The organism is Sphingopyxis sp., assembly GCF_040216815.1.
In the GTDB taxonomy this organism is placed as follows: Bacteria; Pseudomonadota; Alphaproteobacteria; order Sphingomonadales; family Sphingomonadaceae; genus Sphingopyxis.
Window position 1 is genome coordinate 5,001 of the sequence record NZ_JAVJOJ010000010.1, and the last position, 56,105, is coordinate 61,105.

Below are 56,105 nucleotides of genomic sequence, written 5' to 3' on the forward strand. Positions count from 1 at the left end.
GAAGCCGCGTACGCAGCGCAGTCATCTGGCGTTCGGGCAGCCAGATTCTCGCGCAGATCATCACCTGGGCCTCGACGCTGCTCGTGATTCGCCTGCTCGATCCCGCCGATTACGGCCTTTTTGCGATGACGCAGGTGGTCCTCGCCTTTCTCGCTTTCCTGAACGGCTGGGGATTCGCGAGCGCGCTGGTGCAATCCGATTCGGTCGACCCCTTCCGAATCAGGCAGGCGTTCGGCCTCTTGCTGCTGCTCAACGCGCTGCTCGCCGCGATCCAGTATTTCGGCGCGCCGATCGCCGCCGCCTATTATGGGCAGCCGATGGTCGCCGACCTGCTGCGCGTGCAGGCGCTGCTTTTCCTCGCGACCCCTTTCATCGCGCTCCCCGAAGTGATGATGAGCCGCGCGCTCGATTTCCGGCGCCAGGCGATCGTCAATCTGCTGGCCGCGTTCGCAGGCGCGGGCACCGCGCTCGGCTGCGCGCTCGGGGGATATGGCGTGTGGACGCTCGTTTATGCGCCGCTCGCAATGTTCTGGACGCGCGCGATCGGGCTGACGCTCGTGGCGCGCCTGCTCGTCTGGCCCAGCTTCGACTTTCGCGGCTGCGGCCAGATCGTCGGATTCGGGTCGGCGGTTCTGTTCAGCCAGCTGTTCTGGCTGGTGCAGAGCCAGTCCGACATCTTCATCGCCGGCGCGCGATTCGAGGCGCACGCGCTCGGCCTCTATGCCGAGGCGCTGTTCCTCGCGCAGATCTTCATGGCGAAATTCGTGCCGCCGCTGAACGAGGTTGCCTTTCCCGCCTATGCGCGAATCAAGAACGACCCGGCGGCGGTGCGCTGGTCCTTCCTCAAGACGGTGCGCATCCTGACGCTGATCGCCGCGCCCTTCTATTGCGGGCTCGCCGTGGTCGCCGCGCCGATGGTCGAAACGCTGTTCGGCGCCAAATGGCTCGGCATGGTCCCCTATATTCAGCTCATCGCGCTCGCGCTCATTCTGATGACCGTCCAGATTCTCTTCGCGCCGGTCAACAACGCGCTCGGCAAACCGTCGATTTCGATGTTCTCGGCGATGAGCGGCGCGATTCTTTTTCCCATTTCCTTTCTGATCGGCGCCCAGTGGGGCCTGATCGGCATGGCATGGGCGTGGCTCGTCGCGGCGCCGCTACTGCTCGTCACGACCGCGCGCCTCTCGGCGCCGCTGATCGGCGTGTCGCTATGGGATATAGCGCGCGCAATGCTGCCGGGGCTGGCCCCGGCGCTGGTGATGGCGCTTGGCGTCGGTTTCGCGGGGCGCGCGCTCGGCGGGCTCGGCGTCACGGCACCGGTGCAGCTTGCGGTGCTCGTCGGGCTTGGCGCCGCGCTTTACGGCGCGCTGCTCTGGCTGCTCGAGCGCGAGGCGCTCGCCGAAGTGATCCGCCTGGTGATCCGGCGTCAGGCGCCCGCCGCCGATTCGCCCGCTCAGGACGCGATATAGTCGCGCATCGCCGCGGCTTCGGCCTCGATACGGTCGATTCGATATTTGACGAGGTCGCCGATCGACACAAAGCCGATCATCTTGCCGCCCTCGACCACCGGCAGATGGCGAATCCGCTTCTGCGTCATCTGCGACAGCGCCGCGATCACCGCCATATTGGGTTCGCAGGTGACAGGCGACTTGGTCATCACATCGTCGATTCGCCGGTCGAGGGCGTCGGGGCCATAGGATGAGATCAGACGCACGATGTCGCGTTCGGAAAAAATGCCGACGACCGAATCGCCGTCGACCACCGGCACCGCGCCGATTCGCTTCTGCGCGAGCAGGTCGGCGACCGCACGCACGCTGTCGTCGGGCCGCGCCGAAATGACGGCCTGGCTCCGCCCCCGAAGAATTGCTGCGATCGTCATAGGTGCCGCTCCCCTCCTTATCCTTGTTGCCTGAGCAGCCTATCATGATTCGCGCGGTGGACGAAACGTCCCACCGCCGCGATCGGGCTTGGCCGCGGCGCAGGCTTGGTCCATGGAGGCGCGCATGGTCAAACGCTCCCCGCTCGACAATCGCGACACGTCGAATATCGCCTGGGCCCGCTATCGCCGGTTGATGAAGGGCATGGCGCTCGTGTCGCTGCTCGCCGTCGTCGGCGCGCTCGGCTGGCTGCGTTTTTCGATGGGTGAGGCGCTGACCATCCACATGATCGTCGCGACCGCCGCCGGCGTCGGATTGTCGGTCATGCTCGGCGCCGCGCTGATGGGCCTTGTGTTCCTGTCGAGCGGCAGCGGCCACGACGAATCGATCGAAGACCCCTTTGAAGACGACCCGGATCTGAAGCGATGACCGACCCCGCCCCGCCGCGCGATGCGCGCGATCCGATATTGCGCGTCGTCCCGCGGCCCGCCGACATCAACGCCAACGGCCATATTTTCGGCGGCTGGGTGCTGAGCCAGATGGACATCGCCGGCGGCATCGTCGCGGGACGAATCGCGCAAGGCGCGGTTGCGACCGTCGCGATCGAATCGATGGAGTTCATCGCGCCGATCCTGCTGCGCGACATCATCTCGGTCTATGCGCATCTCGAACGCCGCGGACGGACTTCGATGGGCATAAGAATCGAGGTGATCGCGACGCGCGACGGCGGGCGCACCGAGGAAAAGGTCACCGGCGGCCTCTTCACCTTTGTTGCGCTCGACGAGAATCACCGGCCCCGCGCGCTGCCTCCGGTTTAGGTCAGAGCTCGCTCCTTCTTTGAATCGTCATCCCGGCGGAGGGTGTTCAGAGGCACGTGACTCTGAAACACGATCTCATCGCCTCGGTCCGACGCACCGGCGAGATCCCGGCCTTCGCCGGGATGAAAATTCCAAACTTAATTATCGCGCTTGGTCCGCCGCCTTCACGCTGTAATCGAATGTCTTGCTGCCGTTCGCGGGGACGCGAACGCTCCAGCTGAGCAACCCGTCGCGGCGCGGCAATTTGCGGATTCGCGAATCGAGCCCGTCATGGTCGTCGATCAGGAAACCGATCTCGACATCGGCGGCGCGGGCGTTGGCGTTGGTCACGGTCACGCGGTAGTCGCGCCGGCCATTCTTCGGCGGCACATGATTTTCGACATCGATTCGCACCTGGCTGCTTTCCCCGATGACCAGGTCGACCTTTTCGCCGACGGCATGGTCGCGCATCGCACCCTCGCCAACGAGCAGCTGCCGGTCGCCGACGCGCTCGAACGCCACCGCCTGGCCGCTGGGGAGCGGGAGGCCGAGCCCGTCGGCTTGCTTGTTGTGCATCCGCAGCAACATCTCGGGCATCATCGCCTTGCCTTCGTCGCCAAGGTCGAGCCGCATCCGGTAGATGGTCCGAAACGGAACGCGATCCTTGACGAGTAGCGCCACCTGCTTTTGCGCGTTCGCCGCGACGGTGACGGGAATCGGCACGCGATAGAGTTTGAGGTCGCCCAGATCTTCCTGGCTCGCAACGACTGCCACGGGCGACATCATTTCGGCGCGCTGCATCCGCGATCCGGTGACGACGATGTTCTCCATGCCGTCCTCCATCGCAAACGAGGGCGGTGCGGGCGGCGGGGGAGGAGACAGGGGAACGCCATAGCGCCCGCTGCCAATCGGAAAGCAGCGGAGATGGAGCGGCGGCGTGCGCGGGCGATCGGCCAGTTCCTCGAAGTCGCTGACCTGATTGAGCGTGCCCGCGATCGCTGCCAGCCCCGCGTCGGCAAAACTTTCGCCATTGCTGTTGGCGACGGTCAGCCAGGCGAAAAGGTCGAGAGTCCTGCCATCCTCGCGCACGCGCGCGACATAATGGCTCGCCCAGTCGAAGCCCGTCGACAAATAGGTGAGCGTCACCGTGGCGCGCGTCGCCGCCGGGCTGCGCGTCGTCACCGACAGGGTCGGCTTGGCCGTGAGTCCGGGCGGCACGCCGCCGTAGACGATCGTTTCGGGAATGCCCGTGCAGCGCAGGCTTTCATATCCAGCCGCGGTCTGGAGCACGACCGCGCCCGCCGGACCCGAACGGATGATCGCTTCTTCCTCGGTAATCCTGCCCGTGGCATGACTGGTGCGGCGGATATGGACGCGGTTGCCGAGCGAGCCGTCGAGCAGGCTGGCGGGCGAGAGCAGTGCCGCGTCGCGATTCTTCTGCACCACGCCGCCGGGCAGTCCGGTGACGATCGCCGACACCGCAATCATCCCCTCGGCGACGCCCTCGAACCGCACCGTCGCTTCGCCCGCGGGCAGGTCGATCGTCCGCGTTTCGGAGATAAGCGCAAAGCCCTCCAGCCAGTCCGGTGATATTTCCCCGCCTTCGTCGCGGTCCGGATCGCGAAACACGCTTACCGACACCTTTTCGGGCGCGAGCGACGTCACCGCGGGCTGCGCCGCCGCCGGGGATGCGGCGAGCATCGTCAGCAGGAGCGGCCAGCGGCGCATCATCCCCCGCGAATCAGTGGCGCGTTTCAAAGGTGGCGGTGATCGTCGCCTCGCCATTGGCGGGCAATTCGACGCGCCACCGCGTACCGTCGCTGTCGAGCCGTTCGCTCTTGTGGCTTTCGGCGACGATGCGCGTTTCGTCCCAATACCAGTCGAGCCCCCGCTGGAGCAGGTCAAGCGTCACCGGCTGCGCGCGCGCGTTGGTGAGCGTGTAGCGCATCGACGAGCGCGTGACACGCGGCGACACGCGCTCGCGCTCCACCACCGTCGCCTGCACCTTGACGTCGAACGCCTGACCCGTCGCAAGGCCAAGCTCGCTGCCCATCGGCGTGTGACCGATCTGATTTTCACCGATGAACTGCGGATCGCCGCGCAGGTCGCGCTGATAAAAGCGCACCGTGCCCGCGGGCAGCGCATCGCCAAGGCCGCCGCCCTTTGCACTGGTGTTGAACTTGATGACGCTTGCCGCGCTCGCGGGTTCGGTCATCGTGTCGAAGCTGCGGACGGTGAATTCATAGATTTTCTGCGCGGGCACGCCGCTGACGTCGAGGAAGCTCACTTGCTTCGTCTGCGCATTGGCGATCGTCGTGCGCTCGGCGAGCGGGTAGAGATAATAGTCGCCTAGCTGCTCGCGCGGCGCGGTTTCGGTGCCCGCGCGGCGCAGATTGCCCGGCGGCTGCGGCCGCGGGCGGTAGCGTGGCGAGGCTGCACCGCCACCCGACGGTGAGCCCGCGACAAGCAGGGTCCGGGCATTGTCGAAAGTCGTGCCGGTGTTGTTGGTCAGCGTCACCCAGCCCTGGACATCGATCGTCCCCGCCTTTTCGTCATAGAGCGAGACATAGTCGGCCGCCCAGCCGAGTCCGTTCGTGAGATAGGAAAGCGTCGCAGGGCGCGTTCCCGCGCGGTCGCTGTCGAGCGTGATCGACAAGGTCGGCTTGGCGCGCAGGTTCGGCGGGATTTTGTCAAAGATCACGCGCACCGGCATCCCGTCGTCGCGCAAGATTTCGATCCGCGGGCCGATCTGCAGAACGACGCCGCCGTTCACCGCAAGCACCTTGGCACGCTCGCGCGTCTCGGCGCCGGTCGCGGGGTTGGTGCGCAGCAGCGTCACCGTCTCTCCCACCGCCTTTTGCATCAGTGCGTTAGGGGACAGGAGATCATAGTCGAAATTCTGCTCGACGATCGCGGTGTTCGCTGCGGCGAACGACACCGTCTGCGGCCGGATCTGCGCCGACACGTCGGGAAATTCCTGCCGCGTCCGGCCTGCGGGAAAGGCGATCTGGCGAATATCCTGCACCAGCGACTGCCCGCCATTATAGATGGTGACAGCGAGGTCGCCCTGCGCATTGCCCTTGGTGGGGTCTTGCGCGGCCGCGGCGGCGGGAATCCACGCGGCCGCGACGATCAGCGGAAGGCAAAGCCTTGACAAAGCGCGCATAAAAAACCTCCCCGCGGTCGTTCCCGCAGGGAGGCTATGGCATGTCGAATCGAAAGGCCAGGGTTATTCGGCCGCCTCGACGTCGGTGTTCCGCGCGGCCAGCGTACGGCGCGTGCGGCGCGGCTTGGCTGCGGGCGCTTCGTCGGCGCCCTCGGCTTCGGCCGCGCGTTCGCTGCGTCCGATCGCGGGCGGCAGCACCGCCGTATCGATCCCGGCCGCATCGGCCGAGCTGTCGGCAGCGCTCGCCTCTTCCTGCCGCGGGCGGCGGGTCGGGCGGCGCGGTGCGCGCGGCGCGCGCTCGGCTTCGACGTTCTGGTCGCGCGCTTCGTTATCGCTGCGGTCGTCGCGATCGTCGCCGCTGTCGGCGTCGTCGCGAGCGCGCGAGCGGCCGCGCGACGGCTGGCGGCCGCTGCGCTTGTCGTCGTCGCGGTTGCCGCGATTGTCGCGCGCGCCGCGATCATTGCGCTCGTTACGGTCGCTCCGCTCGTCGCCCTGATCGGCGTCGTCGCGGCCGGTGTCGCCGTCGACATCGCTGTCGGTGTCGTCATGGCCGTCGAAATCCTCGACCCCGCGAATCTCGCGGCCACGGTCGTGGCTGCGTTCCTGCCCGTTCGCCGCCGCCTTTTCTTCCTGCCGCGCGCGGAAATCGCTGACGACGCGGAAATAATGGTCGGCGAACTGCAGATAATATTCGGTGAGGACGCGGTCGCCGGCGAGTTGGGCGTCGCGCGCAAGATTGCGATATTTCTCGATCATCTGGGCGCCATTACCGCGCGCCCGGCTGTCGATGCGGTTCGCCTGGTCGACGCCCCCGCGCCCGCCCGACTGCGACCGATTATTGTTGTTATTGTTGTTGCGGCCGCGACGGCGACCGCTCTGCCGGTTGTTCATGTTCAACTGAGACATCCTGTCGATAAGCTAATAGCTATGCCAACCCCTTTTGGCCGACCGCGCCATTTGCGCGCCGCGCCCGCGCTCCGTGCGCGGCTTTGCCCGTTACCGCCAGCGCCGGACCCCACGGCCCCGCACAAGCATTGCAATTGGGAAGCAGACCCGCCGGACCAGTATCGGTGCGCTGCACCGCCAAAGGGACCCTGATCAGGTCTGTAAGCCGCCCCTACCGCGCTTTGCCGCCAAAACCAAGCAATTTCTTGGCAAGGGTCAGTCGCGGGTCAGCAAAAGCGCGCGGTCGCGGCCGCCCAAATCCTGACGGCATGTGACCACAAAGCCTGCGGCGCGGGCCAGCTCACCCACCGATATGCGTTGTGTGTGGCCGATTTCAAGGATGGCAGCACCGCCCGGTGCGAGCAAGCGCGGCAGGTCGGGGATGATACGGCGATAATCGTCCAGCCCGTCGGCGCCGGCGAACAAGGCGCTTTCGGGCTCATGGTCCGCGACATCGGCCATCAGTGGCTCGGTTTCTGCGATATAGGGCGGGTTGCAGAGGATCAGGTCGAAGGCGCCGTCTACGCCCGCGGACCAGTCGCCCGGCATCAGCTCCGTCCGCCCGTCCAGCCCCAGCGCCAAGGCGTTTTTATGGGCATAGCCCAGCGCGATGTCGCTCGCATCGACGCCAAGCCCCGTCGCGTCAGGCCATTCAGCCAGCGCGGCGTAGAGCAAGGTACCCGGCCCGGTCCCGAGATCGAGGATGCGCCTCGGCCTGGCCGCGCCGAAATAGTCCGCCGCCGCTTCGATCAGCGTCTCGCTGTCGGGCCGCGGGATCAGCACACCGGGACCCACGCCGATCCGGACGCTCCAGAAATCGCGATAGCCGAGAATATAGGCGATCGGTTCGTGCGTCGCGCGCCGTTCGACCAGCGCCGCGAACCCGGCGGGCACATGGTGGCGCAACGGGTCGAGCAGCAGCGCCTGCCGCTCGATCCCCAGCGCATGCGCCATCAGCAATTCGGCATCGAGCCGCGGCGTGTCCGACACCGCCGCGAGCCGCTGCGCCGCCTCGCGCAGCGCCTTGCCCAGCTCACTCACCTCTAATCCCGTTCGTGTCGAGCGAAGTCGAGACACCCATCGAAATCGCGCCTGGCCCGATGGGCATCTCGACTTCGCTCGATGCGAACGGAAATTTCGGGTTAGTCACCCAGCCCCGCCAGCCGCTGCGCCTGGTCCTCGGCGATCAGCGCGTCGATCAATTCGTCCATTGCGCCTTCCAAAATCTCGGGCAGCCGGTGGAGCGTCAGGTTGATGCGGTGGTCGGTCACGCGCCCCTGCGGGAAATTATAGGTGCGAATGCGTTCGGAACGATCGCCCGATCCGACCATCGACTTGCGCGCCGAGGCTTCGGCGCTGTGAATCTTCTCCCGCTCCAGATCATAGAGCCGCGCGCGGAGCACCTGCATCGCCTTCGCGCGGTTCTTGTGCTGGCTGCGCTGGTCCTGTTGGATCACGACAAGGCCCGTCGGGATATGCGTGATGCGGATCGCCGAATCGGTCGTGTTGACGTGCTGTCCGCCCGCTCCGCTCGCGCGGTAGATGTCGATCTTCAGGTCATTGTCGTTGATCGCGACGTCGACCTCCTCGGCCTCGGGCAGCACCGCGACGGTCGCGGCGCTGGTGTGGATGCGCCCGCCGCTTTCGGTGACGGGCACGCGCTGAACGCGGTGGACGCCGCTTTCGAACTTCAGCTTCGCGAACACGCCCTGTCCCGACACCGACGCGACGACTTCCTTGTAGCCGCCGACCTCGGCCTCGTTCGCCGAGATGATCTCGACCTTCCACCCCTGCGTATCGGCAAAGCGGCTGTACATGCGCAGGAGGTCGCCCGCGAACAGCGCCGCCTCGTCGCCGCCGGTGCCCGCACGGATTTCGAGCATCGCCGCGCGCTCGTCGGCGACATCCTTGGGCAGCAGCCTGACCGCCAGGTCATGCTCGGCAGCGGGCAGCGCATCCTCGATCGCCGCCATCTCCTCCTCGGCCATCGCCTTCATCTCGGGATCGGCGAGCATTTCCTTGAGAGAGACCAGCTCGCCGCGCAACCGCACCACTTCGCCCGCGGCTTTCGCGACGGGTTCGAGCTCGGCAAACTCCTTCGACGCCGCAACAAAATCGGCGGACGCCATATCGCCCGTCGCCATGCGCGCCTGCAGCGCGGCATGGCGTTCGATGATGGCGTCGATCTGTTTTTGGGAAACGGAGGTCATCAGGCTATCGAAAGAAAGAAGGCATCCACACGGGCGGCAATTTCGCTTCCGTCAGTCTTGCTTCGAGTGAAGCGGACGCCATCTCGTACGCCTACTGAAATTAGCGCGCGCGCGGGGATTTTTGCAGCTTTGTCGAACCGCTTGCGCGGCGAACCGGTTGCTACGATCTCGGACGAAAAGCCGCCGGCTCGAAGCGCCGCCAGAGCCTTAGTCGCAAACGCAAGTTCGGCGTCGTCCTCGACCGCGATCACCGCATCGAGTCGGTTGTCGACGACGTCATCGGGAAGCAACATCGCCAGCCGCTCGATCCCCGCGGCCCAGCCGACCGCCGCGGTCGGCGGCCCGCCAAGCGCCTCGATCAGCCCATCGTAGCGTCCGCCGCCAAGCACCGTGCCCTGCGCGCCCAGCCGGTCGGTGACGAACTCGAACGCGGTGTGGCGATAATAGTCGAGCCCGCGCACCAGCCGCGCATTGCGTTCCCACGCGACCCCAGCGGCGTCGAGGCCCGCGGTCACCGCGCCGAAGAAATCCTGCGCTTGTGCGCTAAGAAAGTCGTCAATCGTTGGACAGGCATCAACCCAATAGCGATCACGCGGGTCCTTTGAATCCAAAATGCGCATTGGATTTTTATCCAGGCGCAACTGGCTATCTTCAGACAACAATTCGCGGGCCTGTTGGAAATGCTCGACCAGCGCCGCGCGCCATGCGTCGCGGCTTTCGGCATCGCCGAGCGTGTTGAGCGTCAGCGCCACGCCCTTGGCGAGCCCCAGCTCCTTCAAAAGCTGGTCGGCGAAGACGAGCAGTTCGGCGTCGGCGAGCGGGCTGTCGCTGCCCAGCACTTCGGCGTCGAGTTGGTGAAACTGGCGATAGCGCCCCTTTTGCGGGCGCTCATAACGAAACAACGGCCCGTGCGTCGCGACTTTCAGCGGCGCGAACTGCTGCCAACCGTTCGTGATATAGGCGCGCGCGATGCCGGCAGTAAATTCGGGGCGCAGCGTCACCGATTCGCCGCCGCGATCGTCAAACGAATACATTTCCTTCGACACGACATCGGTGGTTTCGCCGAGCGAGCGCGCGAACACCGCGGTCGGCTCGATCACCGGCACCTCGACGCGCTTGAAGCCGTAAAGGCGGCGCACGCGCTCGAACGTCTCGACCACATGGCCGAACCGGTCGGCAAAATCGCCGAGCATGTCCTGCGTGCCGCGCACCGGCTGCGGCGTCGGGATTTTCGCGCTTTTGTCCTTGCTCATGGCGGCGGCGTCTAGTCGATTTTCGTGGGGGCGCAAAGTCCCCTCTCCCGTTGACCGAATGGGGACCGAGGCTGGACCTCTCCGCCGCTTCCTGCCTAAAGAGCATGTCATGAAAAAAGCACCGCTTGTCGTAGCCGCGTTCCTCGCCGCCCCCCTGGCCCTCGCCCCCGCCGCGTTCGCGCAGGACGGCAAAAGCCGCCCGCAACCGGTGGTCCAGCCGCACGTCATCCCGCTGCCGGCCGACAAACCCTATCCGGGGACGATGCAGCTGCGCGTGGACGCCAGCGACGTCGCGCGCGGAATCTTTCACGTCCGCCAGACGATCCCGGTCGCGAAACCCGGCAAGCTGACCCTGCTCTACCCCGAATGGCTTCCCGGCAAACACGCGCCGCGCGGCGCGATCGCCGAGGTCGCGGGTTTCAGGGCGACCGCCGGCGGCAAGCCGCTCGCCTGGTCGCGCCAGCCAACCGACGTCTATGCCTTTGATGTCGAGGTGCCCGCGGGCGCCAAGAGCATCGAGGTTGCGTTCGACTTTCTCTCGCCGACCCGTTCGAATGAAGGACGCGTCGTCGTCACCCCGGCGATGATGAATTTGCAGTGGGAACAGGTCAGCCTCTATCCCGCCGGCTATTTCACCCGCCAGATTCCCGTGCAGCTGGACGTCACGCTGCCGCAGGGCTGGACCGGGGCGGCCGCGCTCGACGGGCTCAAGGTCAGCGGCAATCGCTACAGCTATGCCGCGACCGATTATGAAACATTGGTCGACAGCCCGATGTTCGCCGGCAAGCATTTCCGCAAATGGGACCTCGGCGACAATGTCACGCTGAACGTCGTCGCCGACGAGGAAAAATATCTCGCCGCCAGCCCCGACCATATCGCGCGCCACGCGGCGCTGGTGTCGGAAGCGGTCGCGCTGTTCGGCGTGCGCCATTTCGACCGCTATGAATTTCTGCTCGCGCTGACCGACGAACTCGGCGGCATCGGGCTCGAACATCACCGGTCGAGCGAGAATAGCCGCAATCCCGATTATTTCACCAAATGGGACGACAATGACGCCGAGCGCGGATTGCTCCCGCACGAACTGGTGCACAGCTGGAACGGCAAATACCGCCGCCCCGACAAATTGTGGACGCCCGATTATCGCACGCCGATGCAGGACAATCTGCTTTGGGTCTACGAAGGTCAGACGAGCTATTGGGATCTTGTGCTCGCGGGGCGGTCGGGGATGCAGTCGAAGGAGACGATTCTTGGCGAATGGGCGACGCAGGCCGCGAATTACAGCGTCCAGCCGGGACGCGTCTGGCGGTCGGTCGAGGATACGACGCTCGACCCGATCATCGCGGCGCGCAAGCCCAAGCCCTTCGCCAGCTGGTCGCGGACCGAGGATTATTACAACGAAGGGTCGCTGATGTGGCTGGAGGCCGACATGCTGATCCGCAGCGCCACGCGCCATCGCAAAAGCCTCGACGATTTCGCCAAGGCCTTTTTCGGCGGCCGCGAGGGCGACTGGGGGCAGGCGACCTATGATTTCGGCGATGTCGTCGCGGCGCTGAACGCCGTCCATCCTTATGACTGGGAGCGCTTTCTGCGCGACCGGATGCAGACGGCGGGGCGCGGCGCCCCCGTCGCCGGGATCGAGCGCGCGGGATACCGGCTCGTCTGGCGCGACACGCCCAATTCCTATGACCGCGACCGGATGGCGCAGAGCAAGAATCTGGAGCTTACCCACTCGCTCGGGCTGACGCTCAACAAGGATGGTGTCGCCAGCAATATCCTGTGGGACGGTCTGGCGTTCCGCGCCGACATCGTCAACGGAACGAAAATCGTCGCGGTCGACGGACTGAGCTATAGCAGGGAGCGGCTGGAGGCCGCGATCCGCGCCGCGGCCGACGGCAAGACGCCCGTGCGGCTGCTCGTCGAGCGCGACGGACGCTATCGCAGCATCGAGATCGCCTATCACGGCGGGCTGCGCTGGCCGCATCTGGAAAGGATCGAGGGGGCGGACGACGCCTTCGACCGGCTGCTCGCACCGAAACGCGCGCTTTGAGTGAGGCAGCGGGCTAGGTTGAGCCATGCCCCCCCCTTTCGTCATCCCGGCGAAGGCCGGGATCTCAACCTAGCGGACTGACGCACCGGCGAGATCCCGGCCTTCGCCGGGATGACTCGCTATAGGAAAGCTCGGTTCGTCCTGCCTGCCGCTATCTTCGCCTGACGATCGCCAGCCCCACGACCCCGCCGAGCGCCGCGAGCGCCATATCCTTTTGGGCGTCCCACATGTCGCCCTGTTGCCCGTTATAGCGGTCGGCGGTTTCGTCCGCGGCGATCAGCGTCAGCAGCCATTCGAAGACTTCATAAAGTGCCGAGACGGCGAGCACCCAGCCAAGCACCGTCAGCATCGCCCCGCGCATTCCCAACCCGCCCCAGCGTCGCGCGCCTTCCGCCACCGGGACCGCGGACAAAGCGCCAAAGGCAAAATGGACAAGCCGGTCATAATGATTGCGCGTCCAGCCAAAGGCGTCGGAGAGTGTCGTTCCCGTCACTGCGCGCACCCAATCGTCATAGGGCACATTGCTGTAGGCATAGCGCCCGCCGAGCGTATGGAGCGCAAGGAAAAGGACGATGCAGGCGAGCGAAGGCGTCGATAGCGGCCAGCGGCGGAGCAGCCATGGCGATACGACGAGCAGCAACATCGTCGGCAGATGCTGGAGCAGCGCGACCTCGGGATAGGGCTGGTCGATCTGCGCCAACAGGAGTAGCACGAGGAGCAGGCCGAGCAGGCCGAGCAGGCCGAGCAGGCGGCGCTGTGCGGACGGGGTGGCGGGTACGCGAGGCACGCCCCCTCCCTAGACGCTTGCATCGCGCGAAGTCGAGATGCGCCGACGCTACTGTGCCCCTGCAAAGGCAGGGGTCCATCTCCTACCCTCGCGCTTTACAAAGGCGGGAATGCCTACCGCAACCTCAGGCAATGGGCCCCTGCCTTCGCAGGGACCCCGTCCTTTGCCTTCAGCCCTTCTTCAAATGCCGGCGTCCGAGCAGTTCGGCGATCTGCACGGCATTAAGGGCCGCGCCCTTGCGGAGATTGTCGGAAACGCACCAGAGGTTGAGGCCGTTTTCGACCGTCGGGTCCTCGCGCACGCGGCTGACGAAGGTGGCAAAGTCGCCGACGCATTCGACAGGCGTGATGTACCCGCCATCCTCACGCTTGTCGTGCAGCACGACGCCGGGGGCTTCGCGCAGGATGCGCTGCGCTTCTTCGGCCGACAATTCCTTTTCGGTTTCGATGTTGATCGCTTCCGAATGGCCGACGAAGACCGGAACGCGCACGCAGGTCGCCGTGACCTTGACCCTGGGGTCGAGGATCTTCTTCGTTTCGACGACCATCTTCCACTCTTCCTTGGTCGATCCGTCGTCGAGGAATTTGTCGATGTGCGGGATGACGTTGAAGGCGATCTGCTTGGTGAACTTGTTCACATCCTTTTCGTCGCCGACGAAGATCTGGCGCGTCTGGTTCCAGAGCTCATCCATGCCCGCCTTCCCCGCGCCCGACACCGACTGATAGGTCGAGACGACGACGCGCGTGATCGTTGCGGCGTCGTGCAGCGGCTTGAGCGCGACGACCATCTGGGCGGTCGAGCAATTGGGATTCGCGATGATATTCTTGGCGGTATAGCCATCGATCGCCTCGGGGTTCACCTCGGGCACGATCAGCGGCACGTCGGGGTCCATGCGATAGAGCGACGAATTGTCGATCACGACGCAGCCCGCCGCCGCGGCCTTCGGCGCGTAAATCGCGGTCGCGTCGCTGCCGATGGCGAAAATCGCCATGTCCCAGCCCGACCAGTCGAAATTCTCGATATTCTGGCACTTCACGGTCTTGCCGGTGTCGCCGATCTCGATTTCGTCGCCCTGGCTGCGCGACGATGCGACCGCCGCCAGCTCGTCATAGGGAAATTCGCGCTCGGCAAGGATGGCGAGGACTTCGCGTCCGACATTGCCCGTCGCACCCGCGACGACGATCCGATAACCCATGAAGAATGTCCTTTATGCAATTCGTGAAACGAAAAACGACCGGTTCTGCCGCTTGGCCGAACCGGTCGTTTTGGAAAGCTGTTTCGGCTTTGTGGGGAGAAACTTCTCCTTAGCCTTCGCCGGCTTCCGACCGGTAATCGCGGCGCTCCGCAATTCGTGCCGATTTACCAGTGCGCCCGCGCAGATAGTAAAGCTTCGCACGACGGACGGCGCCCTTGCGGACGACGGTAATGCTGTCGATGTTGGGCGAATAGAGCGGGAAAACGCGCTCGACACCTTCGCCGAACGACAGTTTGCGCACGGTGAAGTTGGAGCCCATGCCCTTGTTCGAACGCGCGATGCACACGCCTTCGAAATTCTGGACGCGGGTGCGTTCGCCTTCGACCACGCGCACGCCGACGCGCAGCGTGTCGCCGGGGCGGAAGGTCGGAATGTCTTTGCCAGCCTTGGCGATTTCTTCGGCTTCGATCGTCTGGATGAGGTTCATGCCCCTAGTCCTTCTTCTTTTGCCGCGCGCCAGAGGCAGGTCGGTCCCGAGCGCCCTCATGGCGCTCCCAAAGGTCCGGCCTGCGTAACCGTGTGTCGTCCTCCGCCCTTTGTTTCCGCCAGGCGGCGATCTTCGCATGATCCCCCGATCGCAGCACTTCGGGGATCGTGCGCCCTTCCCATGTGACGGGCCGGGTATAGTGCGGATATTCGAGCAAACCGTCCTCGAACGATTCGTCGTCGCCGCTAGAAGCCGCGCCCATTACGCCGGGAAGCAGCCGAATGCAAGCGTCGAGCAGCAACAGCGCCCCCATCTCCCCCCCCGACAGGATGATGTCGCCCATCGACACTTCTTCGATCGGCCGCGCGTCAAAGATGCGCTCATCGAACCCCTCGAAGCGCCCGCAGAGGATGATCGCGCCCGGCCCCGCCGCAAGCTGCCGCACACGCGCCTGCGTGATCGGCGTCCCGCGCGGCGTCATCGCAAGCACCGGCAGCCCCGGATGCGCGGCGGTTGCATGATCGACCGCGGCGCCGAGCACATCGGCCTTGAGCACCATGCCCGCGCCGCCCCCCGCCGGCGTATCGTCGACGGTGCGATGCTTGTCGGTCGCAAAATCGCGGATCTGGACCGGCGCGCAGTTCCACGTCCCCGCCTCGAGCGCACGCCCCGCCATGCTGTGCCCCAGCGGACCGGGGAACATGTCGGGATAAAGGGTGAGGGGGACGGCGGTGAAGGTCATTGCGGCGGCTGCCATAGCGCTTCGGGAAGCAGGTGACGATCCTTGGCGAGCTCGGCGCGCAGCCATTCGCGGAAGCGTTCGATCTTGCGGACACCGACGCGGTTCTCGCGGTGGACGAGCCACATCGACGACCGGGTCGAGACATGGAGCGTGTCGAAGGGCTGGACCATGCGCCCGCCCGCAATCTCCGCTTGCCAGAAAAGCGGCGTCATCATCGCGACCCCGAAGCCCGCCTGAACCGCGCTCGCTTCCTGCAGCTGGCTGTCAAGCTCGATCCCGCGCCGTGACGACGCGGGCGGCATCGCGATCCCGGCGGCAGCGAACCAGTCGGCCCACCAGCAATCGTTCGGCGCGAGCCGCTCGACACGGAGCAGGTCGGCGGGCTCGCGAATCCGGTGTTTTTCGATGAAAGCTGGCGAAGCGAGCGGCGCGACATGCTGGCGCATCAGGAAATCGCAGCGCAGCCCCGGCCAATTGCCGGGGCCCATGCGAATCGCGACATCGACGTTCGAGGCGTCGAAGTCGATCAGCTCGTTGCTCATCGACATGCGCACCGCAAGCTCCGGGTACAGAAGCTGGAAGCCGCCGATACGCGCGCTGAGCCAGGTACCGCCAAAGCTGGTCACCGCGTCGACCGTCAGCACGTCGGCCTCGTCGCTCGTCAGCGCAGCAAAAGCGTCGCCCATCGCCTGAAAGGCGGCGCTGACCGGGGGCAGCAGCCGATGCCCGGTTTCGGACAGGCGCACGCGTCCTTTTTCACGCACGAACAGCGCGCGGCCCAGCCGATCCTCCAATTGGCGGACCTGATAGCTGACCGCTGCCTGTGTCATTCCAAGCTCTTCGGCGGCGCGCGAGAAATTCTGCAAACGCCCCGCGGCTTCAAAGGTTCGCACGGCGGCAAGGGGCGGCAGCTTGGGCATGGCACCTTATAAGGTCAGCTTATGATATGGTCCACGCCTTTTGTTGGCGGCGCGGCACGGAAAGGCGCATCTGGGCGGCATCAGCGAAAGGAGATGAACGATGAAAGACGAGCAGTTCATGCGCGTTTGGAATGACGGTCATGATCGTTTCAGCGCCGACATCACCCGCGCCATCGATTGGCTGACCGAACCCTTCCGCCGCCTCGGCGAATATATCCGTCCGGCCAATGTACCGGGCACGGACGTATTCTTCAGCCGTTGCGGCCGGCGCCCGCGCCGCCGCGCGCAGTGATTTCCCGCCCTCCCCTCTTGGGTCCGGGAAGAAACGGGACGGGGCCGTCCCTTGCCAAGGCCCCGTCCCGTTTCCATCATTTGCGTTCGGCCGGCACGATGCGAAAGCGCAGCGCCTGAACCGTCTCGGGCGTCGTCGGCGCGAGCAAAAGCGTCCCGTCGAGCTGCCCCTTTTCGCAGCGAAGGCGAAAGCTGGCCGACATCGCGCCCAGCGGCGCAAGCGGCTCGTCGGCCGAACAGTCGCCGACTTCGCGTTTCAGCCGCGCAAGCTCCACAGCCCAATTTTCTGCCGAACGGTCCATCAGGAAATTCATCGCCAACCGCCCTTCGAGCGGTCCGAGATTCCCGGCAGCATAGGCGGCCTTGGCGGCGGCATAGGCGTCCGCCACCGCAGGCGAAACCGGCACGGCGCGCGATTTGAGCAGCCCGGCCTTGTCCATCGCGACCGCCGTGTCCCACGCGGGCGCCGATGGGCCCGCATAGGTGCGGTTCGCCATCGCAAAGATGCCGACGCCGCGATCGGGCATCAGCATGATGTGGCTGCCATAGCCCGGATAGCCGCCGCCATGCGCCAGCGTGAGGCCGAGGTCGCAATCCTGCGCAACGCGCCACCCCATGCCATAGGCGGCGGCCTGCTTGCACGCGGTGGCGCCGCTCGCACCGATCCGATGGGCGACGCTGATGAAATTGAGGCCCTGCGCCATTTCGCGCACCGTTGCGCGCTTGACGGGCCCGCTATCGGGTTCGTCGCGCGCGGGCCAGGCCGAAAGCAGGAAGACGACCCATTTGGCATAGTCGTTCGCGCTCACCTGAAGCCCGCCCATCGCATTGAAGGCGCCATCGGCCATTTCGGGTTCGACCGACCAGCGTTCATTTTCCCAGCGATAACCGATGGCGGTGCGCTCTTTCGGCGCCCGGCCGACGTCGAATCCGCTCGACGTCATGCCGAGCGGGGTAAGGATCGTCCGGCGAACATAGTCGGCATAGGTCGTGCCCGACGCATTGGCGACGATGCGGCCGAGCAGCGCATAGCCGAGGTTGGAATATTCATGACTGCTTTGCGGCACGCGGCTGAACGGAACGCCGGCGGCGATCATCCGCGTAAAATCGTCCTGCGGAAAAATCTGTTGCCGATCGCCCCATGGATCGTCGGTGACGAGGCCGCCGACATGATGGAGCAGGTCGCGCACCCGGATGCGCGGACTGTCCGCGGTCGGATAGCGCCAGCCCTTCATTTCGGGCACATGATCCTCGGCCAGGTCGTCGAGGCGGAGCTTGCCGTCGTCGCGCAGTTTCAGGATGGCGAGCGCCGTGAACGCCTTGGTCATCGACGCGATGCGGAACAGGCTGTCGGGCGTCACCGGACGCCGGTCGGTCAGGCTCTGTACGCCGATGCCCTTCACATAGGCGAGGCGGCCGCCCGCGACGACGCCATAGACCATGCCCGGCACATGCTGTTCGGCCTGATATTGGGCAAAGAGCGCGTCGATCCGGGGTGCCAGCGGACCAAGGCTATCGGCCCCGCCCTCCTGCGCCGCAGCGGGATGCGCGCACCCCAGCAAAAGAGCAATCGAAACGGCTGGTCGCAAGCGCATGGCATTCTCCTGCGATGGAAAATGCCAGGCTAGCAACCGGCCGGGGAGACAACAATCGCCGAATGGAATTGCTGCCGATCGGCAACAAAAGAGGGGCAGACCACGACGCCCGCCCCTCCAAAAAAAGACATCAGATGCCGTCGAGTCCCTTGCTGACCAGCACATTGACCGCGACGCGGCGGTTCTGCGCCTTGCCTTCCGGGGTCGCATTGTCGGCGGCCGGATCGGCTTCGGCCATGCCGGTGGGCGTGAGCATCCGATAGGGCTTCCAGCCGCACGCCTGTTGCAGATGGTTGACCACGGCGCCCGCGCGCCTTTCGCTGAGCACCTGGTTGAATTCCTGGCTTCCGGTCGAGTCGGTGTAGCCGACGACGAGCAACAGCGCATTGTCCATGGCGTCCGCCGCGGTCGCGGTCGCGCAAAGCTCGGCCTTGGCCTGCGCCGACAGCGCCGCCTTGCCCACGTCGAAATTCACGTTTGTGGTGGTTTTGACATTATATTGATCGATGTCGCCGACGCGGCTGCGCAGCGCTTCGGTCGCCGCGGTCTGCTCGGCAAAGCGCTGATCGGTGCCGGTGTGGATCATCGACGCCGTCCTCAAATCCTTGCTTTTGAGATCGACCTCGTTCGCGAACAGGCCGCCTTCCCATTGCCGGGTTTCGACCTTGACGGGCAGGCCGTTGAGCAGCGCATCGGCCGCCAGCTTGTCGCGGCTCAAACCGAGGAAGCCGCCGCTGGACTTAACGCGCGTATTTTCGTTGACGATCAGCACCGTTTTGGCGCCATCGGCGGCCGTGACCTGAATCTGATTGCCGCTGCGCGCCGAGATGATGCCTTCAACGTCGGGGCCTTTTGCCATTTCCGACGGATCGGGCATCCGCTGGCCATAGACGGTGGCCATGACATCGCCTTCGCTGCCGTCGTCCTGCGCCTGCATGGCGAGGCTGCCCGTCGCCGGAACGGCCAGCATGGTCAGCAGCAACAGCCATTTCGGACTTTTGGAAACCGCACTCATTATCCTACTCCTTCAATGAGCCGCCCCCGCGTGATCGCCTCGTCCTTTCCGCGAGCCGATGGTTTCGGGCAAGGCCGTTGAAGCGTTACGCCGGTCATTTGAGCGCATTCTACGGCGAGCCGAGGCTACACAGGCTTCAGGGGCGCTTCAGCGCTGCCAGGAGGTTTGGATAAGCCTTGCCGCAGCGAGGCTATTCGACGAACGCCGCGTTCACCGTCACCGCATCGGCGTTCCACGCAGGAACCGCCTGCACCGTCATCGGCACCATGAAACGCTTGCCGCCGGGCCGTTCGATTTCGAGGATGTCGCCCGCGCCGAAATTCTCGACCGCCGCGACGTGTCCGATCGCCGTTCCGTCGGTCGACACGCACGGCAGGCCGATCAGGTCGTGATGATAATATTCGCCCTCACCCAGCGGGGGCAGCGCCGAGCGCGGGACGGTCAGCACCGTGCCGCGCAGCGCCTCGGCGGCGCTGCGGTCCGCGATTTCGGCGAAACGCGCAACCGCGCCCTGGTTGGTGGGGCGCACCGATTTCAGCGTCAGCTTGGCACCGCCCGCGTCGAACACGGAAAAGGCGCGGAGGGCCTCCGCGCCTTCGCCGAACAATTTGAGCCGCACCTCGCCCCACACCCCATGCGCGCCCGCAATGGCGGCGAGGGTAACGGGGCGGTCGGCGTTCATATGGACTTAGCCTTCGGCCTTTTCTTCGGCTTCGGGCGCCACCGGGCCGCCTTCGGCGACTTCCTCGGCGATCGCGGTCGCGTCTTCGGCGGTCGCATCGGCGGGGACTTCGTCGGCGACCGCGTCGGCGACGGCCTCGGCGGTTTCTTCGCTCTTCACCGAACCCGTCGCATCCGACTCGGCAGCGGCTTCGGGCGCCTCTTCAGCCGGAGCGGCAGCCGCTTCCTTTGCAGCCTCTTCGGCCTCGGCCAGCTTTGCGGCCTTTTCTTCGGCGCGCTCCTTGGCCTTTTCGCCGGGCTCGGCCTTCTTCGGATTGTTGCGCGCGGCACGTTCCTTGATACCGGCGGCGTCGAGGAAGCGAGCGACCCGGTCGGTCGGCTGCGCCCCTACCGAAATCCAGTGCTTCGCGCGGTCGGCGTCGAGCTTCACCCGCTCCGGATCATCCTTGGCGAGCAGCGGGTTGTAGCTGCCGATGCGCTCGATGAAGCGGCCATCGCGCGGGGACCGCGAATCGGCAACGACGATCTTGTAATAGGGACGCTTTTTCGAACCGCCGCGTGCAAGGCGAATGGAGGTAGCCATGATATTTTCCTTTTACTTCTAACTTCGGTTGTCGGGGTTATTTCTTTTTATTCATCAGATTGGCGAGGTCCGGCGGGATCGCTCCGCCGCCGAGACCGGGAAGGCCGCCGCCGCCCATTCCGCCACCGCCCAGGCCGGGCATTCCGGGGATGCCCCCGCCGCGGCCGAACAGCGCGCCCAGGCCCTTGAGTCCGCCCATCTTGCGGATTTTCTTCATCGCGGTGGACATTTCCTGATGCATCTTGAGCACCTTGTTCACCTGTTGCACCGTCGTGCCCGACCCGTTGGCAATGCGAATCTTGCGTTTTGCATTGATAATCGCGGGATTGGCGCGTTCCTTGGGCGTCATCGATCCCATGATCGCGTCCATGTGGATCAGCGTCTTGTCGTCGACGCCGCTCTGCGCCACCGCCGCCTGCGCCTTTTTAAGACCGGGGATCATCCCCGCGAGCGCGCCGATGCCGCCCATGCGGCGCATCTGGCCCAATTGCGTACGAAGATCGTCGAGGTCGAATTGACCCTTCGCCATCTTCTTCGCCATCGCCTCGGCCTCTTCGGCCTGGATCGTTTCGGCGGCGCGTTCGACAAGGCTGACGACGTCGCCCATGCCGAGGATGCGGCCCGCGATGCGCGACGGCTGGAAGAGTTCGAGCCCGTCGAGTTTCTCGCCCGTGCCCGCGAATTTGATCGGCTTGCCCGTGACCGCACGCATCGACAGCGCGGCGCCGCCGCGCGCGTCGCCGTCCATGCGGGTCAGGACAACGCCGGTGAGCGGCACCTGATCGGTGAAGCGCTGTGCGACCTGCACCGCGTCCTGCCCGGTCAGGCTGTCGACGACGAGCAGGGTTTCAGCCGGGTTCGCCGTGCGCGACACCGCCTGCATCTCGTCCATTAATTGCTGATCGACGTGGAGGCGGCCCGCTGTGTCGAGCATCAGAACGTCAAAGCCCTGAAGCTTCGCGGCCTGCATGGCGCGCTGTGCGATCTCGACCGGCTGCTGACCCGCGACGATCGGCAGGGTCGCGACGTCGATCTGCGTGCCGAGGACCGCCAGCTGCTCCTGCGCCGCAGGGCGGTTGACGTCGAGCGACGCCATCAGCACCTTCTTGCGCTCCTTGTCCTTCAGCCGCTTCGCGATCTTGGCGGTCGTCGTCGTCTTGCCCGATCCCTGTAGGCCGACCATCATGATGACCGCAGGCGGCGCGACATTGAGGTCGAGCTCGGCGGTTTCGGAACCGAGCATCTCGGTCAGCGCGTCGCTGACGATCTTGACCACCTGCTGCCCCGGCGTAACCGAGCGCAGGACATTCTGGCCGATCGCGAGTTCGGTGACCTGATCGACGAAGCTGCGCACGACGGGCAGCGCGACATCGGCTTCGAGCAGGGCGATTCGCACTTCGCGCATCGCCGCGCGCACATCGGCCTCGGTCAGCGCGCCGCGGCCGCGGAGCTTTCCGAAAACATCGCCAAGCCGATTGCTCAGACTGTCGAACATGCGCCTTCAAATCCCTTCTGACAGCCCGCAACGCAAAAGACGCCGGTGAGCGAAACCTCGCCAACCAGCGGCTATCCGTGGACAGATGCTCCGTCGCGGATGTCGATATGCCCCGGCGCAAAGCGCACCCGGACGGAGCGGCCCTTACGCAAAAGCGGCACGGAAAGCAAGGGCGGCCGGTCCTTCCCACCCCCGCACCGCGACCGCCACCCCATCGCCGTGCGACAGGGACAAGCACACTTAACCCAAATTTCACCGCTCCGGGGCCATAAGGCGAACCGAGGGTGGGACAATCTCATATGAATTCGACGCCAAAGCCATTGGACCGCAGCGAAGGCGCCAGACGCGACATCATCACAGGGGGCATCGTCGTTGCCGCCATCCTGCTGTTCATCGGCACGGGCGGCAATGTGATGCAGGCGGCCGTCCGCGCGCTGATCGGCATCGGCGGCGGTCCCGACCGCGTGCTCGCGACCGCGCTGGTGCTCAATATCGCACTGATCCTGTTCGGCTGGCGCCGCTACAACGACCTTAACCGCGAGATTCGCGAACGCACCGAGGCCGAACAACGCGCGCGCTACCTTGCCGATACCGACCCGCTCACGGGCTTTCTCAATCGCCGGGCGCTCCTTGTGACCGGCCAGCGGATGATCGCCGAGGCTGTGCGCGAAGAGCGCGAAGTTGCGCTTTTCCTGCTCGATCTCGACCATTTCAAGACGGTGAACGACATCCACGGCCATGCTGCGGGCGACCGGGTGCTGCAGGTCGCGGCCGAACGCATCGCGGCGGTGCTGCCGCCCAGCGCCGCCAAGGCACGGCTGGGCGGGGACGAATTTGTCGCAATGATGGCCTTTGACCCCGCGGCGCGCGGCGACATCGACGCGCTGGCGGCGGAACTGGTGGTCGCGCTCGACAACAAGATCATCCACGACGCCCAGCAGATCCATATCGGCGCCTCGCTCGGCATCGCCCTGGCCGCCGATGCCAGCGTGACGATGGAAACGATGGTCCGCCAGGCCGATATCGCCATGTATCATGGCAAGGATGAAGGCCGGAACCGTCACATCTGGTTCGAGCAGGGCATGGAAATGGCGGTTCAGGTCCGCAACCAGATCGAGACGGGCATCCGCGAAGGCATGCCGCGCGGCGAGTTCGTTCCGCATTTCGAGCCACAGGTCGACATCGCATCGGGCCGCCTTGTCGGCTTTGAAATGCTGATGCGCTGGGACTCGCCCGAATATGGCATGATCCCGCCCGAACGCTTTATCCCGGTGGCCGAGGAAAGCGGGCTGATCGGCGAATTGTCGCTTCGCGTGATCCGCGATGCAATGGAAATCGCCAAGGACTGGGATCCCTCCATCATTCTTGCGGTCAATATTGCCCCGCAGCAGCTGAAAGATCCTTGGTTCAGCCAAAAGCTTACCAAGCTGCTCGTCGAAACGGGGTTTCCCGCCGCGCAGCTCGAGGTCGAGATCACCGAAAGCTCGCTGTTCGACAATCTGCCGCTCGTTCGATCGATCGTCACCAGCCTCAAAAATCAGGGCGTCTCGCTGAGCCTCGACGATTTCGGTACCGGCTACAGCTCGCTGTCGCACCTGCGCGCGCTGCCGTTCGACCGGATCAAGATCGACCGCAGCTTCGTCGCCGCGATGCGCGGAAGCCCCGATGCGCAGGCGATCGTCGTCGCGATCGTGCGGCTGGGCGAAAGCCTTGCGATGCCGATCACGGCCGAGGGTATCGAGGATGAGGCGACGGCAATCGAACTGACGCGGCTCGGCTGTTCCAAGGGGCAGGGATGGTATTTCGGCCGCGCGGCATCGGCAGCCGACACCAACCGCCTGCTCGCCGGGCGGGGGCTACTGCGTACCCCAACGCTGCCCCCCACGGTTCCCGACGTCGGCGCCGACACGTCGCTGCGCAAGACGGCGTAACGGCGCCGCCTCGCTAGACTTCGCTCGCCCGCGCCCCTACATGCGCGGATTATGGCAGACCGCTTCACCAAGATGCACGGCCTCGGCAACGACTTTGTCGTGATCGACGCGCGCGTGGCTGCCGTCGAGATGACGGCGGCACGCGCCCATGCGATCGCCGACCGCCGCCACGGCATCGGGTGCGACCAGCTGATCCTGCTCGAACCTTCTGCAAGTGCCGATGTGAAGATGCGCATCTTCAACGCCGACGGCAGCGAGGTCGAAGCGTGCGGCAATGCCACGCGCTGCGTCGCGACGCTGATCGGCAAGCCCGCGGTGATCGAGACGCTGGGCGGGATGCTGCGCGTCACGCCCGCCGATGGGGGTGCCGAAGTGACGCTGGGCGAGCCCATATTCGATTGGGAGCATATCCCGCTTGCGATGCCCATGGACACGCGCGACATGCCCGTCGCGTGGGATGAGCTGGAACATGGCGCGAGCGTCAATGTCGGCAATCCGCATATCGTCTTTTTCGTGCCCGAGGCCGATGCCGTCGCGCTCGATCAATTGGGCCCGCGGATCGAAACCGACCCGCTGTTTCCCGAACGCGTCAACGTCAATGTCGCGAGTCTCGATGGCGAGAATCAATTGCAGCTCCGCGTATGGGAACGCGGCGTCGGGTTGACGCAGGCGTGCGGCACCGGCGCGTGTGCAACCGCGGTCGCCGCGATCCGTGCGGGGCTGGTCCAGTCGCCGGTGACGATCTCGCTGCCCGGCGGGGATCTGGTCATCCGCTGGGCACCAGGCGAACGGATCGTGATGAGCGGCGCCGCGACGCGCGTTTTCGAAGGCGAGACCGATTGGGCGCAGTTCGGATGATTGCCGGCCGCGTCGACCGCCCGAAGGTCGTCAATTTCGGTTGCCGGCTCAACATTGCCGAGGGTGAAGCGATTCGCGCGGCCGTCGAGGGTGCGGCCGCGCACGACACGATCGTCTTCAACAGCTGCGCGGTGACCGACGAAGCGGTGCGCCAGGTGCGCCAGGCGGTGCGCCGCACGCTGCGTGAGCGGCCGGACGCCGAGGTGGTGGTGACGGGGTGCGCGGCGGAACTGGATCGCGGCGCGTTCGAAGCGATGGGCGCGCGGATCGTCGGAAACGACGTCAAGGGCCTGGCCGAGAGCTATCAAGCCCCTGTGTCCGCGCGAGGGCGGGAGCCCACAGATATTTCCAGGATGCAGTCGTCCTACGTCCCCGCCCTCTCCGGCGCCGATCATGCGCGCGCCTTCCTGGGCGTCCAGACCGGCTGCTCGCACAGCTGCACCTTCTGCGCGACCGTGATGGCGCGGGGCAAAGCGCGCTCGGCGACGGTCGAAACGGTGGTCGAGTCCGCACGCACCGCGCTGGCGCGCGGGCAGCGCGAGATCGTGCTCACCGGCGTCGACCTCGCAAGCTATGGCGACGACAGCGGGACGAGCCTCGCCGCACTTGTCGAAGCCTTGCTGACGCTGCCGGTCGAGCGGCTTCGCCTCTCGTCGCTCGACCCCGACCGGATCGACGACGCGCTCTTCGCCTTGCTGACGCAGGAAGCGCGCGTGATGCCGCACGTCCACCTGTCGTTGCAGGCCGGCGACGACATGGTGCTGACCCGCATGAAACGCCGCCACCGGCGCGGCGACGCGGTGCGCCTGACCCAGCGGCTAAAGACCGCGCGGCCCGAAATCGCGATCGGCGCCGACCTGATCGCGGGTTTTCCGACCGAGGATGACGCGATGTTCGCGAATTCGCTGGCGCTGATCGACGATTGCGACATCGTCTTTGGCCATATCTTTCCGTACAGTGCGCGCGCCGGGACACCCGCGGCGCGGATGCCGCAGGTTGGCCGCGCGATCGCGCGCGAGCGTGCGGCAACGCTGCGCGCCGCCAATGCGCGGCGGCGGCAGGACTGGCTCGACAGCCAGGCCGGACGGACGGCATCGATGCTCGTCGAGCGCGACGGGCTGACCGGCCACGCCGAAAATTTCGTCGCCGTGACGCTGTCTGCCCCCGCCGCGCCCGGCACCATCATCGACGTGCGCCTGATCGCGCGCGACGGCGACCGCATGGTCGCGACCCCTGCGCAAGAAAAGGACATTGCCGCATGACCGGCAAAAGCTGGAGTGAAAGGCTGCTCGGCGGCTTTCGCCGTACCTCCGAGCGGCTTGGCGAGAATCTCGCCGGCCTGACCGGCAAGGCGCGGCTCGACGAGGATGATCTCGACCGGATCGAGGAGGCGCTGATCACCGCCGACCTTGGCCCCGCCATGGCCGCGCGCATCCGCGATCGGCTGTCCGAACGGCGCGACATCGCCGCGAACGGGACCGAGGATTTGCGTAAGCTTGTCGCCGAACAGATTGGCGCGGTCCTGCGCCCCGTCGCCGAACCGCTCGACATCGACGCCTTCCCTCGCCCGCAGGTCATCCTTGTCATCGGGGTCAACGGGTCGGGCAAGACCACCACGATCGCGAAGCTCGCGCATCTGTTCCAGGAACAGGATTATGGCGTGATGCTGGTGGCGGGCGATACGTTCCGCGCGGCGGCGATCGGGCAATTGAAGGTCTGGGCCGAACGGCTCGGCGTGCCGATCATGGCGGGCCCCGAGGGCGGCGACAGCGCCGGCATCGTGTTCGATGCGGTGAAACAGGCGACCGCGACGGGCATCGACGTGCTCATCGTCGATACCGCCGGCCGGCTTCAGAACAAGCGCGAGCTGATGGACGAACTGGCCAAGATCAAGCGCGTGCTCGGCCGCCTCAACCCCGCCGCGCCGCACGACGTCGTGCTCGTGCTCGACGCGACGACGGGACAGAATGCGCTGTCCCAGATCGACGTGTTCCGCGAGGTTGCGGGGGTCACGGGTCTTGTGATGACCAAGCTCGACGGCACCGCGCGCGGCGGCGTTCTCGTGGCAGCGGCAGAGCGTCACGGCCTGCCGATCCACGCGATCGGCATCGGCGAGACGATGGAGGATCTGCGCCCCTTCGACGCCGACGAGATCGCCGGCATTATTGCAGGAAATATTCGATGAGTGCCCCCGACATGCCGCCGACCGGTCCCGAGCCCGTCCCCGCGCCGCCGCGCGCCCAACATGGGTGGCTCAACTTCGCGATCGACTTCGGGCCGTTGCTCGTTTTCTTCCTCGCCTATAAATTCGCATCGGGCGGCGAAGGCGCCTTTGCCGCGACGACGGCGGCGATCAAGGGCACGGTCGCGTTCATGGTCGCGATCGTCGTCGCGATGACGGTGTCGAAGTGGAAACTCGGCAAGATTTCGCCGATGCTGTGGATGTCGAGCGTCCTCGTCCTCGGTTTCGGCGCGCTGACCATCTGGTTCCACGACGAACGCTTTATCGTGATGAAGCCGACGATCATCTATGGCGCCTTTGCCGCGATGCTGCTCGGCGGCTGGTGGTTCGGGCGGCCGATGCTCAAATATCTCCTGCAATCGGCGCTGGAAGGGCTGACCGAACGGGGGTGGCTTCTTCTCTCGCGCAACTGGGGCCTGTTCTTTGCGACGCTCGGCATCGCCAATCATGTGATGTACGAGCTGATCCAGGCAAAGCAGATGAGCTTCGACCTGTGGCTGACGATCAAGGTCTGGGGCGTCACCGCGCTGTCCTTCCTCTTTACCTTGAGCCAGGTTCCGGTGATGCTGAAAAACGGCCTCGCGGTGCCCGAAGAGGCACCCGAAAAGGGCTGATACCCCGGCTTATCGCTGCTGCGATGGCGGCAGCGCCGTTGGCACGCCGCCGGCACCGGGAGAATCGATACAATGCAAGCTTGAGGCATGTCTCCGCCGCTGGCATATCTATCGCACCGGCTCCGGGTCGCACACGGCGCCGCGATAAGCAGGGGGAAATGCCATGGACAAGTTTTTCGGTAATCTGCACGCCGTTCTGGGCACCGGACTGGTGCTCGCGATCGTCCTGATGCTCTGGCTCAACGGCCAGAATTTCGAGGATGGCATGGCCGCGGGCAATGCGATCATGCGCTGGCTCCACACCTTCTTCGGCGTGCTGTGGATCGGTCTGCTCTATTATTTCAATTTCGTCCAGATGCCGACGATGCCGAAGATCCCGGCCGAACTGAAACCCGCGGTGGGCAAGCATATCGCGCCTGCCGCGCTCTTCTGGTTCCGCTGGGCGGCGGCAGCGACCGTGCTGTTCGGCCTCGCCATCGCTTTTCACGCCAAATATGCGATCCCGGCGCTCACCTTCCAGGATCCTTATCGGCTGATCGGCGCGGGCATGTGGCTGGGGCTGATCATGGCGTTCAACGTCTGGTTCCTGATCTGGCCGAACCAGAAAAAGGCGCTGGGCATCGTCGAAGCCGACGATGCGGCCAAGGTCAAGGCGGCACGAACCGCAATGATCTTTTCGCGGACCAACACGCTGCTGTCGATCCCGATGCTCTATGCGATGGTGAATTTCAGCTAAACCACCGCAACAGGAAATCAACAGGGGCGCTTCGGAATACCGGAGCGCCCCTTTTTTTCCCGTTCGTGTCGAGCGGCTTAGGTTGTTAGGGTCAGGACCCTAACCTTGCTCCACCGCCGCCTTGTGCGTGCGGCCGTTCAGCACATAATGGGCAACGCCCAGCTGCATTCCCGCCGCCTGCGCATCGTCGATCTCGCGCACGCGCCGCGCGGGCGACCCGGCCCAGAGTTCGCGATCGGGAATTTCCTTGTTCTCGGTCAGCAAGGCGCCCGCGGCGAGCATCGCGTCGCTGCCGATGCGGCAGCCGTTCATCACCGTCGCCTTCAGCCCGACGAAGGCACGGGGCGCCAGCGTACAGCCATGCACCATCGCCATATGGCCGATCAGCACATCCTCGCCGATGATCGTCGGGAATCCTTCCGGCCGGTGCGGCATCGGGCCGTCGCAATGGACGACGCTGCCGTCCTGGATGTTCGAGCGCGCGCCGACGACGATGCGGCTGACGTCGGCGCGCAGCACGCAATTATACCAGATGCTGACGTCGGGTCCGATGGTCACGTCGCCGATGATCCGGCAGCCCGGCGCGATGAACGCGCTGGGGTCGATCTGCGGCGTCTTGCCATTGACGCTGATAATGCTGATGTCGCTCATTCGTCGCGGCCTCCGATGATATTTTTCCAGATGAGCACCGGCAGCGTCGAAGAATAATCGTCGGTCCAACGCTCGAAATTCGCCTCGCCCGCCAGCGCGACCCAGGCGCCGTCAGCAAAGGCCTCTTCGCGCGGACGGATGCCGCCGGTCAATTGCGCCATGCGGTCCGGCGCCGCGGTCAGCGCGACCCAGTTCGACGCGGTCAGATCGCTAAGGTCGCTGCCGTTCTGCGGGCCGGGATCCATGCGGATCGCCGCGCTCCAGCCCCGCGCCTTCGCTTCTGCCGCCAGCACGGGTTCGAGCCCGAAAAAGCGGTTGGAAATATGGACGAGCAAAATGCCGTCAGGCTTCATCGCGCGCGCATAAATGCCGATCGCTTCGCTGGTCAGCAGGTGCAGCGGGATCGCATCGGACGAAAAAGCGTCGATCACGATAATGTCGAAACGCCCCGGCGGCTGGCCTGCGATCTGCAGGCGCGCATCGCCGACGACGATCGAAGCGTCGGGCGCGCAATCGGAAAGAAAGGTGAATTTGGCAGGATCGCGCGCGATGTCGACCATCACCGGGTCGATTTCGAAGATCGTCCAATCCTGTCCCGCCTTGCGATAGCAGGCGAGCGTCCCCGCACCCAGCCCGACGATCCCGATCGCGGCATCGGGTCCCGCCAGCGCTTCGGCCCGGGCAAGGGTCAGCCCGACACCCGATTGCGAACCATAATAGGTCGTGGGCTCGCGCCGGTGATCGGCGTCGGTGCGCTGAAGCCCGTGCAGCGTCGTGCCATGGGCGAGGCGGCGTTGATGGGCGCCGGGATAGTCGGTGACGGTATAGACGCCGAAATAGCTGCGCACGCGCGCGCCGGTGAAGCTTTCCTGGATCGTGTCCCACCCGCCGACGCCGAGCATCAACAGCGCGAGCGCGGATACATAGGCCCAGCGCCAGCCGGTGACGAGAATCCCGATGACAAAAATCGCAATGCCCCAGGGCGCGAGGTCGCCGTCGAGGCGGCCGGTCCAGCGACCGACCATGTTCCACGCCGCGAGCGCCGCGATCCCCACGAGCAAGAATGCCGCAACGCGCGCTGTCCTGGCTTCGATCCCCAGCCATTTGTCCCACGGAAGGAGCGCCGGCAGCGGCAACAGCATCGCCGCGCCGAGGATCAGCAGTGGATGTTCGTAAACCCAGTCGAACAGCAGCGGCGCGACGAGCGCCGCGAAAAGTCCGCCGAGCACCCCGCCCGCCGACATGAGAAGATAGAATAGGGTCAGATGCTGCGCCGCCGGGCGCAGATAATAAAGATAACCGTGCAGCGCGGTGGCGACGACGAACAGCATCGCAAGGCTGGCGAGCGCGACCATCATCGACCCCCCGCCCGAACTCAGAAGCCCGAGCCCGCCGATGGCGAGCAGCACCACCGGCGCCAGCAGCGTGATGATCTCGGTCGGGCGCGCGAGGGTGGAGAAAGCAATGACGAAGCTGAGCAGGTAAAGACCGAGCGGAAGAACCCACAACAGCGGCATTGCGACAATGTCGGTTGTGAGGTGCGTCGTCGTCGAAAGCATCAGCCCCGAGGGCACCGCCGCGATCAGCAGCCAGTGCAGCTGGCGCCGCAACGTCGGCCGCGGTTCGCCGTTCTTTTCGTCGGCATGGCTTTCGGCGCCGCCATGCCAGCGCGCCGCCGCCGCCCCGGCGACGAGCAGCACGAGGACCGCATAACCCGCGCTCCAGCTCCAGCTTTGCGCCGCAAGCGGCATATTGGGTTCGACGAGCGCCGGATAGCTGATGAGCCCGGCAAAACTGCCGAGGTTCGATGCAGCATAAAGATAATAGGGATCGCCGGCGCGCGGATCGGTGGCGAACCAGCGCTGCATCAGCGGCGCCTGCGCCGAGACCATGAAAAAGACCGGCCCGATCGATGCAAAGAGCAGGAGCGGAACCCACAGCGCCTCCTGCCCCGGCCCCGGCGATCCGATCTGGGCGATGCCGATCGGAAGCCACAGCGCCGCGACGAGGAAAAGCGCGAGATGGATCATCGCCTGCCGCCGCACGGCAAAACGCCCCAGCCAATGCGCATAGGCATAGCCGCCGAGAAGCAGCGCCTGATAGACGAGCATCGCGCTGTTCCACACCATCGGCGCACCGCCCAATTTGGGCAGCACCATGCGCGCGACCATCGGCTGCACGAGGAACAGCAGAAAGCTGCCGACGAGGATCGTCAGCACGAACAGCCAGCGGCGCGGCGAACGCGGCGCGATCATCGCATCATGCGCCGAGCAGCCGCGCCGCGTCGAGCGCGTGATAGCTGAGCACGCCCGATGCGCCCGCGCGGCGGAAGGCGAGCAGCGTTTCGAGGATCAGCGCATCGCGGTCGCCCGCGCCGGCCGCCGCCGCGGCCTCGATCATCGCATATTCGCCCGACACCTGATAGGCGTAGACGGGCACCGCGAAATTGTCCTTCACCGCACGCACGATGTCGAGATAGGGCAGGCCGGGCTTGACCATAACGCTGTCGGCGCCCTCGGCCAGATCCTGTGCCACCTCGCGCAGCGCTTCCTCGGCATTTGCGGGGTCCATCTGATAGGTCTTTTTGTCGCCTTTCAGAAGGCCGCGCGAGCCAACGGCGTCGCGAAACGGGCCATAGAAGGCCGAGGCATATTTGGCGGCATAGCTCATGATCTGGACATGGCCGAAGCCTTCGCCCTCCAGCGCCTGCCGGATCGCGCCGACGCGGCCGTCCATCATGTCGCTGGGCGCGATGATGTCGGCCCCGGCGCGCGCCTGGTTGAGCGCCTGCCCGACGAGTATCTCGACCGTCGCATCGTTCGCCACATAGCCGCTATCGTCGATCAGCCCGTCCTGCCCGTGGCTGGTATAGGGATCGAGCGCCACGTCGGTGAGGATGCCGATCTCGTCGCCGAGCGCCTGCTTGATCGCGGCCGTCGCGCGGCACATGAGGTTATCGGGATTGAGCGCCTCCACGCCATCGGCGCTGCGCCGGTCGACCTGCGTATAGGGAAAGAGCGCGAGGCACGGGATGCCCGCCGCGACCGCATCGCGTGCGCGCGCGACGAGCCGGTCGACCGACCAGCGCGATACGCCGGGCAGGCTCGCGATCGGTTGCTCCGTCTCCGAACCGTCGCAGACGAAAAGCGGCCAGATGAGGTTCGCGGGCGACAAGTGCGTTTCGCGCACCATCGCGCGGCTCCAGCCGGTGCGGCGCGTGCGGCGCAGGCGCAGATCAGGAAACGGGGCGTGGGTCATGCAGGGTGCATAGCGGCGGCGCGGCGCGTGGCAAATGGATATTGCCGCCGCCGGACGCGATCAGAGTCCCGCGCCCGCCCGCTTCGATGCCACGTCCGCGAGGCTTCCGAGTTTGGGCCCCTCGATCTGTTTGGGCGCGACCGGGGCGAGCGCCACACCGGGCGCGATCGCGGTGAGTTCGCGGATCCGGGCGCGGAAGGCGGCGAGCTCTTTCCCTTCGAGAAGCGCGCGGGTAACGAACGTCACCGACGATGGATTGACCGCGCGCCCGTTGCGATACAGTTCATAATGAAGATGGGGTCCGGTCGACAGGCCGGTCGAACCGATATAGCCGATCACCTGCCCGCGGCTAACGCGCTGGCCCGAACGCACGGCGATCCGGCTCATATGACCATAGCCGGAACCGAGGCCATTGCCGTGGTTCAGCCGGACATAATTGCCATAGCCGCCGTTGCGCCCCGCCATCGTCACGACACCGTCGGTCACAGCAAAGATGGGCGCGCCGTACCCGCCGCCGAAATCGATGCCGCTGTGCATCCGTTTATAGCCGAGAATCGGATGCCGCCGCATTCCGAAGGTCGAGGTGATGCGGCCGTTTGCGGGCCGCGCCATGCCGCCGCGCTGCTGCCCGACACCCGACGCCTCGAACCATTGGGCACGGCCGCCGACATTCCATTCGAGCATCGACAGCCGGGGTTTGCCGCCGCGGACGAGGCCGGCATAGAGCAGCTTGCCCGTCTCGCTTTCGCCCGTTTCGGCGCGGCGATGCTCGACGATGATGTCATATTCGTCGTTTGCCCGCACGCCGCTGCCCACCGAAATCTGCTGTCCGATGACGCGCAGATAGGATTGGATCGCCTGCGGTGGCGCGCCCGCGGCGCGCGCCGAACGATAGAGGCTGTCGCCCACCCGTCCGCGAATGCGGAGCGGCGTGGCATCGACCGCGATCGGAATGCGGCGCAGCACGAGCTGCCCCCCGATGCGCTCCATCTCGATGCGAAGGTCGAAGCGCGCACGCATCGCCAGCGCATCGACCGGCCGCGGCATGGTCCGCGCGGCGCGGCGGCCGAGGATGAGGTCGACGCGCGTTCCCGGCGCAATGTCGGCAAGCGGCACCGCTCCCGACACCTTCTCGGCGATCGCCTGCGCCTCGACCTTTCCGACCCCCGAGCGTTCGAGCAGCCGCGCGAAACTGTCGCCGCGCCCCAGGGTGGCGGTGAGTTCGATCTGCGGTCGTTCGGGGGTCTGCGCGAGCGGGCGGACGGCATCGGTCGCCGCCATGTGCCGCCCGCTATCGCCGCCAAGGGCCAGCGGCACGATCATCTGGCCGCGCGCTTCGTTGAAATCGGCGGCGTCGAGCGCCGTCGGCGTGGTGACGGTCAGCGGCCGGACCCCCGGAAAGGTTGCGATCGCACTGCCGCAAAGCAGGGTGAGCGTTGCCAGGCCGCGCCACCATTCGCCCGATCCGATATTGGCGCCGAGGTCGGGGACCAGATCGAGCCCGGCCAGCCGGTCGCGCCAATCGGGCCGGGCGACCGAATCGGCACCCGCCCGCGGCAGCGGGACCGCTTGCGACATGGTGAGAGCGGCCGCATTGCCGGACATCCCCGCGATGGGTTCGTGACGCTGGAACAAAATGCAACCCCCGCCCGGCGGCAAGATCACACCCCGGCCGCCGACTGATATTCTACGCCGCACTCTGTAAAGAAAGACCGTTAAAGTCAATTTAATGGCGGATTTGCGCGCGCCGCGTGCGGCCAGCCGTGGCGCGGCCGCGACATGATGCCGCCGCGCGGGAAAAATCGGCCTTCGCCCGGCCGTTCGACGATCGAGTGTTGCGCCCTGCGCGCGCGCGTGCCAGCTTGGGCGCAAGAAAATGACACCCTCCTTCTCCCAGCCGGTCAAGGCTGTCCTTGGCCCCACCAACACCGGCAAAACCCATTTGGCGGTCGAGCGCCTGACCGCCCATGCCAGCGGCATGATCGGCTTTCCGCTGCGCCTGCTCGCGCGCGAGGTGTATGATCGCGTCGTCGCCATCAAAGGGCCCGCAGAGGTCGCGTTGGTCACGGGCGAGGAACGGATCATGCCCCCCGGCGCACGCTATCTGCTCGGCACGATGGAGGCGCTGCCGGTGACGCGCGACGTGGCCTTCGTCGGCATCGACGAAGCGCAACTCGGCGCCGACCCCGAACGCGGCCATGTCTTCACCGATCGGCTGCTGCGGGCACGCGGGCGCGAAGAGACGATGATCCTGGGGTCCGCGAGCATCCGCGCGCTGGTCGGCGCACTTGTACCCGACGCCGAAATCATCACGCGGCCGCGCTTTTCGACCTTGAGCTATGCCGGATCGTCCAAGCTGTCGCGCCTGCCCAAACGATCGGCGATCGTCGCCTTTTCGGCTGAAGAAGTCTATGCGATTGCCGAGATGCTGCGCCGCTTTTCGGGCGGCGCCGCGGTCGTCATGGGCGCGCTCAGCCCCAAGACGCGCAACGCGCAGGTCGCGATGTTCGAGGCGGGCGAGGTCGACTATCTCGTCGCGACCGATGCGATCGGCATGGGGCTCAACCTCGACGTCAGCCATGTCGCCTTTGCGAGCCTGCAGAAGTTCGACGGCCGCCGGCTCCGCCGCCTGACGATCGCCGAAATGGCGCAGATCGCCGGCCGCGCCGGGCGCCATCAGCAGGACGGCAGTTTCGGCACCGTCGGCCTGCCGCAAGGCGGTTTCACGCCCGAGGAAGTCAGCGCGATCGAAGGGCATCACTTCCCGCCGGTGCCCAGTCTGTTCTGGCGCGAACCCAACCCGCGCTTCGGATCGCTCGACCAGCTTCTGTCCGACCTCGCGCAGCCGCCGACGCAGCCGGGGCTGCGCCCCGCGCCCGAGGCGGTCGACATTGCCGTGCTCAAATATCTTGCCGGAGATATGGAGGTCCGCGCGCGCGGCAGCGATTTCGACGCCGTCCAGCGCCTGTGGGACGTGTGCGGCCTGCCCGATTTCGAACAGCTGGGCGCCGAACATCACAGCCGGACCGTGTTCAAGCTGTGGCAATGGCGCACGAGCGGCGACGGCAGCGTCGATTCCGATTGGTTCGCGCGGCGGCTCGCCCGGCTCGACGATGTCGAGGGCGACATCGACCAGCTGGCGAGCCGGATCGCCGCGGTTCGCACGCTCTGCTTCATCGCCCAGCGCGGCGACTGGATCGACGGCGGCGCGGGCTGGGCCGAGCAGACGCAGGCGCTCGAATCGCGCCTTTCCGACGCGCTGCACGCCGCGCTCGCGCAGCGCTTTGTCGACCGGCGCCTCGCGCTCCTCCTGCGCGATGCGGGACAGCGCGGCAACCGCCTGCCCGTGGCAGTCGGCGCCGATGGCACCGTCGCCGTCGATGGCGAGCCCATCGGCACGCTGAACGGCTTTCAGTTCAAGGTGGACCCGGTGGCGAGGGCCAGCGATCACCGGATGCTGCTTGCCGCTGCCGAAAAACATCTGCGCGCCGAACTGGCGCGCCGCGCGACATCGCTTGCCGAAGGCGAGGACAAGGCCCTGTCGCTGATCGCCGAACCGGGAACCATGCCGCGCCTCGCGTGGCACGGCCATATCGTCGCGACGCTCGCCCGCGGGCCCACGCTGGTCCAGCCCGCGATCCAGATCGACCCGTCGCTCCGGCGGCTGGAGCCCCAGCAGGTTCAGGCGATTACGGACCGGCTTCTGCGCTTCGTCGCGACCCAGCTCGCGCGCCACGCCGCGCCACTCGCGGCGATGGGCGAGGCCGCGGGCGACCTGTTCACGCCGCCGCGGGTTCGCGCCTTGCTGGCCGCGCTCACCGACAACAGCGGGACGATCGGCCGCGCCGCGGTCGAGGACCAGCTCGACGCGCTGACCGCCGAAGAACGTCCGCAACTTCGCAAGCTCGGCCTCACCATCGGCTCGCTCGACATTTTTCATCCGCTGCTGTTGAAACCCGAAGCCGTACGCTGGCGCGCGGCGCTGACCGCGGCACAGCAGGGCTCGCCCATACCCGCGCTGCCGCCGCAGGGGGCGGTGCTGCAAAAAAGCGGCAGCCAGGCCGGCCTGGCGATCGCCGGTTTCCGCCGCTGCGCGGGCGGCTGGCTGCGCATCGACATGGCCGAAAAACTCGCGCGGCAGGCGCACGCCGCGCGAATGCAGGCGGCGGCGCCGCCGACCTCGCCGGTTGCGGGCGGCGACGAGCATCAGCATGACGAGGCAGGCGACGAGGCGCCCCATCCGCTTCCGCCGGGGTTCGTGATCGACCCCGCGCTGGCAACGTCGCTGGGACTCGACGAGGAAACGCGCCGCGCGCTGCTCGGCAGCTTCGGTTTTCGCGCTGTCGGGGACCCGAAGATGGAGCGCTGGCGCTGGTCGGGTCTGCGAAAGGCCGCCCACAAGCGCCCGCGGCGCAAAAAGCCGCGCAAAGGCGCCGAAGCCGCGCGCGCCGCGGTCAATGGCGAAATGCGGCGCCCCGCTTCCGAACAGGGCAAGGCGAAGCGCCGCAACGTCGAAAAGCCCCGCACCGATACGCCGCACACGCCGCGGCCCCGCCAATCCGGGCGGCGCGGGCCATCGCCCCACAGCCCCTTTGCCGGTCTCGCCGCGATGCTCGCCGACGCGCGCAAGGACTGACCTGCGCATGGCAAGTCCAGGTGCGGCGGGAAGTATCCGGCTCGACAAGCTGCTCTGGTTCCTGCGTTTCGCCCGCTCGCGCAGCATCGCGCAGGCGATGGTCGCCGCGGGGCATATCCGGCTCGACGGACGGCGCATCACGCGGTCGTCGTGCGCCGTGCACGCGGGGGCGACGCTTGTGCTGCCCGTCGGCGAACGGATCGAGGTGATCCGCCTGCTCGCGCTGCCGCTGCGGCGCGGACCCGCGGCGGAGGCGCAAGCCTGCTACGTCCGGCTCGATTCGGGGGCGCCTCCCCCTTGAGCTGAACTATCGGCGGGCGAGAAAAAGCTGTCGCCCCGAAACCCCGTCTTTCGCGTAACGAGTGAGAGTGATTCGCAACTGTTGCTTTGCGTTGACGCGTAACATTCGCCCGGCCTAGAGGCAGGAACGATCATCGTCAGGACGGCAAGCGTGCCGCCGACCAAGGGAGCAAATACCCATGACCTATGTGGTGACCGACGCGTGTATCCGCTGCAAATACATGGATTGCGTCGAGGTTTGTCCGGTCGATTGTTTCTATGAGGGCGAGAATATGCTCGTCATCAATCCGAACGAGTGCATCGACTGCGGCGTGTGCGAACCCGAATGCCCGGCGGAGGCGATTCTGCCCGACACCGAAAGCGGGCTCGAAAAATGGCTGGAGGTCAACAGCAAGTTCAGCGCCGAATGGCCGAACATCACGGTGAAGAAGGACAGCCCCGCCGACGCGGACGAGTATAAGGGCGTCGAGGATAAATTCGACAAATTCTTCTCGCCGGAACCCGGCGAAGGCGACTGATCGCCGACCGGCGACAAAGCGGAAAGGGCGGGTCGTTCCCGCCCTTTTGTTTTGGCGGCCTCATATCTCTTTCCGACCGGAAGACGACCTTCCCTTCATCGTCATCCCGGCGCAGGCCGGGATGACGACCTCGCATCATAGCGCACCGGCGAGATCCCGGCCTTCGCCGGGATGACGGACCTGAAGATGGCCGCTCCCCACCCCGAAAACAGCCGCCTCCCAATAAGCCTTTCCTACATTATTAGGCTATGCCAGCCTTCGACAGCTCCGCCCATGACAGGCGATCCGGTCGCACGCGTTCGCCGACTAGGCACGTTCGAACCGGCTGGCCGTGAGGCTGAACTTCCCTGACCTTTGGAAATGGCCGCGCGATGATTTGCCCCTTGAATCCATCGCGCGCGGCGACGATGTAGGGCGTCGGACACCCAGCCCGCCGGTCCTCGGCGGGGCGCCCCGGAAACCATAAGGACAATTCCCGATGATCGATCCGCTTGCCGCCCTTGTTCCCGTCGTCGTCGAACAAACGAGCCGCGGCGAACGCAGCTTCGACATTTTTTCGCGCCTGCTGCGCGAACGCATCGTCTTTGTGACGGGTGAGGTCGAGGACAATATGGCCTCGCTGATCGTCGCCCAGCTGCTCTTCCTCGAATCGGAGAACCCGAAGAAGGACATCTATATGTACATCAACTCGCCGGGCGGCGTCGTCACGGCGGGCATGGCGATCCACGACACGATGCAATATATCCGCCCGCGCGTCGGCACTGTCTGCATCGGCCAGGCGGCCTCGATGGGCAGTTTCCTGCTCGCCGCGGGCGAGCCGGGGATGCGCGTCGCGCTGACCAACGCCCGCGTGATGGTTCACCAGCCGTCGGGCGGCGCGCGCGGCATGGCGTCGGACATCGAGATCCAGGCAAAGGAAATCCTGCGCATCCGCAAGCGGATGAACGATCTTTATGTCAAATATACCGGCAAGTCGCTGAAAGAGATCGAAAAGGCGATGGACCGCGACACCTTCCTCGAAGCCGACGAGGCCAAGGAGTTCGGCATCGTCGATCATGTCTACGACCGTCGCCCCGGCCTGCCCGGCGACGATGCGCCAAAGGACGTCAGCGAAGGTCCGACGCCCTGAGCCGATCGGGTTGCGGTCGGTTCGGGCACGCGCTTAACCGCATTTGTTGACGTCCCCTTGGCGCGCTGGCGCCAGGTGGGACATTGAAGCCATGTCACCCAATTGCCATATTGTAATTGGGTGGCCGGGGGCTAGGATAAGGATGGCGGCGCCGCTTTCGGCCCCGCCAGAGGACTGAATATGACGAAATTGAGCGGCTCGGACAGCAAGAGCACTCTTTACTGCTCCTTCTGCGGCAAGTCGCAGCACGAAGTCCGCAAGCTGATTGCCGGACCGACCGTGTTCATCTGCGACGAATGCGTCGAGCTGTGCAACGACATCATCCGCGAAGAGATCAAGGGCGGGGTCGCCGCGCGCAAGGACGGCGCGGTCCCGACGCCACTCGAAATCTGCCAGCATCTCGACGCCTATGTGATCGGCCAGAACAAGGCCAAGCGCGTCCTGTCGGTCGCGGTCCATAATCACTACAAGCGACTCGCCAATTCGGGCCGCGGCGAGGATGTCGAACTCGCCAAGTCGAACATCCTGCTCGTCGGCCCGACCGGCAGCGGCAAGACCCTGCTCGCGCAGACGCTCGCGCGCTTCCTCGACGTGCCCTTCACCATGGCCGATGCGACCACGCTGACCGAGGCGGGCTATGTCGGCGAGGATGTCGAGAATATCATCCTCAAGCTGCTGCAATCATCCGACTATAATGTCGAAAAGGCGCAGCGCGGCATCGTCTATATCGACGAAATCGACAAGATCAGCCGCAAGGCGGAGAATCCCTCGATCACCCGCGATGTGTCGGGCGAAGGCGTGCAGCAGGCGCTCCTGAAGCTGATGGAAGGCACGACCGCAAGCGTGCCGCCGCAGGGCGGGCGCAAGCATCCGCAGCAGGAGTTCCTTCAGGTCGATACGACGAACATCCTCTTCATCGCGGGCGGCGCCTTCGCCGGCCTCGAAAAGATCATCGGCGACCGCCTGCAGGGCAAGTCGATCGGTTTCGGAGCGCATGTCGCCGGCCCCGACGAACGCCGGGCGGGCGAGGTGCTGAAGCAGATCGAACCCGAAGATCTGCTGAAATTCGGGCTGATCCCCGAATTTGTCGGCCGCCTGCCCGTCATCGCGACGCTCGAGGACCTCGACGTCGACGCGCTCGTCAAAATCCTCGGCGAACCCAAGAACGCGCTGGTCAAACAGTATAAGAAGCTGTTCGACCTGGAGGAGGTCGCGCTGACCTTCACCGACGACGCGCTCGTCGCGGTTGCGAAAAAGGCGATCGAACGCAAGACGGGTGCCCGCGGCCTCCGCTCGATCGTCGAGGCGATCCTGCTCGACACGATGTTCGACCTGCCCGACCTCACCGATGTGGTCGAAATTGTCGTCGACAAGGATGTCGTCGAAGGCCGCAAGGATCCCGTGCGCGTTTACGCCGACAAGGCGAAGGAAGCCGGCGACGCCGCCTGAGTCGCTGCGCGCGCCGGTGCGGCGCGCGGCCGCGATGTTGCATTGCAGCAACACCGTGAAGGAAAAACGCAGCCGCGCTTGTGAATAACTCGCGCGGCGCGACGCAAATTCGCGCTTTTTTCGTTTCGGCGGCAACGATCGGCCGCGCGCGGCTTGCACTGTCACAATTGCTGTCACAATCGTGCCACATGCGGGCTTCAGGGGCGCTCGCAGGATTTGGCGCGCCCCTTGTCGCGCCTGCCGATCGCACCAATAGGGGACATCCTGATATGAAACTTCGTTATTCGATCGCCGCTAGCCTGATGGCTATCAGCGTCGCAACCGTCGTTGCCGCGCCGGCGGCGGCGCAGCAGATCACCACCGGCATCCAGGGCCAGGTGAACGACGACAGCGGCGCCTCGATCGGCGGCGCGACGGTGATCATCACCGACACGCGCACCGGCGCGTCGCGGACGATCACGACCGGGCCCGATGGCCGCTTCTCGACGACCGGCCTGACCACCGGCGGTCCCTACACCGTCAGTGTCAACGCCGACAGCTATGAGGGCCAGTCGCTTCAGAATGTCTACACCACGCTGCAAGGCAGCACCGACCTCACCTTCGCGCTGACCTCGGGCGGCGGCGAAATCGTCGTTACCGGCAGCCGCGTCCGCGTGACGCAGCTCGAGGTCGGCCCCGGCACCAGCTTCACCACCGAAGTCCTTGCCAGCGCCCCCTCGTTCAACCGCGACGTCCGCGACATCATCCGCCTCGACCCGCGCGTCAGCCTCGACCGCGACGACGGCGGTTCGGGCCAGGACCGCATCTCGTGCCTTGGCGGCAACGACCGCGGCAACGCCTTCACCGTCGACGGTATCAGTCAGGGCGATATTTACGGCCTCAACGACACTGGCTTCTCGTCGCGCAGCTCGACACCGATCCCCTATGACGCGGTTCGCGAAACGCAGGTTCAGTTCGCCCCCTTCGACGTCGATTACGGTTCGTTCACGGGCTGCGCGATCAACGTCGTGACCAAGTCGGGGACCAACGACTATCAGTTCGGGGGCTTCTTCGAATATTCGGACAACGGCCTGCGCGGCGACAGCGTCGCCGGACAGCCGGTCGCGCCGGTCGAGGCGGAAAAGCGCTGGGGCGCGTGGCTCGGCGGCCCGATCATCAAGGACCGCCTCTTCTTCTTCGGCGCATATGAACATCAGGAAGCGGGGCAGTCGCAGGACGACGGCCCGGCGGGCGCAGGCTATGCGAACGAAATTGCCGGCGTGCCGGTCGCCGCGTTCAACGAAGTGTCCGAAGTGCTGAGCAGCGTATATGGCATCGAAACGGGTCCGCTCGTGCGCAGCCGTCCGTTCGAAAATGATCGCTATTTCGCTCGCCTCGACTGGCAGGTGAACGACGACCACCGCCTCGAACTCACCTATCAGCGGCTCGAGGAAGGCTCGACCCGCGCCGACGATTTCAGCAGTTCGTCGACCAACCCGCGCGTGACGGGTCTCAACACCTTCTACACCAGCGGCACCAAGTCGGACTATTATTCGGGCCGCCTCTATTCGCAGTGGTCGGACGAATTTTCGACCGAACTGCGCTATTCGCGCTCGAAGATCACCGATCGCCAAGATCCGATCGGCGGCGGCGAAGCGCAGACCGACAACCCGATCCCGCGCATCATCGTCGGCGTGGCAAGCGAAGACGGCACGCGGTTCGGGCAGATCCTGGCCGGCCCCGGCTTCTCGCGCTCGGCGAATGATCTGCGCACGCAGGTCGATGCCGTCCGCGCGGTGGCCAAGCTCGACAAGGGCGCCCACCAGCTCAAGGTCGGGTTCGAAATGAACCGCGCCGACCTGTTCAACCTGTTCGTCCAGAACGCGACCGGCACGCTCTATTTCCAGAATATCGCTGCCCTGCGCGAAGGATTGCTCTCGAACGGCACACGCACCAATCCGACGGCGGAGCAGATCAGGCTTGGTCAAGCCGTCGGTGCCGAAGGCAATTTCACCGCAACGGGCGTCGTCACTGACGCCGCGGCACAGTTCAAGCGCACGGCCTGGTCGATCTTTGCGCAGGACGATTGGGAAGTCACCGACCGACTGAACGCCGTAATCGGTGTTCGCGCCGACTGGTATTCGGGCGGACAGCCGAACCTCAACCCGCTGTTCCTGCAGCGTTATGGCTTCCCCAACACGACGGGCTTCAGCAACCTCGACCCGATCGTCATGCCGCGCCTGGCGCTGACTTATGATATGGACGATTTTGCCGTGTTCAGCCGCGCGAAGCTCACCGCGGGCGTCGGCATCTTCTCGGGCGGCGATCCGCTCGTCTGGTTCGGCAATGCCTTCCAGAACGACGGCCGCGGCTTCGCGACCGGAACCACGACCGACGCGGCCTGCGGTCCAGGCCCGATCGACGTCGTCACCGGTGGCCAGTTTACCGGCGTCCCGAGTTGTTTCCAGCAATCGGCGTCGGCCAACGCCGCAGCGGGTCGCGGCGACACGCAATCGATCAGCCCCAACATCAAGATGCCGTCGGTGCTGCGCGCCAATATCGGCTTCACGTCGGAGCTGAACTTCGCACCGTCGGGCTTCTTCAGCGGCTGGAACCTCAACCTCGACTATATCTACAGCAAGTATCGCAACCCGTTCACACTGGTCGATCTGTCGCAGACGGTGAACCCGGCGCTCGGCATCAACGGTTTTACTGTCGATGGCCGTCCGATCTATCGTGCGATCGATCCCAACGCGGCGGGCTGCGACGCTGTTCTGGTCGGGCTGAACCCGGGCCCCGTCTATGAAAATGTCAATCCGGGCTGCTTCAGCCCACCGACGAGCCGTGACGACGAACTGCAGCTGACCAACAGCGCCGGCTATCGCAGCCACAATGCCTCGATCATCCTGTCAAAGACGTTCGAGGGCGGCCTGTTCACCGAGAATGGCAATGTCGATTTCAACATCGGCTATGCCTATACCGACTCGCAGGATCGCCGCAGCATGTACAACTCGACGGCGGGTTCGAACTACGACCTCGTCGCCGCGTTCGACCGTCAGAACCCCGGCGCGACGCGCGGTTTCTACAACAGCAAGCATAATATCTCGTCGCGCCTCGCATTCCGCGAGGAGTTCTTCGACGATCTGTCGACCCGCTTCGCGATCAGCTTTGTGGCACGATCGGGTCGTCCGTACAGCCTGACCTGGACCGGCGGCGGCATTTTCAACGACAGCGCGTCGGGCTTCGAGAATGCGCTGATCTATCTGCCGACGGGGGTGAACGATCCGAATATCTCGCCCACATCGAACATGACGGCGGTGCAGGATCTGGTGAACTTTGCGAGCGGCCTCGGTTGCGCCAAGAAGTATCTCGGCCGCACCATCCCGCGCAACACCTGCTCGAACGACTGGTATTTCGATGTCGACCTCAGCTTCTCGCAGGAACTGCCGGGGCCGGGCCGCCTGTTCGGCCGCAACGACAAGATCAAGCTCTATGCGACGATGGACAATTTCCTGAACTTCCTCGATCAGGACTGGAACGTCCAGCGCCGCCGCAATTTCGCGGGGCTACAGGATATTGCGACGCTCGGCGGGGCCGGGTTCGACAGCCAGGGCCGCTATATCATCAGCGGATTCAACGGCGTCGATGCCTTCGATGATGACAATCAGATCAACGTCTCGTCGTCGGTGTGGCGCCTGAAGATCGGCGTTTCGTACGAATTCTGATCGAACGATCGGACGACAACAGGGCGCGGGAGGAAACTCCCGCGCCTTTTTCGTTGAGCCGCGTGGGGCAAACGAGCAGTGGCCCAAGCCACCGCCCTTTTTCGCGTCCGCTATGCCGCTCTTTTCGCCTTCGGCGGCGGCGTTTTCGGCTTGTACCGGCAAAGGTCGGCGACGGGACAGCGCCAGCATTCGGGCGTCCGCGCCTTGCAGATATAGCGTCCGTGAAGGATCAACCAGTGATGCGCGCCGACGCGAAAGGGTGCGGGCGTGTCCTTTTCCAGCTTTTTCTCGACCGCCAGCACCGTTTTGCCCGGCGCCAGTCCGGTACGGTTGCCGACGCGAAAGATATGCGTGTCGACCGCAAAGGTTTCCGCCCCGAAAGCGCAGTTCATCACGACATTGGCGGTCTTGCGCCCCACCCCCGGCAGTTCGACAAGCGTATCGCGGTCGGCGGGCACTTCGCCGCCGTGATCGCGGATCAGGATTTCGCTGAGTGCAATGACGTTCTTCGCCTTCGCATTGAACAGTCCGATGGTCTTGATGTGCTGCTTCAGCCCCTCCTCGCCCAGCGCAACCATTTCCTGCGGGGTCTTCACCTCCTGAAACAGTCGCCGTGTCGCCTTGTTCACGCCCACGTCGGTCGCCTGCGCCGACAGCACCACCGCAACCAGCAGTTGATAGACGTTACCATAGTCCAGCTCGGTTTCGGGGCTGGGGTTGAGTTCGGCCAGGCAGCGATAGAATTCGAAGATATCGGCGCGCGTCATGGTTCGGCTACGGCCTGTCTCCTTCGCCTTTTTGTCCGTCACGCTGCGCCGCCTTCCATTCCATTGCCGCCCGTATCCGCTTTTCGACCGAGGGGTGGCTGTAAAAGACCAGCTCCTGCAACGGATGCGGTCGCGGATAGCGGTATTCTGCGGTCTTGAGCAAGGCGCTCGCCAGCGCATCGGGAAGCCCCGTGGTTTCGAGCGCATAGGCATCGGCCTGCGCTTCGCCAATGCGCGTCAGGCTGTTGACCGCGGGGACGGTGAGCAGGCTGAGGCAGGAGACGAGCGCCATGAACACGGGGAGCCCCGCCGGATCACGGAGTTCGGCCTTGCTGCCGAGCAGCCGCGCCGCGGGCGCGAACAGCCGGTCGATCAGCGCGAGCACGATGAAGGCGAGCAGCGGCAGCACGACGATATGGCGCCAGACATGACCCAGCACATAATGGCCGGCCTCGTGCGCCGTTACCACCTTCACCTCGTCGAGCGAGGCCTGCCCCAGCGCGACATCGGAAATCGCGATGCGCGCGGCGGGCCCGATCCCAGACACATTGGCAGTGAAGATTTCCGACTGGCGCGACCCGTCGAACATGAAAATACGGTCGTGCGGGATACCGGTGCGATCGGCGATCTTTTCGAGTTCGGCGCGCACCGCCCCCTGCGGCACCGGCTTATAATCGTTGAACAGCGGTTCGATCGCGACCGGGACGATCAGCAGCATCGCCGCTGTGAACAATGTCGTCAGCCCGCCCGCCCACATCCACCAGCGCCGCCCCGCACGGCGTATGAGCGCATAGATGCCGAGGATGAAAAGTGCGCCGAACAGCGCCGAAATGACACTGCCAAGCGCCGTCTGCGCCAGAAAATCACCAAATGGCTGGCTAGAAAGATCAAAGGATCGTTCGAACTGCCAGTTGGCAAAAACGGTCCAGGGAAGGCGCAGCACATCCGAGACCAGAAAGAAGAAAAAGCCGATCGCAAGGGTGGATAGCGCCCAACGCCAGCTAGCGAGGCGCGCCGCCAGCCGGTCGAGCAGGCGCAGGCGAACCATCAGCCAGGCGATGAATACCGACACCAGTACGCCGGCTATCATCAAAATCTCGGACCCCGCCGTATAGGACGCCGATTTCGCAAGCGCGGCGGGCCCAAGGCTGTCGACATAGCGCGCCGCTTCGGCGGCCGGCGAAACGATTGGTTGCATAGATGCCTCCTACTGTATTATTTGCATAATACGGCTGGAGCATGATTGTGCAAGCACGGTATCGTACGACCCGCGGTCGATCCCAGAGTCAGGACCCTAGAGACCCAGCACCTGCGCCATCGTGTAGCGTCCCGCCTTCTGGTGGATGAGCCAGAGCGCCGCGCGCACCGCGCCGCGCGCAAAGATCATGCGGTTCTCGGCGCGGTGCGACAGGGTGATCATTTCCTCGGGGCCCGCGAAGATCACGTCATGGTCGCCCGCAACAGTGCCGCCGCGCAGACTTGCAAAGCCGATCTTGCCGTGCCCGCGCGCGCCGGTCAGGCCGTCGCGGCCGCGTTCGGAGCAGGTGGCCAGGTCGATGCCGCGTCCCGCCGCGGCGGCTTCGGCCAACAACAAGGCGGTGCCGCTCGGCGCGTCGACCTTGTTCCGGTGGTGCATCTCGACGATCTCGATGTCATATTCGCCGTCGAGCCGCGCCGCCGCCTCGCGCACCAGATGCGCGAGCAGGGTGACGCCGAGCGAGGTGTTGCCCGTCTGGAGCACCGCAATGTCGCGCGCGGCGTCGTCGATCAGATAATGGTGGCGTTCCTCCAGCCCCGTGGTGCCAACGACGATGGGTTTTCCCTTCGCGACGCAGGCATCGAGCGTCGCCTCGATCGCGGCGGGCGAGGAAAAGTCGACGAGCACGTCGGCGCTTTCCGCCAGCTCTAGGGCATTGCCGCCCTTGTCGATGCCGCAGCTGCGCTGCCCCGCTTCGGAAATCGCCGCCGCGAGCGCGACGCCCATCCGGCCCTGACTGCCGATAATGCCGATGCTGGTCATATTGCGTCCCCTAGATTGCCACTCCCTTTAGCCGCTCGTGTCGCGCGAAGTCGAGCCACCCCGCGATCCATGCCCAGACCGATAGGCATCTCGACTTCGCTCGATGCGAACGGTTACAGGGGAGCAATGAGTCCCATCCAGAATATCGTCATCCTGACCGGCGCCGGGGTTTCGGCCGAAAGCGGTATCGACACGTTTCGCGATGCCGGCGGCCTGTGGGAACAGCACCGCGTCGAGGATGTCGCGACCCCCGAAGGGTTCGCCCGCGATCCCGATCTTGTGCTGCGCTTTTACGACATGCGGCGCGCGGCGATCCAGACCAAACAGCCCAACGCGGCGCATCACGCGCTGGCGCGGCTCGATGCTGAATGGCCGGGCGAGTTGCTGATCGTCACCCAGAATGTCGACGATCTGCACGAGCGCGCGGGCGCGCGGCGGCTGATCCACATGCACGGCACGCATCTCAATGCCTGGTGCACCGGATGCGGCACGCGCAGCGCGTGGACCGCGCCGCTGCTCGACCGGCCGCCCTGCCCGGCGTGCGGCGCCGCAGGACATTTGCGCCCCGATGTCGTCTGGTTCGGCGAAATGCCGTACCGGATGGAGGAAATTTATCATGCGATCAATCGCGCCGACCTGTTCGTGTCGATCGGGACCTCAGGCGCCGTCTATCCCGCCGCGGGCTTCGTCCGCGAGGCGCGCGCGGCGGGCGCACGCACCCTCGAACTCAATATGGAGCCAAGCCAGGGCAGCCACTGGTTCGACGAGGCGCGGCACGGCCCTGCGACCTGGCTGGTGCCCGAATGGGTCGAAGAGATGGTGCCCGGGTGAGGACGGGTGCGTGGGGAAATGGAAGATTTCGACCGGAAGCCGCCCTCAAATCTATCGTCATCCCGGCGAAGGCCGGAATCTCGTCCTGACCGTTGACCGCACCGGCGAGATCCCGGCCTTCGCCGGGATGACGGAATTGAAGAAGTCCGCTTCCCACCCCGAATCCGACCTCACCGCATTCACCGCCGCGCCGCGAAAAAATCCCGGAGCAGCGCCGCCGCCTCGCTTGCGCCGATCCCGTCGTAAATCTCCGGCCGGTGATGGACCGTCGGCTGCGCGAACAGGCGCGGGCCATGGACGACGGCGCCGCCCTTCGGATCGTCGGCACCATAATAGAGCCGCGCGATGCGCGCATGGGCAATCGCTCCCGCGCACATCGCGCAGGGTTCGAGCGTGACATAGAGGTCGCAGCCATCGAGCCGTTCGTTGCCGAGCTTTGCGGCGGCCATGCGCATCGCGACGATTTCGGCGTGCGCGGTGGGATCGTGCGATTCGCGCGGGCGATTATGCCCCTCGGCAATGACGACGCCATCCTTGACGACGACCGCGCCGACGGGCACCTCGCCCCATTCGGCGGCGATACGGGCGAGGTCGAGCGCGCGTCGCATCGGGTCGGGAAGCGGGAATTGCGCCATGCCTTTCCCGCTAATCGCTTGACGAATCCCCTGCAAGCCGATAAGCGCGCGCCTTTCCCGGCCCAACCGGTCCTTTCGGTGCTTTTTGGCGCCAACCGGCACGCCGCCCAGATTTTGTGAGGAAGAAGACCATGTCGCGCATTTGCGAACTGACCGGCAAGGGCCGCCAGGTTGGCCACAATGTCAGCCACGCCAACAACAAGACCAAGCGCACCTTCCTGCCGAACCTGCAGAATGTGACCCTGCTGTCGGATGCGCTCGGCAAGGGCGTCAAGCTGCGCGTGTCGACGCACGGGCTGCGGTCGGTCGAACATAATGGCGGCCTCGACAATTGGCTGATGAAGGCGGGCGACGACAAGCTGTCGGCGAACGCCCGCAAGCTCAAAAAGGAAGTCGCGAAGAAGCTCGCCGAAAAGGCCGCGTAACGCGCCACGCGAATCGCTGAAACAAGGAGGCCGCCGGTTTACCGCGCGGCCTTTTTGCTGTCCGGCGCGCCCCTCGGCGGCAGGTCGACGAGTTCGAACTGAAGCAGCAGGTTGCGCTGCCAGCTTTGGAAATTATCGTCCGAAACGAGCCACAAATAGGTGCGGCCGTCCACCGCCTCGATTGCCGCGCCCTCGAAATTGTCGGCGAGCGCGCGCGGCACGACTCCGATGGTTCGCGACCGCAGCACTGTGCCCGGCCGGATGTCCGCCGGGTCGGCAATCGCGATCGTCGTGGTGAAGACGGGGAACCATCCCACGTCGCGATGGACCAGCAGGATACGGCCGTCGGGCAATGGTGCGGCATCGCTGACCGACCCCTTGCCTTCGCTGTCGTAATAAAAGCGTGTCGGCGGCGGCGTTTCAACGCCGGGATCGCCCGCGAAGAGCAGCGCGCGATTCGCACGCGCGTCGCGGCGCCCACCCTCGGCGATGACGACGAAACGGCCATCGGTCAGCCGCACCATCGCTTCGGCGCCGCGCCCTTTCGGCCAATCGCGCATCGCCGCAGGCGCATAGCGCGCCTCTAGACAGCGCAACGCACCGTCGAACCGCCACAGCTGATTGGTCCGCTCCAGCCCCACCCATATTTTGTCCGCATCCGCGTCGACCGCGACCGATTCGGCATCGACCATCGATTTGCGGTCGGGCCATCCCTTGGGCACCGGCAACGGCGCGATACCGATTAATTCCGGTTGGCCTTCGCTCCCGATCGCGAGCCGCGTTGCATAGCCATTGTCGCCGATCAGCAGAATGCCGCCGACACCCCTTCGCGCGATCCCCGAAAAGCCGCCGAAGCGGCTGTGCGGGCTGGTGAGGTGCCAGCCCCGCACATAGCGTAGCGCCCCCGCAGTGGCGGGGCTGACGTCCAGCGGCTGCGCCGATGCCTGCTGTACGAAATTGTCGGTAGGATAACGGAAGGTGCGTATCGGCGCCGGTCCGAGGACAAGAAAGATCAACAAAGCGGCAAACAGGCGGCGCATCGGCGCGGGCGTAGGATGCCGGGCCGCGAAAGGAAAGCCTTTCGGACCGTCAAAGCTGAACGCCAGCCAACCGGCGCGTTCAGCCTTTGCTCAACGCGAATCGGGCAGAACCCCTTTCATCGACCACCGCCCCCAAGGGCCAAACGACGAAAGAAGGAGAATAACGATGAAAAAGATGGTGACTCTCTCGATCGCCGCCCTGATGTCCACCGTGACGTTGGGCGTGGCAACTCCGGCGGCCGCACAGAACGGCTATTATGACCGGGACGGCTATTCGAGCTATTACAGCGGCTACGACCGCGACGATCGCCGCTATGACCGTCGTTACGACCGCCGCTACGATCGCCGTGATTATCGCAGCGATCGCCGCTATTACAGGGGCGACCGCCGCCATTATCGCCAGTGCGACAAGGGCACCGGCGGCACGATCATCGGCGCGATTGCCGGCGGCCTTGCGGGCCATGAAATTGCCGGCCGCGGCGACAAGACCGTCGGCACCATCATCGGCGGCGCCGTCGGTGCGATTGCCGGCCGTGCGATCGACAAGGGCAACGACGGCTGCCGCCGCTAAAGGGGAATGACGGCTGCCGATTAAGCGGCTGACCCCACCCCCAATAATTTCCCCTCCTTCCTTGCCCCGTCCGGCGCCGCGCCGGGCGGGGTTTGCTTTCGTCCCGACGCGGCGGGAGGAGGACGCTTGCCATCGGCCGGGGGGACGCCTAGATTTGGCGCCAAGTGCACGTCCGCGGTCTTGCGGGCGCGTGAGTAGAACAGGTTATACTAGCCATGCGGCAAATGGCAGCGCCATCAGGGCGACCGCCGCGGCCCGGGTCGGCGGCGAACGGACGGAACAAGGCGAGCGCCCAGCGGCGACCGATCCCGATCGTGCGGCCGCGCAGCTATGCCGCCATCGACCTTGGCACCAACAATTGCCGGTTGCTCATCGCCCGCCCGCAGGACGGCGAACTGGTCGTCATCGACGCCTTTTCACGCATCGTCCGCCTGGGCGAAGGTTTGCACAGCAGCGGGCGGATCAGCGACGCCGCCATGGACCGCACCGTCGCGGCGCTGGCGATCTGCGCCGACAAGCTGCGGCGGCGCCATGTCTCCTTGTCGCGCGCCGTCGCGACCGAGGCGTGCCGCCGCGCGAGCAACGGCGCCGAACTCGCCGATCGCGTGCGGCGCGAAACGGGCATCGTTCTCGACATCATCTCGGCCGCCGAAGAAGCGCGGCTGGCCGTGCTCGGCTGTCACAATCTGATGGAGCCGGGCGACGGCCCCGCGCTGATTTTCGACATCGGCGGCGGATCGACCGAACTGATGCGCGTCGATGTGTCCGACCACGACGTCCAGATCCACGATTGGGTCAGCGTGCCGTGGGGCGTCGTATCGCTGACCGAGCACGCCCCGCTGCCCGAAGACAGTTTGAGAGGGCGCCAGGCCGCCTATGCGCATATGCGCGACGTGACGCGCCGCGCCTTTGCCGCCTTTGCCGACCGCGTCGGCGCCTTTGCCGGCCAGCCCTTGCGCCTCTTGGGCACCAGCGGCACGGTGACGACGCTTGCCAGCGTGTTCCTGAACCTGCCGCGATACGACCGCCGCGCGGTCGACGGGCTGGTCGTGCCCAGCGACGCGATGCGCGCGATCAGCCGCCGCCTCGCCGATGCGAGCATCGCCGACCGTGCCGAAATCGCCTGTATCGGCCGCGAACGCGCCGACCTGGTCGTCGCGGGCTGCGCGATCCTCGAAAGCATCATCGACCTTTGGCCCGCTGCGCGCGTCGGCGTCGCCGACCGCGGCATCCGCGAAGGCATTTTGCGCACGCTCGCGATGCAGGGCCGCGACATTCCCGTCACCCGCCGCGAATTTCGCAAATGAGCGGCGGCGGGGGCAAGGGCGGCGCCAAAGGGCCGGGGAGCCGCGGCGGTCTGCATGTGCGGGTCAAGACCGCGAAAAGGCGCAGCGTGTCGTCGACGCGCTGGCTGCAACGGCAATTGAACGATCCCTATGTTCGCCGCGCGCAAGCCGAAGGCTATCGTTCGCGCGCCGCCTACAAGCTGATCGAGCTCGACGAAAAATTCGGCTTCCTAAAAAAATCGCGTGCGGTCGTCGACCTTGGCATCACGCCGGGCGGCTGGTCGCAGGTCGTGCGGGGGGCGAATCCGCGCGCGCGCGTCGCGGGAATCGACTTGCTCCACTGCGAACCGATCGAGGGGGTCGCAATCCTCGAGATGGACTTCATGGACGATGCGGCACCCGATGCGTTGATCGCAGCGCTCGGCAGCGCCCCCGACCTTGTCATTTCGGACATGGCGGCGAACACGGTGGGCCATCCGCAGACCGATCACCTGCGCACCATCGGACTCGCCGAAACCGCGGCCGACTTTGCGGTGCAGAATCTGCTGCCGGGCGGCGCCTTTGTCGCCAAGGTCTTTGCGGGCGGCGCCGACCGCGAGCTGCTGACCCTGCTCAAGCGCCACTTCACGACGGTCAAGCATGCAAAGCCGCCGGCGAGCCGCAAGGGATCGCCCGAACTCTATGTGATCGCACAGGGTTTCAAAGGACGAAACGATACGCCATAAGTCCCTGTAACCAGGGGAACGGACCGATCGAGCCGGGGAGACATGCGAATGAACAGGTCGAGGTGGCCAGTCGCGTCGGTTACGCTTGCGGCGCTCATGCTGGCGTCGTGCGGCGGCGGGGGCGGCGATTCGAGCCTCGGCAGCGGTGGTCCGGTCACGGTTACGCCGACGCCTTCTCCCACCCCGACGCCCACGCCGACCTGCGCGCTCGCTTCGCGCCAGAGCTTTGCCAAGGCGGTGATCGACGAATGGTATCTGTTCCCGGCCGATGTCGCCACGGGGGTCAATCCCGGAAGCTACAGCGACGTCCAGACCTATATCGACGCGCTCGTCGCGCCCGCGCGGGCGCTGAACAAGGACCGTTTCTTTACCTACATCACGTCGATCGCTGAGGAGAACGCCTTTTTCTCGAGCGGGTCGAGCGCCGGCTTTGGCGTGCGGCTGGCCTATGATGCCGCGAACCAGCGCCTGCTGATCGCCGAAGCCTATGAAAGCGCCCCCGCCTTTGCTGCGGGAATCGATCGCGGCACCGCGATCGTCGCGATCGGCACGACGAGCGCCAATCTGCGCAGCATTTCGGCAATCGTCGCCGCCGAAGGGACGGCAGGCATCACCGCGGCGCTGGGTCCGAACGACCCCGGCGTCACGCGCGTCCTGCGCATCACCGACGCCACAGGGACGCGCGACGTGACCGTCACAAAGGCCGATTATGCGCTCGACCCGATCTCCGACCGCTATGGCGCCAAGATCATCAGCGAAGGCGGACACAATTACGGCTATCTCAACCTGCGTACCTTCATCAGCTCGGCGAACGACCAGCTGCGCACCGCCTTTGCCGATTTCCGCGCGCAGGGCGTCACCGACATCATCGTCGATTTCCGTTACAATGGCGGCGGGCTCGTTTCGACCGCCAATCTGATGGGCGACCTGATGGGCGCGGGACGCAGCGGCCAGATTTTTTCGCAAACCCAGTTTCGACCGAGCAAGTCGGCGGAAAATGACGAGCATCGCTTCGCGCCTGGCAGTCAGTCGATCGCGCCGACGCGCATCGCCTTCATCGGTACCGGATCGACGGCATCGGCCAGCGAGCTGGTGATCAATTCGATGCTGCCCTATCTCGGCACCAACATGACGCTCGTGGGCAGCAATACTTTCGGCAAGCCGGTCGGCCAGATCGCGCTCGATCGCGCCGAATGCGACGACCGGATGCGCGTCGTCGCCTTTGCAACGGGCAATTCGGCGGGGCAAAGCGACTATTACGACGGGCTGGCGCCCAAGATCGCGAACAATTGCGCCGCGGGCGACGATCTGGCCTTCCCGCTGGGCGACCCACGCGAAGCATCGGTACGCCGCGCGATCGACTTCCTCGCGGGCAACGCCTGTACGGTGCGTATCGCCGAAGCGAGCGTCGGCGCGGCGGCGCGAACGCGCAGTGCCAGCATGAGCGCCGCGCCCGAAATGCTGATGTCCGACCGGCCGAACGCCGCCCAGCGCGAATTGCCCGGCCTGTTCTGACCGCAAGAAAGGCGCCCGATCGGCGCGCCCCCGGCACAACGTGGTGAAGGCATTGTTCACCATCGCCATGAAGCCTATCCTCATTTCCCTGCGCCAAATGGGGCAGCATGCTTCGTCATGCCTCCCCCGCTCGCTCCGCGCGGTGCCTGCTTCCGCTGATCGCGGCCGCCGCGGCGATCACGCCCGCCGCCGCGCAGGCATCGTCCAAGCTGGATAATGTGAAGGCGGCGGCGCTCGGCAAGGTCGATTGCGACGTGGCGGCCCGTCCGGCGGCGCTCGATGCGCGCAATCTGTCGCGGGTCATCCTGGGCGGCGCGCCGAGCGCACTCGATCGCATCCGAATGCAGCAACAGGGCGGCGCCGCGCCGGTTTCAGCCCCGGTTTTGGCCGACGCCAAGCCGCTCGAACCCGCCAGCCGCGCGCCCGTTCGTTTCGCCCCGACCGGCGAACCGGGCTGTGCAAGCACAGCCGTAGCCGAAGAGGACAGCGATTCAGAGCTTGGCACGCGCGCGATTGCGGTGAAGCGCACGCGTTTTGACGGTCATTGGGACCGCGTCCGTCGCGCCGCGCCCGCCGCGTTGATGCAGCGCCAATTGCATAGTGCCAACGCCGGGCCGGGGCTCGGCGAGGCCGACCTGCTCGCGCGCGTCAACCAATGGGTGAACCGCGAGATTGCCTATGTCGCCGACGACCGCAATTACCGGCGGCGCGACCATTGGGCGACCGCGGAACAGACAATCGCGCGCGGCAGCGGCGACTGCGAGGATTTTGCAATCCTGAAGATGCAGATGCTGCGCGCCGCGGGTATCGATGCGGCGCGGATGAAGCTCGTGCTGCTTCGCGACCTTGCCGCCAACGCCGATCACGCCTTCCTGCTCGTCGACAGCGGCGGGGCCAAGCTGGTGCTCGATAATGTGACCGACCGCCTTTACGACGGCAGCCGCGCGCAGGCGGTGCGGCCCATATTATCGTTCAGCACCGACCGGCGCTGGGTCCACGCCTATCGTACCGCATCGCCATCGCCGGACCCTGCCATCGTTCCGGCATCGCGCAAGAGCGTCACCCTGGCGCTCAACGATCAGCGTTCGGTCAAGGCGGTCCCGCTGACTTTCAAAACGGGTTTCAGCAAATAGCTCAGGACCGATTTCTTGCCGGTCAGGATTTCGACGTCGCATAGCATCCCCGGCGTGATCGGCAGGCGGCGGCCGTTCGACACGAGAAAGCTGTTCGTCGTTTCGACGACGACGGTGAAATAGGCCTCGCGCTCGACCTCGTCATAAATGCTGTCGGCAGACACGCGCACGACCTTGCCCTTCAGCCCGCCATAGATCGAGAAATCATAGGCTGTTACCTTGACGTTCGCCGGATCGCCGACCTTGATGAAGGCGATGTCGCGCGGGGTGACGCGCGTTTCGATGAGCAGCTTGTCGCCCAGCGGCACGATCTGCATGATCTGTTCGCCCGCATTGACATAGCCGCCGAGCGTATTGACGAGCAGGTCGTTGACGACGCCGCGCGCGGGCGAGCGGATCTCCGATCGCGCCAGCCGCCCCTGCGCGCCGCGGATCGTTTCTTCATTGACCGCCATCTTGGTCGCGAGCTGGCTGCGTTCGTTGAGCGCTTCCTGCTGGAAATCAAAGCGCGCGCGCGACACTTCGGCGCTCGCTTCGCGCACGGCGGCCTGCGAGCGCGAAATCGCCTGGCGCGCGGCGGCCAGACGGCCCTGAATATCGACGACCTCGCGCTGCGCAGTGAGCAATTCGGTCTGCGGCACGACACCGCGCGCCGCCAGCGGTTCGAGCATCGCCACCTGTTCGCGCGCCAGGCGCAGGCTGCTTTCCAGCGAGGTTGCCGTTGCCTGCGCTTCGCCCAGATCGCGCCGGCGCTGTTCGACCCCGGCGGACAGCGCCGCCAGCTGGCTTTGCAGCGCTGAGCGCCGCACTTCGGCGAGCCGCGCTTCATCGCCGCAATTCGCGCCGCTGCAACCGCTCCCGCTCCCGCCCTCGCCCGCGAGGCGCGCCGCGCGCTGCGCCAGCCGTTCATTCTCGGTTTCAAGCTGCCCCAGTTCGGACTGCGAGGTCGTATTGTCGAGCCGAACGAGCAACTGCCCTTTTTCGACCGTCTGCCCCGACCGGACGAGGATTTCGCGGATGGTCGACGGTTCGGCCGACTGGATGA

Annotated in this window: 50 protein-coding genes and 1 pseudogene (2 of these 51 cut by a window edge); 24 read left to right on the forward strand and 27 right to left on the reverse strand. The window is 65.6% G+C overall.

Annotated features, from left to right (window positions below; genetic code table 11):
- A protein-coding gene (locus tag RIA72_RS14785) for a lipopolysaccharide biosynthesis protein (protein WP_350032836.1) crosses the window boundary here: on the forward strand, nt 1-1,469 show its 3' portion. The gene continues 64 nt to the left of window position 1, outside the view; the window shows 1,469 of its 1,533 coding nt (coding positions 65-1,533); its start codon lies beyond the left edge, outside the window; the stop codon is at nt 1,467-1,469.
- Here RIA72_RS14785 and RIA72_RS14790 read toward each other — a convergent pair.
- The gene (locus tag RIA72_RS14790; RefSeq protein ID WP_350032837.1) at nt 1,454-1,879 is read right to left on the reverse strand and encodes a CBS domain-containing protein; all 426 of its coding nucleotides are present in this window, start codon (nt 1,877-1,879) and stop codon (nt 1,454-1,456) included. The genes RIA72_RS14785 and RIA72_RS14790 overlap by 16 nt on opposite strands.
- A 124-nt stretch (nt 1,880-2,003) precedes the next feature.
- Between RIA72_RS14790 and RIA72_RS14795 the strand changes: the two genes are divergently transcribed.
- A complete protein-coding gene (locus RIA72_RS14795; RefSeq protein WP_350032838.1) occupies nt 2,004-2,306 on the forward strand; it encodes a hypothetical protein in 303 nt (100 codons plus the stop codon).
- Nucleotides 2,303-2,695 carry an acyl-CoA thioesterase gene (locus tag RIA72_RS14800; protein WP_350032839.1) on the forward strand — a complete coding sequence of 131 codons (393 nt, stop codon included), beginning with the start codon at nt 2,303-2,305 and terminating at the stop codon, nt 2,693-2,695. Before RIA72_RS14795 ends, RIA72_RS14800 begins: the two co-directional genes overlap by 4 nt.
- Before the next feature lie 141 nt (nt 2,696-2,836).
- On the opposite strand, the gene RIA72_RS14805 is transcribed toward RIA72_RS14800, so the two are convergent.
- From RIA72_RS14805 to hisS, 6 genes are all read right to left on the reverse strand, one after another.
- Complete coding sequence (locus tag RIA72_RS14805; protein ID WP_350032840.1) at nt 2,837-4,405, reverse strand: DUF4139 domain-containing protein; 1,569 nt, start codon at nt 4,403-4,405, stop codon at nt 2,837-2,839.
- A 10-nt stretch (nt 4,406-4,415) separates the two neighbouring features.
- Nucleotides 4,416-5,840 (reverse strand): DUF4139 domain-containing protein, encoded by a 1,425-nt coding sequence (locus RIA72_RS14810; protein ID WP_350032841.1) that lies wholly within the window; start codon nt 5,838-5,840, stop codon nt 4,416-4,418.
- Between the two features lie 63 nt (nt 5,841-5,903).
- The gene (locus RIA72_RS14815) at nt 5,904-6,731 is read right to left on the reverse strand and encodes a DUF4167 domain-containing protein (RefSeq protein WP_350032889.1); all 828 of its coding nucleotides are present in this window, start codon (nt 6,729-6,731) and stop codon (nt 5,904-5,906) included.
- Between the two features lie 270 nt (nt 6,732-7,001).
- A complete protein-coding gene (gene prmC / locus RIA72_RS14820) occupies nt 7,002-7,817 on the reverse strand; it encodes a peptide chain release factor N(5)-glutamine methyltransferase (RefSeq protein ID WP_502957971.1) in 816 nt (271 codons plus the stop codon).
- A 110-nt stretch (nt 7,818-7,927) separates the two neighbouring features.
- Entirely contained in the window at nt 7,928-8,995 is a 1,068-nt protein-coding gene (gene prfA / locus RIA72_RS14825; RefSeq protein WP_350032843.1) for a peptide chain release factor 1, read from the reverse strand.
- Nucleotides 8,995-10,248, reverse strand: a complete 1,254-nt coding sequence (gene hisS, locus RIA72_RS14830) for a histidine--tRNA ligase (RefSeq protein ID WP_350032844.1) — start codon at nt 10,246-10,248, stop codon at nt 8,995-8,997. The genes prfA and hisS overlap by 1 nt, the downstream gene beginning before the upstream one ends.
- Nucleotides 10,249-10,357: 109 nt before the next feature.
- Between hisS and RIA72_RS14835 the strand changes: the two genes are divergently transcribed.
- Entirely contained in the window at nt 10,358-12,295 is a 1,938-nt protein-coding gene (locus RIA72_RS14835; protein ID WP_350032845.1) for a M61 family metallopeptidase, read from the forward strand.
- A gap of 151 nt (nt 12,296-12,446) precedes the next feature.
- Here RIA72_RS14835 and RIA72_RS14840 read toward each other — a convergent pair whose 3' ends face one another.
- The 5 genes from RIA72_RS14840 to RIA72_RS14860 form a co-directional block, all read right to left on the reverse strand.
- Nucleotides 12,447-13,082, reverse strand: coding sequence for a DUF2238 domain-containing protein (locus RIA72_RS14840; protein WP_350032846.1), 636 nt, complete (start codon nt 13,080-13,082; stop codon nt 12,447-12,449).
- Nucleotides 13,083-13,251: 169 nt separating this feature from the next.
- The gene (locus tag RIA72_RS14845) at nt 13,252-14,277 is read right to left on the reverse strand and encodes an aspartate-semialdehyde dehydrogenase (RefSeq protein ID WP_350032847.1); all 1,026 of its coding nucleotides are present in this window, start codon (nt 14,275-14,277) and stop codon (nt 13,252-13,254) included.
- A gap of 109 nt (nt 14,278-14,386) precedes the next feature.
- Nucleotides 14,387-14,764: a 50S ribosomal protein L19 gene (gene rplS, locus RIA72_RS14850; protein ID WP_053555131.1), complete on the reverse strand. Its 378-nt coding sequence runs from the start codon at nt 14,762-14,764 to the stop codon at nt 14,387-14,389.
- A gap of 4 nt (nt 14,765-14,768) precedes the next feature.
- The gene (gene trmD / locus RIA72_RS14855; RefSeq protein ID WP_350032848.1) at nt 14,769-15,506 is read right to left on the reverse strand and encodes a tRNA (guanosine(37)-N1)-methyltransferase TrmD; all 738 of its coding nucleotides are present in this window, start codon (nt 15,504-15,506) and stop codon (nt 14,769-14,771) included.
- Entirely contained in the window at nt 15,503-16,426 is a 924-nt protein-coding gene (locus tag RIA72_RS14860; RefSeq protein WP_350032849.1) for a LysR substrate-binding domain-containing protein, read from the reverse strand. The genes trmD and RIA72_RS14860 overlap by 4 nt, the downstream gene beginning before the upstream one ends.
- A gap of 100 nt (nt 16,427-16,526) precedes the next feature.
- On the opposite strand from RIA72_RS14860, the gene RIA72_RS14865 reads away from it, so the two are divergent.
- Nucleotides 16,527-16,718: a hypothetical protein gene (locus RIA72_RS14865; protein ID WP_350032850.1), complete on the forward strand. Its 192-nt coding sequence runs from the start codon at nt 16,527-16,529 to the stop codon at nt 16,716-16,718.
- Nucleotides 16,719-16,794: 76 nt separating this feature from the next.
- On the opposite strand, the gene RIA72_RS14870 is transcribed toward RIA72_RS14865, so the two are convergent.
- The 5 genes and pseudogenes from RIA72_RS14870 to ffh form a co-directional block, all read right to left on the reverse strand.
- Nucleotides 16,795-18,312 (reverse strand): serine hydrolase domain-containing protein, encoded by a 1,518-nt coding sequence (locus RIA72_RS14870; protein WP_350032851.1) that lies wholly within the window; start codon nt 18,310-18,312, stop codon nt 16,795-16,797.
- 130 nt (nt 18,313-18,442) lie between these two features.
- The gene (locus RIA72_RS14875; RefSeq protein WP_350032852.1) at nt 18,443-19,327 is read right to left on the reverse strand and encodes an OmpA family protein; all 885 of its coding nucleotides are present in this window, start codon (nt 19,325-19,327) and stop codon (nt 18,443-18,445) included.
- A gap of 190 nt (nt 19,328-19,517) precedes the next feature.
- Nucleotides 19,518-20,009 carry a ribosome maturation factor RimM gene (rimM, locus tag RIA72_RS14880; protein ID WP_350032853.1) on the reverse strand — a complete coding sequence of 164 codons (492 nt, stop codon included), beginning with the start codon at nt 20,007-20,009 and terminating at the stop codon, nt 19,518-19,520.
- A gap of 132 nt (nt 20,010-20,141) precedes the next feature.
- Nucleotides 20,142-20,591 (reverse strand): annotated as a pseudogene (rpsP, locus tag RIA72_RS14885) (30S ribosomal protein S16); the annotation flags it as partial.
- A 37-nt stretch (nt 20,592-20,628) separates the two neighbouring features.
- Complete coding sequence (ffh, locus tag RIA72_RS14890; RefSeq protein ID WP_350032855.1) at nt 20,629-22,086, reverse strand: signal recognition particle protein; 1,458 nt, start codon at nt 22,084-22,086, stop codon at nt 20,629-20,631.
- A gap of 299 nt (nt 22,087-22,385) precedes the next feature.
- On the opposite strand from ffh, the gene RIA72_RS14895 reads away from it, so the two are divergent.
- The 6 genes from RIA72_RS14895 (at nt 22,386) to RIA72_RS14920 (ending at nt 28,467) form a co-directional block, all read left to right on the forward strand.
- A complete protein-coding gene (locus RIA72_RS14895) occupies nt 22,386-24,017 on the forward strand; it encodes a putative bifunctional diguanylate cyclase/phosphodiesterase (RefSeq protein ID WP_350032856.1) in 1,632 nt (543 codons plus the stop codon).
- Nucleotides 24,018-24,068: 51 nt separating this feature from the next.
- Nucleotides 24,069-24,875, forward strand: coding sequence for a diaminopimelate epimerase (dapF, locus tag RIA72_RS14900; RefSeq protein ID WP_350032857.1), 807 nt, complete (start codon nt 24,069-24,071; stop codon nt 24,873-24,875).
- A complete protein-coding gene (locus RIA72_RS14905; protein ID WP_350032858.1) occupies nt 24,872-26,137 on the forward strand; it encodes a MiaB/RimO family radical SAM methylthiotransferase in 1,266 nt (421 codons plus the stop codon). Before dapF ends, RIA72_RS14905 begins: the two co-directional genes overlap by 4 nt.
- Nucleotides 26,134-27,060, forward strand: a complete 927-nt coding sequence (ftsY, locus tag RIA72_RS14910; protein ID WP_350032859.1) for a signal recognition particle-docking protein FtsY — start codon at nt 26,134-26,136, stop codon at nt 27,058-27,060. The genes RIA72_RS14905 and ftsY overlap by 4 nt, the downstream gene beginning before the upstream one ends.
- A complete protein-coding gene (locus RIA72_RS14915; RefSeq protein WP_350032860.1) occupies nt 27,057-27,731 on the forward strand; it encodes an inner membrane-spanning protein YciB in 675 nt (224 codons plus the stop codon). Before ftsY ends, RIA72_RS14915 begins: the two co-directional genes overlap by 4 nt.
- 163 nt (nt 27,732-27,894) lie before the next feature.
- Nucleotides 27,895-28,467: a urate hydroxylase PuuD gene (locus RIA72_RS14920; RefSeq protein ID WP_350032861.1), complete on the forward strand. Its 573-nt coding sequence runs from the start codon at nt 27,895-27,897 to the stop codon at nt 28,465-28,467.
- Between the two features lie 99 nt (nt 28,468-28,566).
- On the opposite strand, the gene RIA72_RS14925 is transcribed toward RIA72_RS14920, so the two are convergent.
- The 4 genes from RIA72_RS14925 to RIA72_RS14940 are packed head-to-tail and all read right to left on the reverse strand — an operon-like array spanning nt 28,567 to nt 34,011.
- Nucleotides 28,567-29,118 (reverse strand): gamma carbonic anhydrase family protein, encoded by a 552-nt coding sequence (locus tag RIA72_RS14925; RefSeq protein WP_350032862.1) that lies wholly within the window; start codon nt 29,116-29,118, stop codon nt 28,567-28,569.
- Nucleotides 29,115-31,373, reverse strand: a complete 2,259-nt coding sequence (locus tag RIA72_RS14930) for a fused MFS/spermidine synthase (protein ID WP_350032863.1) — start codon at nt 31,371-31,373, stop codon at nt 29,115-29,117. The genes RIA72_RS14925 and RIA72_RS14930 overlap by 4 nt, the downstream gene beginning before the upstream one ends.
- A gap of 4 nt (nt 31,374-31,377) precedes the next feature.
- The gene (gene hemB, locus RIA72_RS14935; RefSeq protein WP_350032864.1) at nt 31,378-32,376 is read right to left on the reverse strand and encodes a porphobilinogen synthase; all 999 of its coding nucleotides are present in this window, start codon (nt 32,374-32,376) and stop codon (nt 31,378-31,380) included.
- A gap of 60 nt (nt 32,377-32,436) precedes the next feature.
- Nucleotides 32,437-34,011 (reverse strand): peptidoglycan DD-metalloendopeptidase family protein, encoded by a 1,575-nt coding sequence (locus tag RIA72_RS14940; protein ID WP_502957969.1) that lies wholly within the window; start codon nt 34,009-34,011, stop codon nt 32,437-32,439.
- Nucleotides 34,012-34,252: 241 nt separating this feature from the next.
- Between RIA72_RS14940 and RIA72_RS14945 the strand changes: the two genes are divergently transcribed.
- The 6 genes from RIA72_RS14945 to RIA72_RS14970 all read left to right on the forward strand — a co-directional run bounded on the left by RIA72_RS14945 (nt 34,253) and on the right by RIA72_RS14970 (nt 44,112).
- On the forward strand, nt 34,253-37,012 hold the full coding sequence (locus tag RIA72_RS14945) for a helicase-related protein (RefSeq protein WP_350032865.1): 2,760 nt from the start codon (nt 34,253-34,255) through the stop codon (nt 37,010-37,012).
- Between the two features lie 7 nt (nt 37,013-37,019).
- Entirely contained in the window at nt 37,020-37,313 is a 294-nt protein-coding gene (locus tag RIA72_RS14950) for an RNA-binding S4 domain-containing protein (RefSeq protein ID WP_350032866.1), read from the forward strand.
- 178 nt (nt 37,314-37,491) lie between these two features.
- Complete coding sequence (gene fdxA, locus RIA72_RS14955; protein ID WP_350032867.1) at nt 37,492-37,830, forward strand: ferredoxin FdxA; 339 nt, start codon at nt 37,492-37,494, stop codon at nt 37,828-37,830.
- A 478-nt stretch (nt 37,831-38,308) separates the two neighbouring features.
- Complete coding sequence (gene clpP / locus RIA72_RS14960) at nt 38,309-38,959, forward strand: ATP-dependent Clp endopeptidase proteolytic subunit ClpP (protein WP_350032868.1); 651 nt, start codon at nt 38,309-38,311, stop codon at nt 38,957-38,959.
- A 180-nt stretch (nt 38,960-39,139) separates the two neighbouring features.
- Nucleotides 39,140-40,408: an ATP-dependent Clp protease ATP-binding subunit ClpX gene (gene clpX, locus RIA72_RS14965; protein ID WP_350032869.1), complete on the forward strand. Its 1,269-nt coding sequence runs from the start codon at nt 39,140-39,142 to the stop codon at nt 40,406-40,408.
- 269 nt (nt 40,409-40,677) lie between these two features.
- Nucleotides 40,678-44,112 carry a TonB-dependent receptor gene (locus RIA72_RS14970; protein WP_350032870.1) on the forward strand — a complete coding sequence of 1,145 codons (3,435 nt, stop codon included), beginning with the start codon at nt 40,678-40,680 and terminating at the stop codon, nt 44,110-44,112.
- A gap of 110 nt (nt 44,113-44,222) precedes the next feature.
- Here the strand turns inward: RIA72_RS14970 and nth are convergent, their stop codons facing one another.
- The 3 genes from nth to dapB all read right to left on the reverse strand — a co-directional run bounded on the left by nth (nt 44,223) and on the right by dapB (nt 46,899).
- Nucleotides 44,223-44,879 carry an endonuclease III gene (nth, locus tag RIA72_RS14975; protein ID WP_350032871.1) on the reverse strand — a complete coding sequence of 219 codons (657 nt, stop codon included), beginning with the start codon at nt 44,877-44,879 and terminating at the stop codon, nt 44,223-44,225.
- Between the two features lie 7 nt (nt 44,880-44,886).
- Complete coding sequence (locus tag RIA72_RS14980; RefSeq protein WP_350032872.1) at nt 44,887-46,077, reverse strand: M48 family metallopeptidase; 1,191 nt, start codon at nt 46,075-46,077, stop codon at nt 44,887-44,889.
- 96 nt (nt 46,078-46,173) lie between these two features.
- On the reverse strand, nt 46,174-46,899 hold the full coding sequence (gene dapB / locus RIA72_RS14985; RefSeq protein WP_350032873.1) for a 4-hydroxy-tetrahydrodipicolinate reductase: 726 nt from the start codon (nt 46,897-46,899) through the stop codon (nt 46,174-46,176).
- A 126-nt stretch (nt 46,900-47,025) separates the two neighbouring features.
- Between dapB and RIA72_RS14990 the strand changes: the two genes are divergently transcribed.
- Nucleotides 47,026-47,730 (forward strand): NAD-dependent deacylase, encoded by a 705-nt coding sequence (locus RIA72_RS14990; RefSeq protein ID WP_350032874.1) that lies wholly within the window; start codon nt 47,026-47,028, stop codon nt 47,728-47,730.
- 179 nt (nt 47,731-47,909) lie between these two features.
- Here RIA72_RS14990 and tadA read toward each other — a convergent pair whose 3' ends face one another.
- Complete coding sequence (tadA, locus tag RIA72_RS14995; RefSeq protein WP_350032875.1) at nt 47,910-48,365, reverse strand: tRNA adenosine(34) deaminase TadA; 456 nt, start codon at nt 48,363-48,365, stop codon at nt 47,910-47,912.
- Nucleotides 48,366-48,496: 131 nt separating this feature from the next.
- Here tadA and rpmB point away from each other — a divergent pair, with 131 nt between their 5' ends.
- A complete protein-coding gene (gene rpmB / locus RIA72_RS15000) occupies nt 48,497-48,790 on the forward strand; it encodes a 50S ribosomal protein L28 (RefSeq protein WP_350032876.1) in 294 nt (97 codons plus the stop codon).
- Between the two features lie 38 nt (nt 48,791-48,828).
- On the opposite strand, the gene RIA72_RS15005 is transcribed toward rpmB, so the two are convergent.
- Nucleotides 48,829-49,830, reverse strand: a complete 1,002-nt coding sequence (locus RIA72_RS15005) for an esterase-like activity of phytase family protein (protein WP_350032877.1) — start codon at nt 49,828-49,830, stop codon at nt 48,829-48,831.
- A gap of 166 nt (nt 49,831-49,996) precedes the next feature.
- Between RIA72_RS15005 and RIA72_RS15010 the strand changes: the two genes are divergently transcribed.
- From RIA72_RS15010 to RIA72_RS15030, 5 genes are all read left to right on the forward strand, one after another.
- Nucleotides 49,997-50,401, forward strand: a complete 405-nt coding sequence (locus RIA72_RS15010) for a glycine zipper 2TM domain-containing protein (protein WP_350032878.1) — start codon at nt 49,997-49,999, stop codon at nt 50,399-50,401.
- 215 nt (nt 50,402-50,616) lie between these two features.
- The gene (locus tag RIA72_RS15015) at nt 50,617-51,708 is read left to right on the forward strand and encodes a Ppx/GppA phosphatase family protein (RefSeq protein ID WP_502957970.1); all 1,092 of its coding nucleotides are present in this window, start codon (nt 50,617-50,619) and stop codon (nt 51,706-51,708) included.
- The gene (locus RIA72_RS15020; RefSeq protein WP_350032880.1) at nt 51,705-52,412 is read left to right on the forward strand and encodes an RlmE family RNA methyltransferase; all 708 of its coding nucleotides are present in this window, start codon (nt 51,705-51,707) and stop codon (nt 52,410-52,412) included. The genes RIA72_RS15015 and RIA72_RS15020 overlap by 4 nt, the downstream gene beginning before the upstream one ends.
- A 48-nt stretch (nt 52,413-52,460) precedes the next feature.
- A complete protein-coding gene (locus tag RIA72_RS15025; RefSeq protein WP_350032881.1) occupies nt 52,461-53,927 on the forward strand; it encodes a S41 family peptidase in 1,467 nt (488 codons plus the stop codon).
- Nucleotides 53,928-54,034: 107 nt separating this feature from the next.
- On the forward strand, nt 54,035-55,060 hold the full coding sequence (locus RIA72_RS15030) for a transglutaminase-like cysteine peptidase (protein WP_350032882.1): 1,026 nt from the start codon (nt 54,035-54,037) through the stop codon (nt 55,058-55,060).
- Here RIA72_RS15030 and RIA72_RS15035 read toward each other — a convergent pair.
- Nucleotides 55,006-56,105, reverse strand: partial view of an HlyD family type I secretion periplasmic adaptor subunit gene (locus tag RIA72_RS15035; protein ID WP_350032883.1) — the 3' portion only. The gene runs 160 nt beyond the window's last position; 1,100 of the gene's 1,260 nt are visible here — the last part of the coding sequence; its start codon lies beyond the right edge, outside the window; it ends in the stop codon at nt 55,006-55,008. The two genes, RIA72_RS15030 and RIA72_RS15035, sit on opposite strands and share 55 nt — an antisense overlap.

What these genes read in the sequence shown, in the direction of transcription:
- clpX (WP_350032869.1), top strand. Translation starts at nt 39,140, where the DNA reads ATGACGAAATTGAGCGGCTCGGACAGCAAGAGCACTCTTTACTGCTCC.
- RIA72_RS14925 (WP_350032862.1), bottom strand. Translation starts at nt 29,118, where the DNA reads ATGAGCGACATCAGCATTATCAGCGTCAATGGCAAGACGCCGCAGATC.
- ffh (WP_350032855.1), bottom strand. Translation starts at nt 22,086, where the DNA reads ATGTTCGACAGTCTGAGCAATCGGCTTGGCGATGTTTTCGGAAAGCTC.
- rplS (WP_053555131.1), bottom strand. Translation starts at nt 14,764, where the DNA reads ATGAACCTCATCCAGACGATCGAAGCCGAAGAAATCGCCAAGGCTGGC.
- nth (WP_350032871.1), bottom strand. Translation starts at nt 44,879, where the DNA reads ATGACGCGCGCCGATATCTTCGAATTCTATCGCTGCCTGGCCGAACTC.
- RIA72_RS14915 (WP_350032860.1), top strand. Translation starts at nt 27,057, where the DNA reads ATGAGTGCCCCCGACATGCCGCCGACCGGTCCCGAGCCCGTCCCCGCG.
- RIA72_RS14805 (WP_350032840.1), bottom strand. Translation starts at nt 4,405, where the DNA reads ATGATGCGCCGCTGGCCGCTCCTGCTGACGATGCTCGCCGCATCCCCG.
- RIA72_RS14875 (WP_350032852.1), bottom strand. Translation starts at nt 19,327, where the DNA reads ATGAGTGCGGTTTCCAAAAGTCCGAAATGGCTGTTGCTGCTGACCATG.
- RIA72_RS15015 (WP_502957970.1), top strand. Translation starts at nt 50,617, where the DNA reads ATGCGGCAAATGGCAGCGCCATCAGGGCGACCGCCGCGGCCCGGGTCG.
- rpmB (WP_350032876.1), top strand. Translation starts at nt 48,497, where the DNA reads ATGTCGCGCATTTGCGAACTGACCGGCAAGGGCCGCCAGGTTGGCCAC.
- RIA72_RS15010 (WP_350032878.1), top strand. Translation starts at nt 49,997, where the DNA reads ATGAAAAAGATGGTGACTCTCTCGATCGCCGCCCTGATGTCCACCGTG.
- ftsY (WP_350032859.1), top strand. Translation starts at nt 26,134, where the DNA reads ATGACCGGCAAAAGCTGGAGTGAAAGGCTGCTCGGCGGCTTTCGCCGT.
- prfA (WP_350032843.1), bottom strand. Translation starts at nt 8,995, where the DNA reads ATGACCTCCGTTTCCCAAAAACAGATCGACGCCATCATCGAACGCCAT.
- RIA72_RS15030 (WP_350032882.1), top strand. Translation starts at nt 54,035, where the DNA reads ATGCTTCGTCATGCCTCCCCCGCTCGCTCCGCGCGGTGCCTGCTTCCG.
- RIA72_RS14920 (WP_350032861.1), top strand. Translation starts at nt 27,895, where the DNA reads ATGGACAAGTTTTTCGGTAATCTGCACGCCGTTCTGGGCACCGGACTG.
- RIA72_RS14835 (WP_350032845.1), top strand. Translation starts at nt 10,358, where the DNA reads ATGAAAAAAGCACCGCTTGTCGTAGCCGCGTTCCTCGCCGCCCCCCTG.
- RIA72_RS14950 (WP_350032866.1), top strand. Translation starts at nt 37,020, where the DNA reads ATGGCAAGTCCAGGTGCGGCGGGAAGTATCCGGCTCGACAAGCTGCTC.
- RIA72_RS14895 (WP_350032856.1), top strand. Translation starts at nt 22,386, where the DNA reads ATGAATTCGACGCCAAAGCCATTGGACCGCAGCGAAGGCGCCAGACGC.
- RIA72_RS15025 (WP_350032881.1), top strand. Translation starts at nt 52,461, where the DNA reads ATGAACAGGTCGAGGTGGCCAGTCGCGTCGGTTACGCTTGCGGCGCTC.
- RIA72_RS14865 (WP_350032850.1), top strand. Translation starts at nt 16,527, where the DNA reads ATGAAAGACGAGCAGTTCATGCGCGTTTGGAATGACGGTCATGATCGT.
- RIA72_RS14815 (WP_350032889.1), bottom strand. Translation starts at nt 6,731, where the DNA reads ATGAACAACCGGCAGAGCGGTCGCCGTCGCGGCCGCAACAACAATAAC.
- dapF (WP_350032857.1), top strand. Translation starts at nt 24,069, where the DNA reads ATGGCAGACCGCTTCACCAAGATGCACGGCCTCGGCAACGACTTTGTC.
- hisS (WP_350032844.1), bottom strand. Translation starts at nt 10,248, where the DNA reads ATGAGCAAGGACAAAAGCGCGAAAATCCCGACGCCGCAGCCGGTGCGC.
- RIA72_RS14990 (WP_350032874.1), top strand. Translation starts at nt 47,026, where the DNA reads ATGAGTCCCATCCAGAATATCGTCATCCTGACCGGCGCCGGGGTTTCG.
- dapB (WP_350032873.1), bottom strand. Translation starts at nt 46,899, where the DNA reads ATGACCAGCATCGGCATTATCGGCAGTCAGGGCCGGATGGGCGTCGCG.
- RIA72_RS14870 (WP_350032851.1), bottom strand. Translation starts at nt 18,312, where the DNA reads ATGCGCTTGCGACCAGCCGTTTCGATTGCTCTTTTGCTGGGGTGCGCG.
- clpP (WP_350032868.1), top strand. Translation starts at nt 38,309, where the DNA reads ATGATCGATCCGCTTGCCGCCCTTGTTCCCGTCGTCGTCGAACAAACG.
- fdxA (WP_350032867.1), top strand. Translation starts at nt 37,492, where the DNA reads ATGACCTATGTGGTGACCGACGCGTGTATCCGCTGCAAATACATGGAT.
- RIA72_RS14790 (WP_350032837.1), bottom strand. Translation starts at nt 1,879, where the DNA reads ATGACGATCGCAGCAATTCTTCGGGGGCGGAGCCAGGCCGTCATTTCG.
- trmD (WP_350032848.1), bottom strand. Translation starts at nt 15,506, where the DNA reads ATGACCTTCACCGCCGTCCCCCTCACCCTTTATCCCGACATGTTCCCC.
- rimM (WP_350032853.1), bottom strand. Translation starts at nt 20,009, where the DNA reads ATGAACGCCGACCGCCCCGTTACCCTCGCCGCCATTGCGGGCGCGCAT.
- RIA72_RS14810 (WP_350032841.1), bottom strand. Translation starts at nt 5,840, where the DNA reads ATGCGCGCTTTGTCAAGGCTTTGCCTTCCGCTGATCGTCGCGGCCGCG.
- RIA72_RS14945 (WP_350032865.1), top strand. Translation starts at nt 34,253, where the DNA reads ATGACACCCTCCTTCTCCCAGCCGGTCAAGGCTGTCCTTGGCCCCACC.
- RIA72_RS14845 (WP_350032847.1), bottom strand. Translation starts at nt 14,277, where the DNA reads ATGGGTTATCGGATCGTCGTCGCGGGTGCGACGGGCAATGTCGGACGC.
- RIA72_RS14930 (WP_350032863.1), bottom strand. Translation starts at nt 31,373, where the DNA reads ATGATCGCGCCGCGTTCGCCGCGCCGCTGGCTGTTCGTGCTGACGATC.
- RIA72_RS14980 (WP_350032872.1), bottom strand. Translation starts at nt 46,077, where the DNA reads ATGCAACCAATCGTTTCGCCGGCCGCCGAAGCGGCGCGCTATGTCGAC.
- RIA72_RS14860 (WP_350032849.1), bottom strand. Translation starts at nt 16,426, where the DNA reads ATGCCCAAGCTGCCGCCCCTTGCCGCCGTGCGAACCTTTGAAGCCGCG.
- RIA72_RS14905 (WP_350032858.1), top strand. Translation starts at nt 24,872, where the DNA reads ATGATTGCCGGCCGCGTCGACCGCCCGAAGGTCGTCAATTTCGGTTGC.
- hemB (WP_350032864.1), bottom strand. Translation starts at nt 32,376, where the DNA reads ATGACCCACGCCCCGTTTCCTGATCTGCGCCTGCGCCGCACGCGCCGC.
- tadA (WP_350032875.1), bottom strand. Translation starts at nt 48,365, where the DNA reads ATGGCGCAATTCCCGCTTCCCGACCCGATGCGACGCGCGCTCGACCTC.
- RIA72_RS15005 (WP_350032877.1), bottom strand. Translation starts at nt 49,830, where the DNA reads ATGCGCCGCCTGTTTGCCGCTTTGTTGATCTTTCTTGTCCTCGGACCG.
- RIA72_RS14800 (WP_350032839.1), top strand. Translation starts at nt 2,303, where the DNA reads ATGACCGACCCCGCCCCGCCGCGCGATGCGCGCGATCCGATATTGCGC.
- RIA72_RS15020 (WP_350032880.1), top strand. Translation starts at nt 51,705, where the DNA reads ATGAGCGGCGGCGGGGGCAAGGGCGGCGCCAAAGGGCCGGGGAGCCGC.
- RIA72_RS14795 (WP_350032838.1), top strand. Translation starts at nt 2,004, where the DNA reads ATGGTCAAACGCTCCCCGCTCGACAATCGCGACACGTCGAATATCGCC.
- RIA72_RS14970 (WP_350032870.1), top strand. Translation starts at nt 40,678, where the DNA reads ATGAAACTTCGTTATTCGATCGCCGCTAGCCTGATGGCTATCAGCGTC.